Below are 47397 nucleotides of genomic sequence, written 5' to 3'. Positions count from 1 at the left end.
GAACAGCGGTTCCCGTTCTACCGGAATCGTGGTTTCCATTTCACCGGATTCCCGGTTCCCTCGGGCTGGAATATTCATTCAGTTTCAATGCAGTTTTTCCGGTTAGCTATTTCCTCGACGCCGGTGGTGTTACTGTCAAAAGTCTGTGACCTATCTGCCTCCCACCGAGCGGTTAAACCGGATGCGAGAGCATCTAGAAACTGCTCATCAATAGACTGTATTTCTTCGGAGGTGGGTTCCGATGATGTATCAGGTGGTGCATTTTCTGTGGATGCTTTTTCGCTTGTACACCCAACAGTAAGAAGTAAAAGCATAGGGAGAAATATTTGCAACAGTGCTTTTTTCATAATCTTACCTCCAGATGGTAATACTTGCTGAGGACGGATTGAAATTCAATCCTATATTTAATATAGCATTTGGGATAGCCTATCGTCAAGAGGTGATGATATGGCAGACTTTATTCCGAAACAGTACCGAAAAGAGCAATTTACAATTCGTATGGAGCAAGAAATGCTAGCGGATGTAGATAGACTGGCTTCTGAATATAGTTTGAGCCGAAGCGAGTTTATTGTTCAGTGCGTACGCTTTGCTATGGAACATATGTCCCAGAAAGAGCAGGAATAATTTGGATATTAAACTTTCCCAGCGGTGTCCAGTTCATGGGCCTGCTGGGATTTTGTTATCACAAGAGCTGTGCGTGTCCCTGAATGGCTGCTTCAATTCTTTGCGGTTCAATTCCGATATAACGCTGGGTGACAGCGGTGGAGCTGTGTTGCAAAAGGCGCTGGACAAGCGCAATATCATAGCCGCTTGACTTGTATATCTCGGTAGCGTACCACTTGCGGAAGCTGTGCGTGCTGATTCCCTCATATCCCAGATAATCACAGACGATATGCAGTTGCTTCTGTATGGCCCGCTCTGTAATAGGAAAAATTAGCTCATCACGACAAATGCTGTTTCGCAGGCAATAGTTTTCAATGTACTGCTGTATGACCAACGGAACGGTGAATACACGGCGCTTGCCTGTCTTTTGCTCTGTGACCTCCAAACGATATCTCTCCCCATCCCGCACAATATCACAGGGACGTAATTTCAATATGTCACTGATCCGCAAGCCCAAGTTTCCCTCTAAAACAAGAGCGGTGGCAATTCGTTCATTAGGGCGGCAACCACAAAAACCCTCCTTCATGGTCTGGATAATCTCTTTGTATTGCTCTGTGGTAAGAGCCTTTGTTTTTTTGTTCATGGAATGTCCTCCGTCAACAAAAGTACGTATTTTATAACGTAAAAGTTCGTATTCTTTTACGAAATCAGGAAAAACGTTGTAATTACTTGATTTCAGTGTTCGTATTTTTAGAATTTTCGGAACTTTAGAGGATAGGGCGAGGATTGCTCCCCGCCCCGTTGTTACCCAGCAAGGACCATTTGCTCAGCACAATCCAAACAGGCGATATGGACTGTTTTTGTGGCCCGGACAGAATTGCCGCAGCAAGGGCAGATATATTTCCGGGTACTGGATGTGCGTGGAGGAATTATGATGCCTGTACCGTTGTGCGTCCCTGTTCCTGCGATTTGAAATCCGGTGAACTCGTTGCGGTTTATCAAAATATCAGTCAGTCCATTTTCAAGGATAAAATCCAAGAGGGCTTCCCCGGGAGCGGTATGTGCCCATCCGTATTTGTCACTATGGGAAACAACCAGTCCATGGGCTTCTGCTGCTTCTTTGAATTTCCTGTTATGGTAGGTGTTGCCCCGGCTGCAATCCTGCACACCGTTTTCATAGTTGAAATAGTGGACCATCTCATGAAGCAGTGTAGCGGCAACTTCTTCAATGGGGCGAGCTAATGTCCCGGCGCCAATGTTGATCTCATGGGAAGCGCCCAATTTGGAAATCCAGGTATCTTCTCTCAGCGAAAAATGCCCGTATGCCCTCGGCGTAGACTGTATGGTGATAGTCGGTCTTGAAAGTGCATTTTCAAAGAATTCAGCATTCAGCAAGTCAAAGACCTTGTTCAGATACCCGGCTACCCGGTTGTAACTAGTAAGTTCCTTCATGTACTTTTCTCTCCTGTTCTTGATTTTAGGGAGAGGGCAAGCTATAATGAACTTGCCCCCTCCTGTGTTGGTTGGGGTGTGAAGCTCTTTGTCCGTCTGCTTTGGTCGGCGTGTCGGACAAGGGGCTTTTCTCATGCGCTGATGGTGAAGCGGCGGCTGGTGCTGGGCTTGGTAAACGCTTTGTAGAGGTCGCCATAGGTTTTCTTAAAAGACGCAGTATCGAAGCGGTTGCTGATAACATTGGTATACCGCACGATGTACTGTCCGGCGGTCAGTTCTTCGGTATCCTGTTCCAGCATTTCTTGCTTAATGCTGTCCCGGATAGATTCTGCTTCTGCTTTGGCCTCCTCAATCACAGCCTCCCATTCGTGCAGGGCTTCAATTTTGGCAATCAATTCATTTCTGCTCATGGTATCTTCTCCTTTATTTTTATTAGGAAATCGACGGATGTAGAGGGAATATCCGATTCGTCCTCGGCCCGTCCGTCGCACCGTCTGACCCCCTTGCTTGATCGGGATCATACACACCATTAAGTGCATATTCAATTGACAATATACACAAAGTTGAGTGAATTATTTTGGGCGATCTATACACTTTTATTTGTGTATATTGTGTGGTATCATCCGATCAAAAGAAAGGGAGGGATTTCACATGCCCATTGTCTACAGAAAACTGTTCGATGTCTTAAAAGCCAACGGATATACAACATATAAGATCAGGAAAGAGAAGTTGATTGGGCAAGGAACGTTGACCGCTATAAAAAATGGTACAGGTGGTCTTGATGCAAAGACGATTGCACGCCTTTGTGAAGTTCTCAATTGCCAGCCTGGTGATCTCATGGAGTATGTCAGAGAAGAAACGACTAGCGGGGGTACAAAAACTGATAGATAAAGGACTTTCTATTTTTATCCCCATAAGGTATTACACTTTGGAACTGACTGAAAACATATAAGAAAATTTCCCAGCAGATCCACGTTTAATGGGCCTGCTGGGATTTTTTGAATGTCTTTACAAGTTTTGCAGGACGCTCCTCTGTTTGGCGATTTGAATCACTTCTTCATCTCGCAAGCTATTCAAATAGGTTTGTGTGATGCCGATGTTCTCATGCCCCAAAAGACGGCTGATGGTGTAGAGGTCTGTCCCCATTTTGACCTGTTGCTGGGCGAAGAAGTGACGGCAGGTGTGCGGACTAACCCGGATGTCCTCTATTCCCTCTCCATGCCGTTTCAAAATATGCTCAACTGCTGAATTTGTGAGCTGGTTTCCGTGAAATGAAACAAAGTAGAAATCATTCTTGGCATATGGAAATTGGTTATTTCTTGAAATCTCATATTTGATAAGGGCTTTCCTCAGCACTGCTGTGATCGGAACAACACGCTGCTTGTGGTTCTTGCCGTTGATAATGATAAAATCCTCATAAACATCACTTTTCTGGATGCAACACAGTTCCCAGCACCGGATTCCAGTCTCAAATAGCAAGGTCAGTATGGCTCTGTCACGAAGAGACAGGAAATCCCGGCCCCCACAGTCTGCAAGCATCCTTTTCACGTCTTTGGCCTGGAACGCCCTAATGATTGGCTTTTCCTCCTTGCACCATGTAAATTTACCCCTTGTATTAAAGCAGCCATATTCTTCCTCATAACAGTATTGAAGGAAAGATTTGACCGTTTTCAGCAGCGAATTGACGTATGTCCCCTTTCTTCCCCGCTCACTCATGAACAGGCTGAAACCCTTGACAGTTCCCAAGACGATATCCTCAGTATCTTTCACTCCGCTATCCGCACAATAACGCAGAAAGAGACTGAGGTTATTTCGGTAACTCCTAATCGTCTTAGGCGTATACTTCCGAACCTCAATCTCTTTCAAAAATTCCTGATAAGCCAGCTCCAACTTCATACTAATACCCCTTTCGTATGTCGCAACAAAGGGTATCATGTATGTCACAGCTTGCAAAAAGGCATCACGAAAAATAGAACTATTTTCGCAAATAACTCTTCTAATTATATGAAATTAGATGAAATTTGCAATAATCAGTCGTTATCCCAGTTATGCCAAACGTTCTGCACATCGTCAGAATCCTCCAGCATGTCGATGAGCTTCTCCATGTTCTTCACATCGCCCTCGGTGGACAGGGTGATGTAGTTCTGGGGAACCATCTCGATGTCGGCGTTGACGAAGCTGTACCCCTTCTCCTCCAGAGCCTTCACCACGTCGTTGAAGGCATCGGGGTCACAGGTGATCTCCAGAGCGGGGCCGTCGGCCTCGAAATCCTCGGCGCCGGCCTCCAGAGCGTCCATCATCACGGTGTCCTCGTCCAGCTCGCCCTCCTCGTTGTCGATGACAATGACGCCCTTCTTGTCGAAGGACCAGCTGACGCAGCCCTGGGCGCCCAGATTGCCGTTGCATTTGTCGAACGCATGGCGCACTTCGGGAGCGGTGCGCTGGCGGTTGTCCGTCAGGGCCTCCACGATGACGGCCACGCCGCCGGGGCCGTAGCCCTCGTAGGTAACAGCCTCGAAGTTCTCGGTGCTGCCGGCGCCCAGCGCCTTGTCGATGGTGCGCTTGATGTTCTCATTGGGCATGTTGACCGCCTTGGCCTTGGCAATAACAGTGGCCAGACGGGAGTTGTTGGCGGGGTCGCCGGAGCCGCCGCCCTCTTTGACGGCCACGATGATCTCCTTGGCGATCTTGGTGAACGCGGCGGAGCGCTTGGCGTCCTGTGCGCCCTTGGTCTTCTGGATATTATGCCACTTAGAATGTCCGGACATAGCTATTTTTCTCCTTCAAATCAATCTTTTACAATGTATTGGATGACTTCCCTGTGGGAAGAAGCCTTGGAAACGACCAGTTCCGGGAACCGGGCCGTTAAATACGTGATGAGCCTTCCGCACACCGGGTCCTCCGTGGGGAAGTGTCCGGCGTCGATGAGGTTGATGCCCTTGCCCTCAGCATCCAGGAAGGTGTGGTAGCTGAGGTCGGCGGTGACGAAGGTGTCACACCCGGCTTGAATGGCCGCGTCCTCGTAATCGCCGCAGGCGCCGCCGCCCACCGCCACGCGGCAGACCGGCTTTCCCGCGTCCGCATAGCGAACACCGTTGGCGCCCAGCGCCTTGCAGACAAATGCGGCAAACTCCGCCAGAGGCATGGGAGCGGGCAGCGTACCCATGCGGCACAGCCCGTCCCCGTCGCCCAGAGGCCCAGGGTCGACCAGCTTCAGCGTCTCCGCCAGGCAGTCGTTGACCCCTCCCTCCGCAATATCGAGATTCGTATGCATACAAACGGCGCTGACACCGTGACGCAGCAGCTTCAACAGCAGGTGTCCCTGGGGCGTGTCGCTGCGGACCGTCTGCACCGGCAGCCACTTGCAGTTCATCACCGGGTGATGGGCCACAATGAGCTGGCAACCGGTCTCGATGGCCTCGTCGGCCACCCTCTCTGTAATGTCCAGTGCAACCAGGACTTTTTCCACGGCCTGCTCCGGATCGCCCAGGAGCTGACCCACGTTATCCCAGTCCATGGCACCGTCTTTTGGCGCCAGGTCAAACAGCGCCTGTTCGATCTCACGGACAGTTGGCATGACGCCACTCCTCTCGCATCGCCAGCAGCGCGGTGAGGATGTCCCGCAGACTGTCGGCTTTTTTGCTGTCCTCCGGGCGGGCAGAGCGGTTCAGGCCCGCCACAGCGCCCTGGAGACGGATGATCTTTTCAATCAGATAGCGGTCGCCCAGCGGGTCATAGAGCAGCTTTGCGCCGCCCCAGAGCTGGCCCAGAGAGAGGGTCATCTCCCCCCCTGCCGCCTCCAAACAAGGATAAATGGTGCCTCGGTCATACACCAGCGCCTCCCGGCGGATAGCGTAGCCGTGATCCATCAGAAACAGGCGCAGGTCCTCGGCGTGGGTCTGGGGCTGGAGCAGCAGGGTGTGCTTCCCGTCCGCCGTCCAGGGGGCCGCCGCCAGGATGGAGGCGATGTTCTCGCCTCCCATGCCCGCGATGACGATGGTCTCTGCCTCCTCTGGCCGGATGTCTGCCAGTCCGTTGCCGAGACGGTAGTCGATACCGTCGGCTCCCCAGGTCCGGCCGGTCTCCTTCGCCCGCGCCAGAGGGCCCTTCCGCAGGTCGCTGGCAATGGCGGAGCGCACCCGCCCGTGGAGACGCAGCCACACCGGCAGGTAACCGTGGTCGGTGCCCACATCGGCCAGAGATGTGCCGTCAGGCACCCAGCCAGCCAGCAGCGCAAGGCGGGGAGACAGTTCCAGTTGTTTCGGCAAGTATGCTCCCCTCCTCCCGCAGGCGGTGTAAGGACGCATACGGGCTTTCCCGTATGCGTCCTCTTGGTTTACTGAGCTTTGTTAGCCTCTTCGTTCACCAGAGCCAGCAGCTTCTCCACGTCCACGCCGTGGACCATGCAGGCCTCCTCCACGGTCTCGCCGCGGGAAGAGGGGCAGCCCAGGCAGTGCATGCCGATGGACAGGAAGATGGGAGCGGTCTGGGGAGCGATGTCCAGAATGTCACCGATGATGGTGTCTTTCGTAATGTTGATCATAGGGTCTGTTCCTCCAATCAAAAATTCACGGTGGTATTATACGCTATCCCGCGGACAAATTCAATAGAGAATCCAAGAAAATACCGTGGGAATGGCATAGAAAAAGCGGCGCCCGGTCGGACGCCGCTTCCTGTGCAAGAGACAAAAGCTGAATCGTTTTGTTATCTCTGCTGCTCGCGCATCTTGGCGAAGCACTCGCTGCAGTAAACAGGACGGTCAGACTTAGGCTCAAAGGGAACTCTGGCCTCGCCGCCGCAGGCAGCGCAGACAGCGGTGAAGTACTCGCGGGGACCGCGGGCAGCGTTCTTGCGGGCGTCACGGCAGGCCTTGCAGCGCTGGGGCTCGTTCTGGAAGCCGCGCTCAGCATAGAACTCCTGCTCACCAGCGGTGAACACGAACTCCTTGCCGCACTCTTTGCACACTAAAGTCTTGTCTTCGTACATGATTTTACCCTCTCTTTGAAAAGAAAAATATATTGCGTTCAGCTGTCGCTGAGATCGCCGGAAAGTAGGTGCTGTGCCACCTTGCGCCGGATGCGCTGCACAGCGTTGTCCACGGACTTTGGGGGCTTGCCGACAGTGTCGGCGATCTCCCTGCAGGAAAGGCCGTCTAAATAGTACCCCAAAATCTTCGCTTCAAATTCGGACAACTGTTTCCGGACAGCGGCTAAGAGGGCTGCTGTGTGCTCCCTGTCGATCAGGAAATCTTCGGGATCGCGCTGCGCCAAGCTACTGGTACCAGAGGTGTAGGAATTGCTGTCAAAGTCAGGAGTATCGAGAGAAATCGACTGGTTCAAAGCCCTGTGCTTATCCCGCGCCGAGGCACGGAGGACGGAGTACAGCCGATTGCGGATACAAATTTCGGCAAAGGTCCGGAAGGTCGCCGCCTTGTCGGGGGAAAATTCCCGAACCGCCTTGATGAGTGCCACCATGCCCTCCTGGATCAGGTCCTCGCTGTCTCCTCCCGCCAGAAAAAACGGGCGGGCGCAAGTGCGGACCAAACGGGTATACCGGGTGACCAGAGTTTCCTCCGCCACACGGTCTCCGGCAGCGGCCATGGAGCACAGTGTCTCGTCCGGCAACTCCGCCAAGGTCGGTGATAAGTTCTCATCCAAATTGTACATATCGTATTATACCTGTCTACCAGATGAAATGTCAAGCAAATTATCAAATCTGCCCGGAATTTTTCGGAAAAATCGGGGTTTTTTATGCTATCCTCACCAAAAGAGAAGCATCCGCCTCCGATTTCCACAGGAAATCCCCGGCCTTGTAATTGGAAATCAAAGCGTGAGCTGATCCATCACGTTCTCCGCTGCAGCACCACCGGGGATACTTCTGTGGAGGTGCTGGTAAGCCTTCTGGGTGACGCACCGGCCCCGGGGCGTCCGGGTCAGGAAGCCCAGCTGCATGAGGTACGGCTCGTAGACGTCCTCCAGGGTGACGGACTCCTCGCCAATGGTGGCCGCCAGCGTCTCCAGGCCCACGGGGCCGCCGTTGTAGTTGTCGATGATGGCCCCCAGCATCCGGCGGTCCACCGGGTCCAGGCCCAGATAGTCGATCTCCAGGGCGCACAGGGCCTCGTCCGCCACATCCTTGCGGATAACGCCGTCGGCCTTTACCTGGGCGAAATCCCGGACACGGCGGAGCATCCGGTTGGCGATGCGGGGCGTGCCCCGGCTCCGGCGGGCGATCTCGTAGGCGCCCTCTGGGACGATGTCCACGTTCAGGATGCCGGCGCTTCGGGTGACGATCTTCGCCAGCTCCTCCGGGGTGTACAGCTCCAGCCGCAGCGTCACGCCGAAGCGGTCCCGCAGGGGCGCGGAGAGCTGGCCCGCCCGGGTGGTAGCGCCGATGAGGGTGAACTTGGGCAGGTCAAGGCGGATGGAGTTGGCGCTGGGGCCCTTGCCCACGATGATGTCCAGGGCGTAGTCCTCCATGGCGGGATAGAGGATCTCCTCCACGGAGCGGTTCAGCCGGTGGATCTCATCCACAAACAGGATGTCGCCCTCGTTGAGGTTGGTCAGCAGCGCCGCCAGGTCGCCGGGCTTTTCGATGGCGGGGCCGGAGGTAATGCGGATGCCCGCTCCCATCTCCTGGGCGATGATACCCGCCAGAGTGGTCTTGCCCAGGCCCGGAGGCCCGTGGAGCAGCACATGGTCCAGAGCCTCCTCCCGCTTGCGGGCGGCCTCGATGAAGATCGCAAGGTTCTCCTTGGCCTTCTCCTGGCCGATATACTCCTTTAAGGTCTTCGGGCGCAGAGACCCCTCCTGGGCGTCCTCCTGGAGGAAGGTCTTGGCCACGATGGGCTCCTCATAAATGTCATTTCCAAAGTCAATGCTCAAAATATCACTTCCCTTTCAGGGAATTTCTTTTCATCAATACGCGGCAGCCTTCACACCGCCAGTGCTGACGCAAATATCAGAATTCCGGCCAGCACCCCAAGAATAAAAAAGCCGGTAAACATACAGATGCGGTTCCACGCGTGTTCCTTTTGCTTCTTTTCTTCCTGTGACAGAAAGGCATCATTTCCGAAGCTTTTGTACGCTTTATAAGCGCTGATCGCCGGGATCAAAAACAGATAGCTCAACGGGAATAATAAAACCCCAATGATCTCCTGTACGTCACCCGTAAGACTCACCATTGGAAATACCATCAGAACAGCTCCGACAGACAGAAGCCCAAACATCCATTGCAGTCCTTCTGCGTTCTGCTTGCCCATAAAGAAAAAGGCGGACGCAAATATGAGGATGAATCCGAGAATGGAGAATCCGATCACGCTTATTTCACCATCTTCTTCAGGCTCTGGCGGATGATATCCTCCAGAGGCAGATTTTCCACATCCACGCCCTTGAGGGCCATGGACACCTCCTGGCTGGAATAGCCCAGCACCGCCAGGGCCTGGGCGGCCTCCGTGGCCTTGTTGGTGAACAGCGCCGGGGCGGGCGCGCCCTTTCCGCCGGAAAAATCCAGCCCTCCGGCCGTTTCCCGCGCCATCTTATCCTTCAATTCCAGAATAATGCGCTGGGCGATCTTCTTGCCGATGCCCGGCGCCGCCGTCAGGGTCTTGGCGTCCTCCGTCACAATGGCCATGGCCAGAGACTCCGGTGTGGCGGCGGACAAGATGGCCAGCGCCGCCTTGGGCCCCACGCCGGAAACACCAAGGAGCAGTTTGAAGCTGTTCAGCTCGTTCTGCGCGGCAAAGCCGTACAGCTCAAAGATGCCCTCCCCCACATTCAGGTAGGTATACAGCTTTCCCCGCTGCCCTTTTTTCAGCGCCGCCAGGGTATTGTTAGTGGTCTTGCAGGCATACCCCACCCCGCCGCAGTCGATGACCGCCAGATTAGGAAGAATTTCAGTGACCGTGCCATCCAGATAATAAAACATAACGCTCTCCTCAAACGGTTTCTTTCACATTTCCGGCTTGCGGGATCCGTGAAGTAAAACTCCTTGCGTGGCACAGGGCCAGAGCCAGTGCGTCCGCCGCATCGTCGGGCCGAGGCACAGATTTCAGCTTCAAAAGCCGCTTTGTCATATCCATCACCTGGCGCTTTTCCGCCTTCCCGTAGCCCGTCACCGCCAGCTTCACCTGAGACGGCGTGTACTCGTACAGCGGGATGCCGCATTTCTCGGCGGCATACAGGATCACGCCCCGGCCGTGGGCTACCGCGATGCCGGTGGTGATGTTGGTGTTGAAAAACAGCTCCTCAATGGAGATCACATCAGGCTTAAGCTGACCGATCAGATCCTCCATGTCGGTGCCGATCTGATACAAGCGCTTACTGAGGGGCAGGCCCGCCGGAGTCGTGATGGCCCCGTAGGTCACCATATGGACTTGTCCCCGGTCCGCCTCCACTAGGCCGAAGCCAATGGTGGCAAAGCCAGGGTCGATGCCTAAAATGCGCATAGGCGCCCCCTTCTCACACATGTAAACGTATTATAGCAAATCCGGGGCCGGAGTGCAACAGCGAAAAAAGAACGAATGTACGAAAAAAGCGCCCGCCGTTCCCAGCGGGCGCTTTCCATATCATTGAATGGGGATGGAGACGGGCATGTCAAATTCGGTCAGTTTGTCAAACAGCGGCTCCAGATACACGGTATCCCCGTGATAATCCTTGAGCGGAAAGCTCTCTGTAAAGAAAACGTCATGTTCTGTCCACTCTCCCGTGACAGGGTCCTTAATACCATAGGTGCTGCCAAACTGCATAATGTCGTGGGCTTCTCCCGCTTCATCTAGGTAAAAACTGCTTTCAAAAAGGCTGTACATGCGGTGCTCCGCCTCGACAGGCGCCGCAAAGGACACCAGCCAGCCGCCGGAGCGCTCCTCCGCGCCAAGGAAACGGATGCCCTCCGGCAGGTTTTCGGCGGTCCCCTTCCGCAGGTCCAGCCGTGTCATAGGCGCCGATTTTTCCCGCCATTTGGCCCGGGTGATGCAAAGGGTCAGATACTCCCCCTGACTGAAAAACGGGCTGTCCAGCCAGAAGGTGCCTGTGCCCTCTCCGTCCGGGTCTCCCGTCGCGGAGATGCCGTTGGTGCTGGCGTAAAACCGCTCCCCGTGCTCGTTTTCCAGGTACAGCTCCAGGCCCTTCAGCCAGGCGGTGTTGGCGGGGTCATCCTCCAGCTTTACCCGCAGGTGGGTGGGATACAGTTCCACCTCCGCCAGCGTCATGGTCTGGCCATCTAGGGTGAACGTGGTATTCACAGGGATGACCTCCCCCTGTGCCGTGTAATAGGGGTCAAAGGTCAGGGTGAACGTGAACTCCGCCAGATAGTTCGGAGTCCGGTCCGACGTGTCGAAATCCGTATCCGCATCGCTCTCCAACGGTTCTTCCCGCTCCGGTTCGTTTGCCCGGACGGACAGGGTCAGGTCCAGCGTGTCCGGCACATCCCGGTCGATAAAGTCCGCCCGGATGGCCCGGAGCTCCCCGTTGGGGGTGCCGTAGGAGCCGCTGCCCCACGAACAGCCGCCCCGGTCATCACCCGGCAGGGTGAACCGGCTATCAGCCTCCAGCTGCCCGTATTCTTTGGACTCCAGCGTATAGAAGATGTTCAGCTGCTTCCGGTCTACGATGAGATATTCCACCGACACCGTGATACCGTCCTTTGTCTGGCTCTGTCCGATAGGCTGGACATACTCATTTTCCACGGCGGCAGAGAGGGACGGCGACCAGGAGACCACTTTTGCCAGCTCCCGCAGCACCGGGATGTTCCCGCATGCCCGGGCAAAGGGCACGGACAAGTTCACCAGCAGTACAAAGCATACAAAACAGGCGGCGAGGCTGCTGCAGGATATGCCGAAGGCCCGGCGTTTTTTCTGAAAAGTATTTCTCCTTTTCAGTGCTTTTCCCACAGTGGTTTCCAGCTCTTCCGGGGTCTGTTCCAACTCCGCCAGCAGCGCCGCGTATTCCTCGTTGCGGTTCATGGTCTCTCCTCCTCTCCCAGCTCCAGCCGCAGCAGTTCCAGCGCCCGGCGCTGCCGGGTCGCAACAGTGCCCTGCGGGATGTCCAGCGCGGCGGCGGTCTCCGTCTGGGTGTATCCGGCGAAAAAGCGCAGAATGATCACGGCTCTCAGCTCCTCCGGCAGACAGCAAATCGCCTCTTTCAGCGGAAGAGCGTCATAAGCATCCGGTCCAGCGGAGTCAGGCAGCGGGGCGTCCCCTCCAAACCGCTTCCGGCGGCGCAGCTCTTTATGGCACTCGTTGATGAGGATGCGGGTGAGCCATGTCTCGAAATACTCCGGCTCCCGCAGTTTTTTCAGCGCCCGCAAGGCCCGGTACACCGCTTCATCCACCGTCTCCAGGGCATCGGCCTCGCTGCCCAGGTACAGGTACGCGGTGCGGTACAGCCGCTGCCGGACGCTTTCCACCCGGGCTGCAAATTCCGTTTTGTCCATGGCTGCCCCCTCCTTCCTGCCTATTAGAGTCCCGGGCGGCGGTTTTTGTTTTCGGGAGAAGAAAATTTCTGCAAAAAATCAGCACGGCGCAAAAAAAGTCCCGGCCAGGGCGTGTACCTGGACGGGACACCACTGCCCCTGGCCAACTGTGGCCAGGACCGCCTTTGCCGTGCAAAGGCGAGGGGGTTCAGCGGAGGCGGGCTCTGCCCGCCGAAGCGTCTAAGGGGGACGCTTGTCCCCCTTGGAATTTAGGCTCTGGGATGGGCTTTTTGATACACATCTTTCAGCTGCCGCTTCACCACGTGGGTATAGATCTGGGTGGACGAAATATCCGCATGGCCCAACATCTCCTGAATGGAGCGCAGATCCGCGCCGTTTTCCAGCAGGTGGACCGCGAAGGAATGGCGAAGGGTATGGGGCGTAATGTCTTTTTCGATGCCCGCCTTCTCCTGATAGTGCTTGATGATCTTCCAGAAGCCCTGACGGCTCATGCGCTCACCGTTCATGTTGACAAAAAGCGCTGTCTCGTCACTATCGGCGATCAGCTGCGGGCGCACATTGCGCACATAATCGTTCAAAGCCTTGATAGCGGTCTGGTACAGCGGGATGATACGCTCCTTGCCCCGGCTGGAACAGCGGATGAAGCCGGCGGCCAGGTTCAGATCCTCCAGATCCAGGGAGATCAGCTCGCTGACACGGATACCCGTGGCATACAGCAGCTCCAGCATGGCATGGTCCCGGAAGCCCTTGGCATCCACGCACTGGGGCTGTTCCAGAAACTGCTCCACTTCCTTGCTGGTCAAAATCTCCGGGTATTTCCGCTCCACCTTGGCGGCGGCAATGCCCTTGGCGGGATTGGCGGCTATATCCCCCTGTGACAGCAGGAACTGATAAAAGGATTTGATGGAGGCCAGGAACCGCGTCACAGAGGCGGCGGACTTCCCCCGTCCCATCATCCAGTTCATATAGCCCTGCACCATTTCACTGGTCGCTTCCCGCAGAGAAGCATCCTCGTAATTCCGAAGATACTCGGCGAACTGGCTCACATCCCGCAGATAGGAGCTGATGGTGTTCTGGGAGGCGTGCTTTTCCTCCTTCAGATACGCACCGTAGCGCTCAATATCGTCTTTTTCCAGAGGATACCCCTCCCTCCACAAAACATTTAAAGAAACAACCGCTCCAACAGCAGCCGCAAGAGCCGCTGTCCCCAGAGCAGATCCACACACAGTCCAATTGCCAATATCCCCGCGCAGACCGCCAGCCGGCGCCAATGCTCACGGCCGTAGGTCACAGCCGCGGCCCGCCGTCCCCTCCCAAAGGACAGGCTGGCCAGCGCGCCGGAAGTCCCCAGAGCAGGGACAGCCAGAAGAAAGTAGCACGGCAGCGTCACCGCGCACCGCAATCCGAACACCGCCAGAGCCAGCAGCACGCCGTCCGATCCAAAGGTCGCCGTAAAGCAGCTGACGGAAAAGGACAGGAAAAAGCCAAAGGCCGTCGAGGTAAGCGGAAGCAGCACCACGCCGACCGACGCGAAGCCCAGCAGAAAGGCCAGCAGCGGATAACGCGCATACAGCACCAGCGCTGCCCACAGGTCGCCGGAGGTGAGCCCTCCGTTCTCAAGCGCCAGATAACCCTCCAAATACCGGCGCAGCTCCTGACCGGTCGCATCCGGCACCCGCCCCGCCAAAACCTGTCCCAGACAGACGCCGCCGAAAAAGAAGGCCGCCAGGAACAACAGGCGCGGCAGGAAGGAGGGCTGTCCTACGCCTTGATTCTGCCTTTTCCACTTCAAACCGCCTCACCTCAGTGCATCCTATGAGGCGAAACAGCGGTTTATGACCGCAGGTTAACGTAAACCTAGTACTTATTAAATATAGTTCAATTTTCCATATTTATCAAGGAATTTACCTGAAAAAGAAGTTTTTCGTGATTTATCACAAAATGTTATGTAAACATTATTATGTTAACCTTATAAACCGGGGTGAGCAAGGGGCCGGTCCTCCTTCCGCAAAGTCCACATTTGGGGGAAAGCGGAAGCCAGGCAATCTATATCTGCCGTCTGCTTCCCCATCGCCGTCAAATGACCAGCACACAGGAAAAACCGCCGCAAAAACGGCGGTCTTTTCAAAATTTGTATAATTTCACAAGGCTGGCTTTTTTATCATTTCCGCCTCCCCTTCCGCCGGCGGCCCCGTCTGCTGCCGGACAGAAGCCCCGCCAGCACGCCTCCGGCCAGGGCGCAAGCCAGCAGGATCCCTCCGTGTCCCATCCAGGCAATGCCCTGCCAGCAGGTGGCGCCCACCGCCAGAAGCACACCGGAAAAGCAGGCTGCCGCAGCCAGTGCTCCGGGCATTGGCGGCATGGCCAGACCCACCAAAAGCCCTCCGCACAGGGCTGACAACACGCACAATACCGCCAGCACCGGGAACGCGGTGCCCTCGGGGATAGTGTCCCGAACGACCAGCAGAGCCAGCAGAGCCGTCCCGCCCAAGTACAACACCAGCGCAGCCGAAACGCCCCGCAGGATGCCCGACGCCGCCTTCCCTCCTTTTGCCATAAAAAGACCTCCCTTGCACTGCTCGTTACTTGAGCATATTCCAAGGGAGGTCTTATTTATGACTGTCAGTCTTACTTTTCTTCCGCCTCAGACGCCTCAGCAGTCTCAGCGGTCTCGGCGATTTCAGCGGGCTCCTCGGTGGGGGCCTCTTCTTCCTTCTTCTCACTCTTCTTGGGCTGGTCGGGCTGCTCGCCGGTCTGGACGCCCACGGAGGACACAGCCCACTTGGTCAGCTCCATGCGGACCCGGTCTTCGCTGGTCTCAATAATAATGGTATCCTTGTTCACCTGGACGATCTTGCCCACGATGCCGCCAATGCTGGTGATGACGTCGCCCTTCTTCAGGCTGTCGCGCATCTCCTGTGCCTTCTTCTTGCGCTTGTTTTCGGGGCGGATCATCAGGAAGTACATGATCGCGAACATCAGCACGATCATAACAATCATAGAGGTACTTTCATTCATGTCCAAAAACTCCTTTTCCTTCGTGATTCTTCTTCGCGAATTTATAAATATACAACGACAACATTATAGCAGAGTTCAGCGGTTTTGCAAGTCCTTTCTTTTATACCCGCTCCTCCAGCCGTCCGCTGTACCGTTCCCGGAACTGCCGGAAAGTACCCTCATCGATGGCCTGACGAATATGCGCCATCAAATCGTTGTAAAAATACAGGTTGTGGAGCACCGCCAGCCGCAGGGCCAGCACCTCGTCCGCCTTGAAGAGGTGGCGCAGATAAGCCCGTGAGAAGCTCCGGCACACCGGACACCCGCAGCTTTCGCTGATGGGCCGGTCATCAGTCTGGTACTTCTCATTCATGATGTTGACCGTCCCTTCCCAGGTGAAGAGCTTGCCATGGCGTCCGTTGCGGGAGGGCATCACGCAGTCAAAAAAGTCCACGCCCCGGCTGACGGCCTCGATGATGTTGCTGGGGGTGCCAACGCCCATGAGATACCGGGGCTTGTCCTGGGGCATATAGGGCTCTACCACGTCAATCATCTCATACATGACCTCGGCGGGTTCGCCCACAGCCAGGCCGCCGATGGCGAAGCCGTCGCAGTCGATCCCGGCGATCTGCTGCATATGCCAGGCCCGCAGGTCCGCAAACGTGGCGCCCTGGTTGATGCCGAACAGCATCTGCTTCGGGTTCACGGTATCCGGCAGACTGTTCAGCCGGTCATGCTCCGCCTTGCACCGCTCCAGCCAGCGCAGGGTCCGCTCACAGCTGGCTTTGGCGTACTCATACCGCGCGGGGTTCTCCACGCACTCGTCAAAGGCCATGGCGATGTCGCTGCCAAGGTTGGACTGGATCTGCATGGACTCCTCCGGGCCCATGAAAATTTTATGGCCGTCGATATGGGAGGAGAAATAGACCCCCTCCTCCTTGATCTTCCGCAGGGAGGCCAGGGAGAACACCTGAAATCCGCCGGAGTCCGTCAGAATGGGGCCGTCCCAGTCCATAAACTTGTGGAGGCCCCCCATCTGCCGCACGATCTTATCGCCGGGGCGCAGGTGCAGGTGGTAGGTGTTGCTGAGCTCGATCTGGCACCCCACCTCTTTCAGGTCATGGGCGGAGACGCCGCCCTTGATGGCGGCCTGGGTGCCCACGTTCATAAAGACAGGGGTCTGAACGGTGCCGCCGTGGGCGCAGGAAAATTCACCGCGCCGAGCGCGGCCGTCGGTCTTTAAAACTTTAAACATCGTTTTTCTCGTTTCTTTTGGATTTGGTATGTTGGTCAAAAAAGGCTTTCAGTTCGGCTCTCCGCTCCGGGGGCAGCTCCTTCTTCGGGATTCCCGCCTCCGCGCCCGCCAGGGCGGTAAGCTGGTGGAAGCAGGCGCCGCGGTCCACCTGGGTACGGATGCGGAGCCAGGCTTCGCAGGCGCCCGCAGAGCGCAGTTCCTCCGCTGTGGTGATACCTATCCGGCGCAGATTGTCCGCTAAAACAGGGCCGATATTGGGAAGCTCTGTCAGTTCCATGCCGCACCTCCGATTTTCTGCTGTTTTTCATTATAGTACACCCTCTCCACCGGCGCAAGACGAAAAAAGGCCGCCGCGTTAAAGCGGCGGCCTTTCATCAGGCGGTGGTTTCCGCCGGATTCACATGTACCATGCAGTGCTTCACCTGCGGGAACTGGCATTCCAAGGCGTCGTGGACCGCCTGGGCGGTAGCGTGGGTCACTTTCAGCGGCAGGTCGCCGTCGGCCTGGATCTCCACATCCACATACACCCGGTCGCCGAACAGCCGGGTATTCAGGGTATCCAGGCCCAATACGCCGGGCTGGGCCAGAATAGCGTCCGCCATCTCCTTTTCCAAGGCAGGCGGGCAGGCGCGGTCGGTCATTTTGCCGAGTGCGTCGGACAGAATGTCCCAAGCGGCTTTCAGGATAAAAAGGCAGATGACCACGCTGGCAACAGGGTCCAGGGCGGGAAATCCCAACCGGGCGCCCAGGATGCCCGCGAAGCTTCCCACGGAGGATAGGGCGTCGGAGCGGTGGTGCCACGCCTCCGCCTTCAGCGCGCTGGAGTTGATTTTTTTCGCCGCCAGCCAGGTGTACCAAAACATGGCCTCCTTCACCACGATGGAGACCACTGCGGCGATCAGAGCCAATGTGCCCGGTACCACCAAAGCCTCGCCACCGGTGATCTTCCGGATGCCGCTCCAGCCGATGCCAAGGCCCGTAGCGCCCAGGATAATGGCCAGGATCAGGGCCGCCACGCACTCTAACCGCTCATGGCCGTAGGGATGGTTCCGGTCGGCGTCCCGGCCCGCCAGCTTCACGCCCAGTATGACGATGAGGGTCGCCAGTACATCCGACGCCGAGTGGACGGCATCGGAGATCATGGCGCCGGAACGGGCCAGAAAACCCGCCAGGAATTTGAAGCCCGCCAGGGCCAGGTTGATGACGATGGTGATTGTGGAAACGCTGACTGCTACCTTTTCATGCTGTTTTGGATCCATAAGTTACCTCCCGAAATCTTGTTGGCAGATAGCTCTATGGCACTTCATCGGTGACATCCTGTCCCGCAAAAAAGGTGCAAAACTTCATGCATAGAAAGGTATACCGATCAACAGTGGAAAGCCCTGTTGTGCATGAAGATTTTGTGCGTCATTTCCGGTTGCCCCGCAAGGGGCGAGGAAATGGCTCATCATCATTTTTCGCTATACATAGCAAAAAAACACACCCGCGGCACAGGTCGCACTGTCCCGCAGATGTGTTTCATTCATCCGCTGCCGTCATAGACGGCCCGACGCACGGGCTCCCGGCCCGCCGTCTGCTCAGTTTGTACTGTTGTCCGGCGCTTTTTCAGAAAAAGCGTGATGCAGTGCAAAGAGGGTTATCCATACCTTAGCATATGCAAATAGGCCTGTCAAGTTGTTTCGCAAACGTTTGTTTTACCTAACTCTGAAATTTTTTATAAACAAACGCCCCAGGCCGTCAGGTCCAGGGCGTTCGGAACCTTTTTATGAAATGAACATCGCGTCGCCGAAGGAGAAGAACCGGTATTTCTCCTCCACCGCCTTCCGGTAGGCCGCCAGAACGTGCTCCCGGCCCGCGAAGGCGGACACCAGCATGATCAGCGTGCTCTCCGGCAGGTGGAAGTTGGTCACCAAACCATCCATGACCTTGAACTTGTAGCCGGGATAGATATAGATATTCGTCCATCCGGCCTTCGGTTCCATATGGCCGTCCTCCGCCGCCCAGGATTCCAGCGTCCGGCAGGAAGTGGTCCCCACGCAAATGCACCGCCCGCCGTTCGCCTTGGTACGGTTAATAAGGTCCGCCGTCTCCTGTGAGATCACGCAGTATTCGCTGTGCATCTCGTGGTCGGTGATCTCCTCCTCCTTCACGGGCCGGAAGGTACCCAGGCCCACATGGAGGGTCACATAGCCGATGCCGACGCCTTTTGCCGCGATCTTCTCCAGCAGCTCCGGCGTAAAGTGCAGACCCGCCGTAGGAGCCGCCGCGCTGCCCAGGACCTTTGAGTAGACCGTCTGATACCGCTCCTGATCCTGCAGCTCCTCCTTGATATAGGGCGGCAGAGGCATTTTTCCCAGGTGCTCCAGCACCTCCAGGAAGATGCCCTCGTAGTCGAAGCGGACCAGGCGGTTGCCGCCCTCCACCTCGCCCACGACCTCGGCCGTCAGCTCGCCGTTGCCGAAGCTCAGCTTCGCCCCGGTGCGCATTTTCCGGCCGGGCCGCACCAGGCACTCCCAGGTCTTCTCCCCCCGGTCGATGAGCAGCAGCACCTCGCAGGCGCCGCCGCCCGGCAGCCGCTGGCCCAGCAGACGGGCGGGCAGCACCCGGGAGTCGTTCAAAATCAGGCAGTCGCCGGGATTCAGGAACTCCGGCAGCTCATAGAAGTGATGATGCGCCGTTTCCCCCGTCATCCGGTCCAGCGTCATCAGGCGGGAGGAATCCCGCTTGTCCAGGGGCGTCTGGGCGATCAGCTCCTGGGGAAGGTCATAGTAAAAATCACTGGTTTTCATGGTACTCCTTGTTCTCACCCAATGGTGATGTCCGTATAATAGAATTCGAGGATCTCCTCGTAGTCATAACCGGCCTCCGCCATAGCCTTGGCTCCGTACTGGCTCATGCCCACATTGTGTCCGTTTCCGGTGCCGGTAATGGTAAAGGTACCGTTGTTGGAGGAGGTGGGTTTGACGTTTCCGCCGCCCGATGTTGTTACTTCCGAAACACCGGAGGACGTGATCACGCTGGCGCTCCCGCCATCCAGCTTGGAGACCTTTCCGCTGCCGGAAATGACGGAAATGCCGTCCAGCCCGTCAAGCGTCGTGCTTCCGTTGACCACCACACTGCCGGAGGCGCCGGACGGTCCGCCGCCGTTGATGGAAAAACGCATGCTGTTCACCGACTTTTGGTAGGTACTGCTGTAAAAAATGGTGCGGCAGGTATCGCCGCTGACCGTCACAGTATTCCGGCTCCCCTCAAAGGTCAATTTCTTCACGTTGCCCATGGGGGTGTACTCGGAGACATACACGTTCTTCACCGTGCCGATGGTATAGCCCTTCTGCTCCAGGATCCAGGTCAGCTCCGAAGCCGTGTACGTCACGGTATAGCTGTAATTGGGAATGCTGATCTGACTCTCGAAGGGGTCTTCCTTCCCTTTCAGATAGCCCTTGTCCGTGCCCCAGACATTGGCCGCGTCCTCGGTTGCCCCGCCGTCGGAGGAATGATACACAGCGTCCTGCACCAGGTCGCCGTAATAATACAGCCGCTCGCCCTCGGTCTCCTCCACCGCCGCGTCACTTCGCTCCGTCGCATAGACCGCGCCGCTGCCCTGGCCGTAATAGACCTGACAGTCGGTGGTATTGCACACATCAAAGCCATAGGCCGCCTGGTGCTTGCTGGTCCGGCAGGCATAGGTTCGGGCGCAGACCGCCTGGGCCTTCAGCGCCTCCATGGGCCAGTTCCCGTTCATCTCGTAGGGGATGACACCCTTTACATAGGATTCCAGGTCCAGCACGTTATACACATGCAAATTGCCGCCGGTGATCCGTGGATACTCAAACGCGCCGCTGTACTTATAGCCCTTGAACCAGGTGGAGGTCTCCTCCTTCTTCCCCTCCGGCTGCACCGCCAGATCCAAAATGCCGCCGCAGTCGAACTCGAACAGCACATGGGCGGTGCGGGTCACCGTCACCATCACGCCGGTGGAGGAAGAGCATTCCGCATAGCCCTCGCCCAGCTGATAGGCGGCTTCTTCCGCCTCGGCCCGGGAGCCATAACAGCCTACACGAACCACGTATTCCCAATTCACCCAGGCGGGATATCCGCCGTATTCCTCAGCGGCATCCAGCGCGTCCTCGTAGTCCCCGAAGCCGTCGATCTGAACATGCCAGGGGCCCAGATATTCCCCGCCGCCGTCAGACGAATATGTACCGCTGCCGCTCATATAAATATCACCGGCGGCGGTCATGGAGATAGCGGTCTCGTCCGTCCAGCCTAATGATTCAAAGCAGAGGCCGTCATCGAAATATCCAAACTCGAATCCCCGGCCCAGAGCGTTTTCCAAATTCGCGGAAAACATGGCGGTAGAGCCGTACCGCAGACCTACGACGACAGTATCATCCGACACAGCGGACGCGGAAACCGCGCCAAAGGCGAAAAATGTCACAACGAAAAACAGCATCAGCAGCTTCTTTTTCATGGAACCTCCCAATAGCAGCCACCTTGACGGCGGGCAGAAAGCATGGTATTATACAACAAGCATACAAATGTCCGCGCCGCAAGAACAGGGCACAGGTTTTCATTCAGAATTGCTATCTGTTTAATTATAGTACAATTTCCGGGCGCATTCAACAGAAATCGGCGGAAACTCCTTTACTTTTCGCTTCCGCCTATCACAGCAGGAGGAGATCATCATGAAACAGTACAAAGTCGGCATCATCGGAGGCACGGGCATGGTGGGCCAGCGCTTCATTACCCTGATGGAAAACCACCCCTGGTTCCAGCTCACCGCCATCGCCGCCAGCGCCCGCAGCGCCGGAAAGACCTACGAGGAAGCCGTGGAGGGCCGCTGGGCGCTGGACATTCCCTGCCCCGAGGAGGCCAAGAAGATCGTGGTGCTGGACGCCGAGGCCGACGCCGCTAAGATGTCGGAGCTGGTGGACTTCTGCTTCTGCGCCGTGGATATGAAGAAGGAAGAGATCCGGGCGCTGGAGGAAAAGTACGCCAAGCTGGAATGCCCCATCGTCTCCAACAACTCCGCCAACCGCTGGACCGACGATGTCCCCATGGTGGTGCCCGAGATCAACGCCGACCACATTGCCATCATTGAGGCCCAGCGCAAGCGTCTGGGTACCAAGCGGGGCTTCATCGCCGTCAAGAGCAACTGCTCTCTCCAGAGCTACGTCCCCGCCCTGCACCCCCTGCGGAAGTACGGTCTGGAGCAGGCTCTGGTCTGCACCTATCAGGCTATCTCCGGCGCGGGCAAAACCTTCCAGCGCTGGCCCGAGATGGTGGATAACTGCATCCCCTACATCGGTGGCGAGGAGGAAAAGAGCGAGCAGGAGCCTCTGAAGCTGTGGGGCCATATCGAGGGCGACAAGATCGTCAAGGCCGAAGGCCCCTCCATCACTGCCCAGTGCTTCCGGGTGGCCTGTCAGGACGGCCACATGGCCGCCGTGTTCATGAAGTTCAAGGACGGCCAGAAGCCCTCCATCGAGCAGATCAAGGCCGACTGGGCTGCCTTCCGGGGCCCTGCCCAGGAGCTGGAGCTGCCCTCCGCCCCTAAGCAGTTCCTCCACTATTTTGAGGAGGAAAACCGTCCCCAGACCCGTCTGGACAGAAACCTGGAGCACGGCATGGCGGTGTCCATCGGCCGCCTGCGGCCTGACACCCAGTACGACTACAAGTTCGTCTGCCTGAGCCACAACACCCTCCGGGGCGCTGCCGGCGGCGCGGTGCTGCTGGCCGAGCTGCTGTGCAAGAAGGGGTACATCCAGCCTAAGTAAATTTCAGCGTACAAGAGCGGCTGTCCATCGGACAGCCGCTTTTTTTATTCCTTAAACAGGACAGGTTTTGCATGGTTTTTCGCACATTTTCGGATGATATTGCATAAAATTATCCTGTACAATCGTGTCAACGCAAAATTACGGACTGTATAGGAGGTACGGTATGCGAAAGCCCCTTTTCACCGGCTCCGGCGTAGCCATCGTCACGCCCTTCACCAAGGACGCCGTGGACCTGGACGCCTTCGGGCGGCTCCTTGACTTCCAGCTGGCAAACGGCACGGACGCGGTCATCGTCTGCGGCACCACCGGGGAGGCCAGCACTATGACCTACGGAGAGCGGATGCGGACCATCGAATACTGCGTGGAGCGGGTGGGCGGCCGGGTGCCGGTCATCGCCGGCAGCGGCTCCAACGCCACCCCCAACGCCATTGCCCTGGGCCGGGACGCGGTGCGGGCCGGGGCCGACGGATTGCTGGTGGTGACCCCCTTCTACAACAAGGCCACCCAGTCCGGACTTGTGAAGCACTACACCGCCATTGCCGACGCCGCCACAAAGCCCATTATCCTCTACGACGTGCCCTCCCGCACCGGCGTCACCATCGCGCCGGAGACTTACGCGGAGCTTGCCAAGCACCCCAACATCAACGGCGTCAAGGAGGCCGGGGGCAATTTCAGCAATATCCAGAAAACCCGGAACCTGTGTCCCGATGATTTCTCCATCTGGTCGGGCAACGACGACGAGACCGCACCCATCTGCCTGCTGGGTGGCCAGGGCGTCATCTCCGTGGCGGCCAACGTGGTGCCGGACCGGATGCACCAGCTGGTGCGGCTGTGCCTTGCGGGCGACTTTGCCGCTGCCGGGAAATTACAGCTTGATTTGAAGGAGCTGTGCGACGCGCTGTTCTGCGAGGTAAACCCCATCCCAGTCAAAACGGCGCTGGAGATGATGGGCATGTGCGGCGGTGCCCTCCGTCTGCCTCTGTGCGAGCCCAGTGAGGAGCACCGGGAGCGGATCCGAAAAACGCTGGTACGCTACGGTTTGCTGGATACATAGAACACAACCACCGGCTGCGCCGGTGGTTGTCACTTTGCGGGCGTAGCCCTATGCTCCTCGCTCACGCGTCAAACACGTAAGCAATTTACTCCCTTCCGCTCACATCATTCCCGTAATCTCTTCCCTACTGCCGCTCTTTGTAAAACACTTTTCGCCGATATTTCGGGCAAATACTACAACAGAGCCGCTGTTCATTTTGCCTTCTCTCTCGGGCCGGGCAGGAACTCCTCTCCCACCGCCGTCATCTGAAGGCTGCCGGCGGACAGCTCCGTCAGCTTTTTTCCAAAAGCTGACGCGTTCTCCTGTAAAAACGCCGCCCGCAGGGTGATGTCCGCGCCATAGGCTGTGTCCCGGATGACGCCGCCGGCGGCAGCAATGTCCAGCTTCACCCGCTCCAGCAGCGGATATGTACAGGGCACGTCCCACACGGTCCACAGACTCATACGGGCAATGCCCGCCGCGTCCAGCGCGTCTTTTGCGCCTTTCGTGTAAGCCCTGGTCAGGCCGCCCGCCCCCAGCAGGACGCCGCCGAAATACCGGGTCACCACGCAGCAGACGTTGGCGACCTCCTCCCGCTGGAACACATTCAGCATGGGCTGGCCCGCGGTGCCCTGGGGCTCTCCGTCATCGGAGTAGCGGACAATATTCCCCTCTTTTAGAAGATAGCACCAGCAGTTGTGGCGGGCGTCATAGTATTTTTTCTTCATCTCCTCAATGCGGGCCCGGGCCTCGGCCTCGGTCTCCACCCGCCAGAGGTGGCTGATGAACCGGGAGCGCTTCTCCGTAAATTCGCTCTCGGCATCCTCAAACGGCACCAGATACTCGCTCACGCCACCCCTCCTTTGTCAGTAAGTAAAAATAACTCTGCCGGGTTTCTCCTACCAGTTTTACGAACTCCGTCCTGGAAAACTGATAGCGGAAGCCGCATTTCTCCATGACCCGCTTCGACCGCCAGTTTCCGGCGTAATGGCCGCACCAGATACGCTGAAGCCCAAGCTCTGTAAAGCCATATTCCAGTACAGCGTCTACCGCCTCCGGCATCAGTCCCCTGCCCCAAAACGCAGGCGACAGGGCGTATCCGATCTCGTCATCGGGGCAATCCGTGAATTCCCCTGCCGGGTGATTCCCCACAAAGCCCACGGAACCGATCACAGTCCCCGTCTCTTTCACCTCCATGGCAAACACGCCGGGAGCGGAAAAGACGATGCGTATGATCTCCCGGCTTTCCTCCACGCTTTGATGAGGCGGCCAGCCCGCGATGGGTCCCACCCGCGGGTCCCGGGCATAGCTGTATACATCCGCCGCGTCGCTGTCCCGGAAAGGGCGCAGCCGTAGCCGGGCTGTCTCCAAACTCACCGGAAGGTCCTCCCCTCTTATTTCTCGACAAACAATGCCACCTGGCCCAGGGTACGGGGTCCGCAGACCGCCGTCACGTCAATGGTCTCGCTGTATTCCACGCTCTCCACCTTGGCCTCCCGGTACAGCATGTCCAGCAAACCGCCTTTGTCGTAGGGCAGATGCAGCACCACCCGCCGGGTTCCCTTGTCCAGCCGCTTGTCGATCATCTCCAGCAGCTTGTCCACGCCCTCGCCGGTCTTGGCGGAGATGGCACAGATGTCCTCGCCGTGGGGCATGATCTCCCCCGCCGGCATACAGTCGCTCTTGTTGAACACGTTGATGCGGGGCAGGTCTCCGGCCCCCAGCTCCAAAATCAGGTTCTCCACCACCTGGGCCTGCTCCTCCCACTCCGGGTTGGACACGTCGATGACATGGAGCAGCAGGTCGGCGTATTCCAGCTCCTCCAGGGTGGCCTTGAACGCCTCCACCAGCTGATGGGGCAGCTTGCGGATAAAGCCGACGGTGTCGGAGATGACCACGTCCAGGGTATCGCTGACGGTCAGTAAGCGGCTGGTGGTGTCCAGCGTATCGAACAGCCGGTTATTGGCAGGAATACCCGCCCCGGTGAGCTGGTTCAGCAGGGTGGATTTGCCGGCGTTGGTGTAGCCCACGATGGCCACCACCGGAATTTCATTTTTACGGCGCTGCTGACGCTGGGTGCCCCGGACCCGGCGCACGTCCTCCAGGTCCGAGCGCAGCTTGTCGATCTTCTTGTGGATAAGGCGGCGGTCCGTCTCCAGCTGGGTCTCACCGGGGCCCTTGGAGCCGATGGCTCCCTGGCCGCTGCCACCCTGCCGTTCCAGATGAGTCCACATACCCGTCAGCCGGGGCAGCAGGTACTTATACTGGGCCAGCTCCACCTGGAGCCGGCCTTCCTTTGTCTTGGCCCGCTGGGCGAAAATGTCCAGGATCAGGCCGCAGCGGTCCAGCACCTGGACGCCCAGCATATCCGTCAGCACCCGCTGCTGAGAGGGCGACAGGTCGTTATCGAAGATGACCATAGTGGCCCCCGTGTTCTCACAGCAGAGCTTCACCTCCCCAGCCTTGCCCTCGCCGATAAAGGTCCGGGGATCCGGCGTGGCCCGGTTCTGCAGTATCATGCCCTCCGTCTCGCCTCCGGCGGTCTCCACCAGGGCGGACAGCTCCTCCATAGTGGCTTCGTCGGCGTTTTCCTCTTTTTTCAGCACCGGGGAATTCAGGCCCACCAGCACCACTTTGTCACGAATTTCTTCCGTTTCCCGCATCAATTGTTTGGTTCTCCTTATTTGGTATAAGCTTCCACGACCTCGCCGGTATAGGCGCGGTGCCAGCCGCCTTTGGCGCCGTAATGATGCAAAACACGCTCATCCAGCACGCAGCTCTCATCCAGGTCCTGGGCGTAGAGCTTTCGGCACACCAGCACCCACTCCGCCTCGTCGAAGAAGGGAGCGTCCCCGGCGCCGCGGCGCAGCGTCAGGCCGCATTCCTTGATCTTGTCAATGTCCCGACCGCTCTTTGTGCCGCAGACCTGCGCGGTCTGCCTGTCGCTCAAGGGCAGAACAGACACCGTGAAATAATCGTGGGATTCCATGAATGCATAGGTATAGCGCTCCGGCCGCACGTAGACGGTGCACACCGGGATGCTCCACAGCCGGCCCAGCTGACACCAGCCGATGGTCATGGTGTTGCAGACATCCCGGTCTCCGGCGGTCAGCAGGGCGTTCTGGGTGCCAAAGACCCGGAAGACCTCCGGCGTTAACGTTTTGAAATCCGCAGGATGCAGTTTCATCGCTCATCTCTCCCTTTCCAGCATAGTACCAGTATATGCGTTCTTCCCCAAAAAGTAAATAAAAAAGGGTCTGCCGTGCGGCAGACCCTTTTTGTGATCGTCTTACTTGTCCAGGCCGAACTTCTTGTTGAACTTGGCCACGCGTCCGCCGGTATCCACCAGCTTCTGCTTGCCCGTGAAGAAGGGGTGACACTTAGAGCAGACTTCCACCTTGATATCCTTCTTGGTAGAACCTGTCTCAATCACATTACCGCAGGCGCAAGTAATCGTAGTCTGCTGATAATTGGGATGGATTCCTTCCTTCATTGCTCTCGTTCACCTCTTTCTTATCCAGACTACCTCCGGAAAGCTTTCACCTCACAAAGGCGGTATTTAGTTTAACACAGTCTTTTTTGAAATGCAAGCATTTTTCTTGCTGATTCGCAAATTTTTTCTCTTCCTTCCAAAGAACCCTTTTCCATGCTTTTTCAATTTTTCTCTTTTTTTATTGTCTTTGAAAATGCCCGGTTATATAATAGGAATATGTTCTAAAGAAGGAGGGATTTCCATTGCTTCCGATCCGCTGGTCGCTGCTCTCTGAGTTTTTTTCCCTGCTTCTTTTGATCATTATCTGTACACATTACTTTGGCTATGAGCGGAATACCGCTTTCACCGGCAGACGAAAGTTCTTCCTCTGCTGCCTTTTGTCAGCCATGGGGTCCATCATACTGAATATCATCACCGTATTCACGATTTCCCTCCCCGGCTGTATTCCCCTGTGGCTCGCGGTTTTCTTCAACAGCAGCTACTTCCTTTTTACTCTGATCACCTGTTCCCTGTTCGCATGGTTTATGTTCAGCCTGACGCTGGAGCATGTTTATGACAAGCACTGTATGCGACGTGCCAAGGCAATCTTGGGCGGCATCTCTGTCCTTTCTTTCCTCATTGTTTTCATCAACCTGTTCACCGGCCTCTTGTTCTACTTTGACGACGCACAGGTCTATCAGCGCGGTCCCCTGAACCGTCTGGTATACGCCTTCCCCCTGGCTGAAATGGTGCTCCTGTTTCTATGTTACCGCAAAAACAGGAACAGCGTTTCCGATTCCATGGTTTATGTCATGCGGTTCCTGCCTCCCATCATACTCCTGCTTTGCGTGACACAGATCATTTTCCCGGATTTTCTCCTCAACGGCGCCCTGAGCGCCGTTGTCAGCCTGATCCTGTATATCAGCTTCCTGACGCACTCCAATGACCGGGACAACCTGACCGGCATTCGCAACCGGGACAACTTTATGACGGAGATGGGCCTGCGGATCGCGGGACACCAGCAGACCCATATCATCCTTGTCTCGCTGATGTCCTTTGCAGACGTCAATCTCCGGTACGGCCACGATTTCGGCAACGCTGTGCTGTATGAGCTGGCCCGGTATCTCGACCGGCTGTATCCCGACGGCCGCGCCTTCCGCACCAGCAACATGAACTTTGCGCTGACGCTGCCGTGGGTTTCCCAGGCGCAGGCGGATATGCAGCTGGAAGCCGTTCAAAAGCGCATGGAACAGCCCTGGGTGCTGGGCGATAGGAGCTGCTCCCTCTCTTTCTGCATGGTGGATATGCACTGTGAGGCCACGGAAAGCGACACGGTGGGCAGCTTGGTGGAACAGCTGGAATTTGCCCTGGTGCAAGCCAAAAAAACACGTTCTGTCGTCCGGTATAACCAGGATCTTGTCCGCAAGCTCTGGCAGCGGAAAGACCTCCTCGAGATCATGCGTCGGTCTATTAAAGAGCACCGTTTCTCTGTCTGGTATCAGCCTATTTACTGCTGCCACCGTGACATTTTCTGTTCTGCCGAGGCATTGCTCCGCTTAAACGACTACAATGGCGTCCCCATTTCTCCCGAGGTTTTCATTCCTCTCGCGGAGGGCTCCGGCATCATTGACGATCTGACATGGCTGGTGGTGGAGGATGCCTGCAGACTCCTCTCCTCGGGCCAGGTTCCGAAATTGGAGAGCATTTCCATCAACCTCTCCCTGCAGCAGTTCCTGGACCCCAATTTGCCGGCCTGTTTTCAAAAATATCTGACGGCCTATCAGGTCGATCCCTCCCGCATCAAAGTCGAGATCACGGAACGGTTCCTGCTCCACAACGCCGCCCATGCCCAGCAGCAGTTCGCCGCGCTGTCGGCCATCGGCATCGAACTGTACATGGACGACTTCGGCACAGGATACTCCAACCTTTCTAGTGTGCTGGACTATCCTTTCAATTTCATCAAAGTCGACCGCAGTTTGGTGCAGCACGCGCCGGAGGACCAGCGGGCCAATTTGATGCTCAGTACACTGATCTCCCTGTTCCACAGTCTGGACAAACGGCTCATTATGGAGGGCGTGGAAACGGAAGCCCAGGCCGAATACATGAAGCGCTGCGGCGCCGACATGATCCAGGGCTTTTACTACGCCAGGCCCATGCCGGAAAAACAGTTGATCCGTTTCTTCTCGGAGCAAAATCCCCAATGATCGAAAGCCCCTGTACCGTGATGGCACAGGGGCTTTTTCTTTTATATATCCACAGTCTCGCCGGCATTCAGGAAATACAGTGTCCGGCGCGTCACTTTTTTCTCCAGCACCTGCTCCAGTGCCAGGCTATACGCCTCCAGCTGGGGCCGGTAGTGTTCCGCACGTTCCGCCACCGCATCCGGCGTGTGGACACGGTCCGTTTTGAAGTCCACCACGGTCATGCCCTGCTCTGTCTCAAAGCAGCAATCCATCACACCCTGAAGCAGAATGGCGTCCTCTCCGCTGGCTGCCGGATCGTAATTCCGGGCGTCCATCAACAGCGTAAAACGGTACTCCCGGCGGACATTTTCTCCCCGGCGGATCTCCTCCGCCAGGGTCGAGGCCAGGAACCGCTCCAGCGCCTGAATATCCACGGCCGCCGCCTGCTCCGCCGTCAGCTTGTCGGCAAGCCGCAGCCGCTCCACCTGACCTGCCACATCCCGATCGGAAAAATCCAGGTATTGCAGCACCAGATGGGTAGCGGTGCCCCGCTCCGCCGGGGTCAGACCGTGGCGCTGCTGCCGGAATTTCGGCTGGGACAGGGGGCGGATGTAAGGCATGTGCGCCGCCTTTTCCGCGATCTCCTCATCCAGCGCCCGGCCTTTGAGCTGAGTGGCCGTCACCTTGGCGGGCAAGTCCGTTTCCAGGCGGTAAGGATACTGAAATTCCAGCAGTTCCGGGTCAAAAGATGCCTCCCGGCCTTCTGTCTCCTCCGTAAGCACGGCCCTGCCGGGCCGTGTCCGGTAAGCCTCGCTGTCATGGAGAAATACTTGCCATGGGTTGGTATCTCCGCAATACATCTGTTCCACTTCCACCTCTCCGCAGGCCCGCAGGGGCGCGGCCTCCGGGCGGCACAGCAGAGGCAGCAGCAGCCATTCTCCAAATGTTTTACATCCGGCCACCGTCTCCGGCAGCACCGGGCAGGAGGCCATGGCCGCCAATTTTTGCAGCCGGCCTGCCGCATTGTACATGGAATCCACCAGGATCAGCTTCTCCTTGGGCCGGGTCATGGCCACGTACAGGATGCGCTGCTCCTCCGCCAAGTTCTCCCGGCGGAGCTTTTCTTCGATGGCCAGCCGTGCCAGGGTGGGATATTTGATCTTCCGCTTCAAGTCCACCCGCCGGGGCCCCAGGCCCATCTGGGGATGGACCAGCACCGCCGTGTCGAAATCCTGCCGGGAAAAGGTGTGGTCCAGGTCCGCCAGAATAACGATGGGGAATTCCAGGCCCTTAGACTTATGGATGCTCATAAGGCGCACACCATTCACCGCCGCGCCGCCCTTGATGGCAGGCTCCTGCCCCGCGTCCAGCAGACGCCGGAGCTGGGTCACAAAGGCGAACAGGCCCTTGTAGCCGCTGCTTTCGAATTTCTCCGCATAGCTGCTGAGGGTGATGAGGTTCTCCTTCCGCTCTCCGCCGCTGTCCATGGCGCCGAAAATGCCCAGGATATTCAGCTTGTTGTAAATGTGCCACACCAGGCGGTGGACGCTCATGTCCCGTGCCGCCAGCCGCAGTTCCTCCAGGGTCTCCAAAAAGCGAAGGCAATCCTCTCCGCCGTCGGCCTCCACCGCACCGTAGAAATCACCGACCGGGGTCTTTCCCCGAATTTCCGCCAGTCTGTCCGGTGTGAAGCCGAATACCGGGGACCGCAGCACGGAGATCAGCGGCACGTCCTGCCGGGGATTGTCCACCAGCTCCAGCAGCGCCAGCATGACGGAGATCTCCATGGTGTGGAAAAAGTCGCCACTCTCCTCGAAGGAGCAGGGAATGTCCCGCTCCGCCAGAGCCTCGGAAAAGGCCGCCGTCCGGCTGCCGGGAGATCGCATCAGAATGACGATGTCCTCCGGCCGGCAGGGACGCAGGGTGCCGTCGCCGTCGGTCACGGGATAGCCCTCATCCAAAAGCCGCCGGATGCGCGCCGCCACGAATCGGGCCTCTGCCGTCAGTCTCTTCACCGGATGGTCATTCCCCGCCGACTTCCGCTGGGCGGAGATCAGGTGGAATTCCGTGCCGCAGTCATGGCGCTCCGGGTAATACTCCGCGCCGAAATGGAGAGCCTCGTCGTCGCCGTAGGCCATCTCCCCCATCTCCACAGAGAGGATATTCTCAAAAATGAAGTTGGCGGCGTCCAGGATCTCCTTCCGGGAGCGGAAGTTCTTGGAGAGAAGAATTTTCCGCTCCTCGCCTTCTTCCGCGTCCTCATAAGACTTGAAGCGGTTGTATTTTCCCAGGAAAATCGTGGGGTCCGCCAGACGAAAACGGTAAATGCTCTGCTTCACGTCGCCCACGGTAAAGATGTTCTGTCCGCGCTTGCTCACCGCCCGGAAGATGGCGTTTTGGACCTCGTTGGTGTCCTGATACTCGTCCACCAGAATTTCCTGATACCGGGCCGCCACCTGGGTGCCCAGCTCCGTAGGAGAGCCGTCCTCCGCTACCAGCAGCCGCAGGGCCAGATGCTCCTGGTCGGAGAAGTCGGCGGCGTTCAGCCGCAGCTTCTCCACCCGGTAGGCCTCACCGAAGTCCGCCGTCAGGTCCAGCAGGGCTATCATGGCCGGAGCCACCGCCCGCAGGTCCTCCATGGCCTCCTCTCCGCTGACGTTCAGCAAGCCGTCCAGCTTCTTCGTGGCGGCCTTGGCGCCCTCCCAGATCTGCTTCAGCGCCGTCACCGCCGGGTCATCCTTCCGTCCTCTGGGGGTGGTCAGCTTGGGAAATTCGATCATGGCTTCCCGCTGCCGGGCTTCCTCCCAGCAGCCGCTTTCGCTCAGCTCCAAAAAGCCCTGGGCGGCAATCAGAAATTTACTGCCGTACCCGGCGGACAGTGCCGCATCGCCATCTGTCCGCTCGGCGCCCTGCCGCAGCAGCGCCGCCCAGTGGGCGGCCTGGCGCCGCACCATGTCCATCAGTTCCCCGGCGTAAGGCGTGTCGTCAAATTCCCCGTCCAGGTCCTCCCAGGCTTTCCTGTTTTCCGTCAGCCATTTGGCAGGATAGGCGTGGCTTTGCAGCTTATCGTACAGTTCCAGCACCAACTCCTCCAGCGCCCGGTCGTCCCGGCCCGCGCCCAGCGTGTCCGCCAGCTGTTCTTTCCCCGCATCCAGCGTGTCGTAAAAGCTCTCCAGCGTCCGGGCCAGCACCCGCTGGCGAATCAGCTGTGCCTCGCTGTCATCCAGCACCCGGAAGTCCGGCGTCAGGGCGCAGCGGTCCTCCTCCCGGGCCAGGAGATGGGTGTTCTCCCGCAGCAGCGCCGTGCAGAAGGCGTCCACCGTCTTGATGTCCGCCTGATACACCCGCAGAAGCTGCCGCTTCAAATGCTGGTCGTTGGGCGTCTCCGCCAAATGCCTGCTGAGCTCTGAGGCGATCTTGCTTCTAAGCTCCGCGGCGGCGGCCTTCGTATAAGTAATGATGAGGAAATCATCCACATTGCAGTGCTCTTCCGTTACATACCGGAACAGCCGCTCCACCAGCACCTTCGTCTTTCCGGAGCCGGCGGCGGCGGACACCAGCAGGCTTCCGCCCCGGTTCTCCACCACGGAGCGCTGCTGGGGAGTCAATGTCAATTTTGCCATGTCAGTCTCCCTCCTCGTCCAGCGCTCTCCAGAATTCCTCCGGCTTCACCGGCAGGATGTAGCGCAAATGGTCGCCGTCCCGCCCGTCCTGAAAGTGGCAGGCGTCGGCCCAGTCGCAGTATTGACAGAAGCTGTCGTCCTCGCTGTGGCAGCATGGATCGGCGTCGATGTTGCCCTGCCGCACCTCGGCGGCGATTTGATGCAGCAGCTTCTCCACGTACTTTCCAAGCTTGCCGAGCTGCGCCGCCGAGGCGATGCTGCCGGAGAGACTTCCATCCCGGCTCACCCGCAGGGGCAGGTAGTGGGGCTCCCGCAGGGAGTCGTGCTCCATGGCCTCCAGCACGGCGGGTTCCGCCAGCAGCAGACCGGAGCGTTTCAGCTGCTTCTGCCGCTCGCTTTCCAGCTTCTCCGGCGGGATATTCCGCTCCAGGCTCAAAATTTCATCCCTGGCGGGCAGGTACATCACCCCCGCCGGCTCGATCTCATAGCCGAAGTGCTCTTTTCCTTCCTTTTGCAAAGTAAAGAGGTAGAGCAGCATCTGAATGTCCAGCCCCATCTTCACCGCCGCCAGGTCGAAGGCTTTTTTACCGGACTTATAGTCCACCACCCGGAGATACAGCTTGCCGTCCTTCACCCAGCCGTCCACCCGGTCCACCTTGCCGCCCACCCGCAGCTCCGCGTCCGGCTCGGACACCACCACGGCGGGCAAAGTACCGTTGTCGCCGAAGGAAAGCTCAAATTCCAGGGGGATGAAGTCCGAGTGCCGCATCTCCTCCGCCACCTGGTCGATGACGGCATAAGCCGTGTTCCGCAGCCGGGTGAACAGGTACTTGAACCGGGCGTTCCGCTCCTGGAAGTTGTGCAGCTCCTGCTCCACATAGAGGTCAATGTATTTCCGCACCAGCTTGTGCAGTTCCTCGTCATCCACCTTTGCAAAGCCGCCCATCCCCAGCACGTCCCGGGTAACGTTTTCCAGCAGGAAATGAAGGAAGGTGCCGATTTGGGGTGCGTCAAACGCCGCCGGAGTCCGGGGCTTCGCCTTCAAGCCGTATTCCATGAAATAAGCAAAGTGACAGGAGCGCATCCGCTCCAGCCGGGAGGCGGACATGGACACCCGGTCGCCGTACAGCGCCCGGACGGCGCTCCGGGACAGACTGCCCCGCTTGATAGAGGCTGCCCGCTCCATAGCCGCCAAACGCTCCGTAAACCGCGGTTCTTCCGCGAAATACCGCCACAGCGCCCCCTGGGGCTGCTGCCCCGCCGCCTCCAGCGCAGGGATAGCAGCTGTTAAGCGATACTCCTTGTCATTGCTCTCTTTTTCGACTTTTATTGCTGGGAAAAGGCTCAGTAAACGGCCGATGACGAAAGCGGGCCGCAGCTCCGCCCCGGACACATCGGATACCGGATAGCTGACCGTCAGTCCATCGGTGGGCTGAGCCAAGGCAGCGTAGAGGTTCTGCAGTTCGATGCTCATACGGTCCATGCCCGTTGGCGCCAGCTCAATACCCCGCTGGGCCAGCGCATCCCGGTCCTCGTCGTTCAGGATGCCGCCGCTCTGACCGGGGTCCGGCAGCACATGGTCGTTGGCCCCCAGCAGGAACAGGTGCCTGTCCGTATGGCGGTCATTTCGGGTGATCTCGCTGACGGACACCTGGTCCAGGGACACCGGGATGGTGCCCACGCTGTACTGGGTCACCACCTGACGGAACAGCCGTGTAAACTCGTCTAAGCTCATGGGCTCATCGCCCAAAATCTCCACGAACTGGTCCAGCACGCCGCAGAGGATCTCCCAGAGCTGAGCCGTCTCCTCCGCGTCCTGGAGCCTTCCCGCCTCCGCCTGGGCCTTCATCTGGCTTTCCAGCGCGTTCTGGAGGCCCAGCGTCTCCATAAAGCTGTAAAGGGAATTTACTTTCTCCCGTGCTGTTTCTCCGGTTTTGAGCCCTTCCGCCAGCGCCAGCAGCGGCTGGCGCACCCGACGGCGCAGCTCATTGATCCGCTCCAGCCGGGCCTGCCGTTCCCCGTTCCAGGGTTCTCCGTAGCCCTCCGGGTTCTCCGTCCAGTCCACATCCCGCAGCCACATCTGCCCGTGGATCTCCCATTTCAGGACATAGTTTTCCAACTCATCGCATTCCGCCGCCGTCAGTCCGGCCAGCCCGGTCTTCAGCCAGCGGAACATATCCTCGTACTCATAGCCGTTGCCGACAGCCGCCAATACGCCTGTCAGCAGGCTCAACACCGGCTTCTCCAGAATATCGCTGCGGCGGCTCAGGTAGGCCGGGATGCCGTACCGCTCGAACACCGTCTCGATAACGCCCTCGTAGTCTCCCATGTTCCTGGCCGCCACGGTAATATCCCGGTAGCGGCACTTCCCCGCCGCTACAAGCCGTAGAATGTCTGCCGCGGTCTGCTCCACCTCGGAGAACACGTTGTCCGCCTCCCGGATACAGATGGCGCCGCTGTCCCCCTCAAAAGGCACGTTCTCACCGAAGAAGTACCGCTCCACATGGCCCAGGGCGGTGTTATCCCTGCGCTTCAACACCTGAATCTCCACTGGACACCGCTCCTGCTCCGCCACGCGGCGCAGCTGGCCCAGGGTTTTGAGAGACGCCTCAAAAATCTCCTCCCGGCTGTTCGGCTCTCCCAGCAGCGTCACGGTGACAGACCTGGCCTGCCGCAGCAGAACAGAAAGCGCCCGCCGCTCCTGGGCGTTGAAATAGGTAAAACCGTCGATGAAAATATCCTTGCCGCAGGCGTAGCCGGAATCCTCCAGGCTGTCACACAGCTTTGTCATCCGGTCCCGGGCGTCCACGCCGGGACGCCGCAGGCGGGCCTCATAAGCGCCGTACAGCAGGCTCAGGTCGCAGAGCTTGTCATGGGTCGCCCCCGTGATGTTCTGGGCCTGGGCATACAGGTTTTCCGGGGAGACCTCGTAGCACCGCAGCTCGTCTAACAAAGCCAAAAGCTGCTGCAGAAAAGCGGACTTCTGGGAGGGACGGCGGTAGACCGTCAGAGAGGGCATGACCTCCGTCAACGCCTTCTGCAGCGTCAGCAGCTTACCGCCGGCGTCCAATGTCACCTGGGCGATGCCGCCGGTGATGGCCAGCACCCGGTCGCTGAGCCGCCGGAAGCTCAAAACCTCCGCGTGGCGGCTGGCAGTGGGGCCGCAGGCGCGGCACAGGTCCACCTCCGCCTGGTGGGAAGCGTGCTCCGGCACCAGCAAAATCTGCCGGCCGGAATCCCCCAGCTCCGCGATGCGGCGCAGTACTGTATCCGATTTTCCCGTTTTGGCACGGCCCATCAAGATCGTCAGCATAGGCGTTCTCCTTTTCTTTTCCTGTGTGACATGATACCATAGTTTCTGTCCCATTAACAGCCCCGGTTGCCTTTTTTCATCCGGTGTGCTATCCTGAAAAAAACGTCGAAAAAGGAGGCGCCGCCATGCCCCACATCCCACAGGGAACCACCGACACGCTGACGCTGGAGTTGTTTGACCCGGCCCTGGAGTCCGCTCTCCGGCCCTCGCCGGACTATGATGTCAGCCGCTGGCTGTATGTCCCCAACACCTACTCGGAATACCGTTACATTCTGGGCACCCGGGGTGAAAAGCCCCTCATCTGCGTGGGCATCAATCCCTCCACCGCCGCGCCGGATGCTCTGGACCCCACTCTGCAGTCCGCCCAGCGCATTGCCCTGGCCAACGGCTACGACAGCTTCCTCATGTTCAACGTCTACGCCCAACGGGCCACCCGGCCAGACGATATGGAGCCGCACCTGAACCCCGCCCTGCACGTGGAAAACCGCAAGGCCTTCTGCTACCTGCTGTCGCTGTCGGAGCATCCGGCGGTGTGGGCCGCTTGGGGAAACATCATCGAAAAGCGGGACTACCTCATGGACTGTATGCGGGACTTCGCCGCCGACGGCCAGGCTGCGGGCGCCCGGTGGTACACCGCCGGCCCTCTGCTGAAATCCGGTCATCCCCACCATCCCCTGTACCTGAGAAAGGATACCAAACTGCTTGATTTTGATATTACTGCTTATCTGAAACGCTGAAAAACCGCCGTTGGGAATCCCCAACGGCGGTTTCGCACTTATTTCAAAAGTTCTTTGGCATATTCCAAACTAATATCCATGCGCCTAGCCACGCCCTCCTCGTTCAATCCGCCGTCCCGGAACCGCTTGGCCACCTTGTCCAGGCTCTCGCCCACCTCGAGGATGTGGCCGTCCGGGTCGTACAGCCGCACGGCCCGCTGGCCCCAGCGGTGCTCCACGGGCGGACGCACCAGCTTGATCTCCGGGTGATTTTTCAGGATACCCAAAAAGGCGTCAAAGTCGTCAGCCACATAGTACATCTCGGCGTCGTTCCCGCCGAAACGGATGTCCCCTGTCTGCTTGTCCAGAAATTCGGCCCAGGTCTCCAGTGTCTGGAGGGACAGTCCCCCGGTGAGTACCTTATTGGCGCCGAAGTCATTGACCACTTCCAGACCCAGTACCTCCCGGTAAAACGCCAGAGAGCGCGCCATATCCCGCACCGCAAACAGCGGTCCGCCCGCTTTCAATCCCATGTCCATCCCTCTCAATCCCATTTCTCTCTCAGGGTCTCCCACCACTCCACGGCTTTGAATTTCAGCACATAGCCCCGGTCTTCCTCCGTGATGAGGCGGACTTCCTCCTCAGAAAAGCCAGCGGCCAGAGCGGAAGCGGGCACATCGGCGGACGCGGCGGTACACAGCGGCGGGAACACCACACACCACCAGTTCCGGCCTTTTCCCTCACCGATAATGACCCGTAAGGCCAGGTATTCTCCGGCGGGCAGGGTAAAACCGTCATACGCTTTTGTGGGAAACTCCGTGTTCTCCAGCTCTACCGTCACCGGGTAATCGTAGCCTTCCGCAACGATCTCCGCCGCAGCGATGCGCTCCAGCTCCAGCAGTTCCCCCCGCAGGCGGCTCTCTGCCTCCCGGCGGTCAGGGGACTCTTCCAAAATGGCAGTGGCCCGCTCCAGTACCACATCCCGCACCTTGAGCTTCAGGGCCTGATCCTCCTCGGAATCGGAATTTGCCAGCACATGGAGCCGCACCACCTTCTCTGCCAGGTCATTCTGGGTCCGCAGGGCCAGTGCCCCGGAGGTCAGGAATACTGCCAGGCCGATCAGCAATGCAATTTCAAAAAACTTTAATTGATGTCTGCGTTCTTTCACTGCGGTTTTCATATCATTCCATCCTTATTGGTATGTAGGCCCGTTGGCCTTTGATGGAATCATAGACAAAACCGCTGTGATTTATACAAATTCTCAGAATTTTTTGACGGGAACCGCCAGATATGTCTGCCGGTAGTCCTGCTTCAGCGCCTCAAACGTCCGCCGGGCCGTCTCCCGCTCCGCAAAGATGCCGAACACCGTGGGCCCGGAGCCGCTCATGGCGGCGTTCAGCGCACCAAGCTCCAAAAGACGGCTTTTCACGGCAAATACCTCGTGGTATTCCTCCGGCAAAACCTCCTCAAACACATTCCCCAGCCGGGCCGCCACACCTGCCAAATCTCCGGCCTCCAGTGCCAGCCGCATGCCGCCGATGTCCGGACGGCGAACCAGCTCTCCCCCATCCACCAAAGCAAACAAGGATGGCGTGGGGATGCCGAAATCCGGCTTGCAGAGGACGAACCAGCAGTCCGGCAGAGGCGGCAGGTCTGTCAGCACCTCGCCCCGGCCCTCCGCCAGAGCGGTGCCGCCTCGGACGCAAAAGGGCATGTCGCTGCCCACGGTAAAACCGATGCGCTCCAGTTCCTCCGCGGACATTTCCGGCGCATACGCATCCCGCAGAATACGCAGGAGTGCCGCCACATCGGCGCTGCCGCCGCCGAGTCCGGCGTAGGCGGGCGTCACTTTTTCCAGAGTCACCCGCAGACCCGGCATGGGAAGTCCGGCGGCCTCGAAAAAAGCCTCCGCCGCCCGCTGCTCCAATGTTTTCTTCCCCGCCGGGATGAAATCCCCATCCGTCCGCAGTTCAAAGCCCTCCGCCGTTTCCTCAACGGCAACGGTATCGCAGAGCGAGACGGTCTGCATGACCATCCGCATATCATGGTAGCCGTCAGGCCGGGTGCCCAGGATGTCCAAAGCCAGATTTACTTTTGCCGGAGCCGTCAATGTTTTCATGATGATTCTCCTAAAAAATTGTCCCCGCGGAAAACTCCACGGGGACAGTTTAGCATGTTCTGAAAGCCCATGCAATCTTATTTGATCTTTCGGGCCTCCACATAGTAGCGCTTATCCTGGGCATGACCCATGGAGAAGGTCTTACGGGGCAGCACGCCGTCGGCCATGACGGTCTTGAACAGCTGCTCCTTGCCCATGGCGGGCAGCAGGAAGCCCATGTTGCCGCTCTTGCCGCCCAGTTCCTTTGTCACCTCGTCGCCGTGGATGTAATCCACCTCGCCGCTGTGGGATTTCAGGTACTCGTCGATAACGCCCTGGAGGGTACCCACCGCCAGCTGGACCTTGGGGTCGGGAACCGTCACGAAATCATCGTGGCCTTCCCACACCACCTCGATGACATGGCCCTCACCCTTGCCCTCATAGGCGTTGGGATAAGCCGCCTTGAACGCGGCCATGAAATCGTCATGGTCCACACCGAACAGGACGCGGTGGATGGGCTCGAACTGAAGGGCGTCATCGTGGTTGTTCACCACCTCTACCAGGGCATACCGGGCGGGCAGACTGGCCCACTCGCTCTCCGGCGTGACCTTCTTCAAATTCTCATAGCACTGCTTGGCAGTAGCCAGGGAGTGGTTGCCGTCACCCACGGCAAACAGCAGGGGCGCCGCGCCGCGCATACCGTACTTCTTCTCCATCTCCTCTCCGGAGCACAGGCCCGTCAGAGCGTCCGCCACGCCGTCCATCTGGACATCGGACAGCTTCCAGCCCACCAGATGGCCGCCGCCCTGCTGGAGGTCGAAGTCGTACAGCTTCTCCATCTCGCCGCTGGCGGCGGTAAGAGGCTCAATGACGGTCTTATCCGGGTCGTCGATCAGCAGCATCACATGGGGCAGCTCGATGGGAGCGTCCTGCCGCACCCGGACCCGGGGCGGGATACGGGACAGCACCGTGCCCTCGGTGGCCCGGATGAGGGCGCCGGAGCCGGGGGTGAAGTCGTATTGGTCCAGGTCCACCATGCCGATCAGTCCGTGGCGCACCTTGCCGTCGGACTGGGTGCGTTCGATGTAAATGAGGGAGTCACCCAGGGTCTTGAACACGCCGTCGTCCAGGTATTTCTTCATAGAAGCGTTGATGGCGGCGATATCCTTGTCCACATCGGGGCCGTTCAGCTTGGCCTCCGGCAGAATGAGCCGCAGTGTGGAGGGCGCCTCCTGTACCGTCTCCTCCACCGCCTGCCAATACTCCGGCTGAGAGGTGAACTGGTCGCAGGCTACCACGGCCCACTTGGTCATGTCCGCTTCCTTGGGAAGCAGGATATCAGCGGGGTAAAAGCCCAGGTCCTTGAATTTCTCGTTCATACGGCATCTCCCTTTCTTCGTCAAAATGTATTCATAAAGCGAATATCAATTTACAGTGCGGCCTTGATAGCGGCCAGCAGGTCGCCGAATTCCTCGTAGGCGGGCAGCTCCGGGTGGTCGGCTTTGATCTTCTCCGTACTCTTGAACAGGAAACCGGCCTTGCTGGCCTGGATCATGCCCAGGTCATTGTAGCTGTCGCCGGAGGCAATGGTCTCGTACCCGATGGACTGCAGCGCCTTTACCGTAGTCAGTTTGGACTGCTGGCAGCGCATCTTGAATCCGGTGATCTCGCCATCGGGAGCCACCTCCAGAGAGTTGCAGAAAATGGTGGGCCAGCCCAGCTTTTCCATCAAAGGCTTTGCAAACTCCTCAAAGGTATCGCTGAGGATAATGACCTGGGTCATGGAGCGCAGCTCGTCCAGGAATGCCTTGGCGCCGGGCAGCGGGTCGATCTTGGCGATGGTCGCCTGGATCTCCTTCAGGCCCAGTCCGTGTTCCTTCAGGATCCCCAGACGCCAGCGCATCAGCTTGTCATAGTCCGGCTCGTCCCGGGTAGTGCGCTTCAGCTCCGGGATGCCGCTGGCCTCCGCGAAAGCGATCCAGATCTCGGGCACCAGAACGCCCTCCATATCCAGGCATACAATATTCATACCGTTTTCTCCTATTCCTGTTTTTCCGTTCCGCCGCCTGTGGCGGCCGATGATCCTGTTTTGATTATACAATACCCGGACCGGTCTTTCAATGATAATCAGAAAATTATTCCAAAGAGGTCCACCTTTATCGGTGAATAATCGGAAACGATGTTGGACACGCTATCTGCAAGTTCCCTATATGGGCATGAATGGAGGTTAAACCATGTTCATCGACAAGCTTGCCATGATCCTGGCTATCATCGGCGCCCTGAACTGGGGCGGCATCGGCCTGTTCGAATTCGACACCGTGGCATTTTTCTGCGGAGGACAGCTGGCGATCCTGTCCCGCATCATCTACACCCTGGTGGGGCTGGCCGGACTGTGGTGCATCACCCTGCTGTTCCGCACCGGCGAGGAACACGGCCACGCGCCCCATACCGCCTGACAGCCACACGCTGATACAGCAAAACGAGCGGAGCAAAAGCTCCGCTCGTTTCGCTCATTTGACCAGAAGCTGTTTGACCAGCGCCTCGTCCGGCGTGACATTCACCGTCCGGCAGGTACTGTAGATCACCATGCCCGGCCGGGCCCCGGCAGGCTTTTTCACGTTTTTCACCGCCGTGTAATCCACAGGGACGTTGCCGCTCTCCCGGGCCTGGGAGTAGTACGCCGCCAGCTTGGCGGCCTCCACGATGGTGTCGTCATCCGCCTCCCGGCCCTCCGTACATAAAATCACATGCGCGCCGTGGATCTTCTGGGTGTGGAACCAGAGGTCCCGGTGGTCAGCGTCCTTCATGGTCAGTTGGTCGTTCTGTCGGTTGTTGCGCCCCACCAGGACCTTAAAGCCGCTGGTCGTGCGGAAGGTCCGGGGCTTCGCCGCCCGTTTGACCTCCTTCTTCCCCTGCTTGCGCAGGAATCCGGCGTCTTTCAGCTCACCGCGGATGTCAATGAAGTCCTGCTCCGTCTCGCCGTGGCTGATCTCCTCCAGCACACTCTCCAGATACTCGATGTCCCGCCGGGCAATTTCCATTTGCTCCCGCAGGTACTTTTCCGCCGTTTTTGCCTTCGTATACCGCTTGTAATACTTGGCGGCGTTCTGCTGGGGCGTCAGCAGCGGGTCAAGCTGGATGGTGATGGAGGGGCAATCCTCCTCGTAGAAATTCTCGCAGGTCAGCTTGCTCTGTCCCCGCTCCATCCGGTAGAGGTTGGAGGTGATCAGGTCGCCGCAGATACGGAGCTTGTCCCGGTCCTGGGTCTCGGCGTAGTCCTTCTCCTGAAGGGCCAGCTTCCGCCGCAGGCGGTCCCGGGCGGTAGTGGCGGTGCGGATGAGGTCCGCGCCCCGCTGACGCACCCGCTCCTGCCGCTCCCGCTGCTCATAGAAGCTGTCCAGCAGGGCGGAAAAGCTGTCAAACCGCTCTGTTTCCAGAATTCCGCCATATTGCTGAATGGGCAGACAGGCGAACTCCTCCGGTTTGCCGTCCTTTTTTAGCGCAATTGGTGTAAAGCAGTTTTCCTTTATAGCATTTACAAACAAAGAAATCTCCTGCCAAAAACGATCTCTTCCCGCCTCGTCCAGTTCAAACAGCCGTCCGTCCGTCGCCCCGGTGGTGCGGAAGGCCAACTCCCGGACCATCAGTGGTGAAACCCCGAAGTAGCTGTCCAGCAGAAAGGCGTCCAGCTGGCGCTCCGGGTTGGCGGCGGACAGCTTTTCCCGGAATCCGTCCTCCGTCTCCTCCGTCACCAGCAGGCGGCCCACAGAGGCAGGCGGTTCATAATAAAGCCCCGGCAGAACCTGCCGCTGGGCGGACATGTCCGCGTCCACCCGGCGCATACAGTCGATGATGCGTCCCTCGCCGTCCAGCAAAATCAAATTGGACCGGCGGCCCATGGCCTCCAGGACCAGCGTCCGCTTTCCCGGCTGGCCGAAATCATCCGTGATGTCCAGCTCCAGCCGTACCAGCCGCTCCAGGGTGGGCTGGGTAATATCCGCTACCCGGGCGCCCACCAGATGCTTGCGCAGCAGCATGCAGAACATGGGCGGTTCCGCCGGGTTGTCCCGGACTGTCTCTGTCAGCTGAATACGGGGCGCGTTAGCTCCGGCGTTCAGCAGCAGCCGCTTATTGCCCCGCAGCAGCAAAATGACCTGATCCCGGGCGGGCTGCTGTACTTTGTCGATGCGCAGATTCAGTAATTGAGGCCGCAGCTCCTCCACAATGGCCTGTAAGCAAATGGCGTCCAGTGGCATCAGACCGCTCCCTCCATCATTTTGTCGAACAGTTCGTTGACCCGCTCCCGGCGGCCCTTCAGCCACAGCCAGCCCAGCAGGGCCTCCAGCGCAGTAGCTTCTCCGTACTGGGCGCGGCTGGCATGGCCGGGGACACTGTGCACCTGGGCATTGCGCCCCCGCTTGAACACAGCCATTTCTTCCTCCGTCAGCAGAGGCAGAATGTGCTCCGCCTTCTCCGCCTGGCTCTCGGCGCACACCAGCTGGATGGTGGCCTGGTGAAGGCCCTTGCCGGTGGCCTTCCCGTGGGCGCACAACCAGGTACGCACCATCACCTCAAACACCGCGTCGCCCATATGAGCCAGGCCGATAGAGCTGATCGCCCGGAGCTGGTCATCCGTCAAATCAATATCAAAATAGTCTTGCATCAGGGCCTCCCGCTCAAGTAATTCTTGAATGGATAGTATATCACAGCCGGCTTCGTTTGTCACTCTTTTCCCCGCCTGGGGGCTCTCCCGCGCCTGCAAAAGCGGCAAAGAAGGCGCCCCGTGTTTTCCACGGGGCGCCGTTATCTTATGTCATACGGTTACGAAACGCCGTTTAGCAGCAGGAATTGTTGCAGCCGTTGTTGCAGCCGCCCCAACTGTTGCCGCAGCAGCAGAAAATGATGATCAGGAGAATGATGATCCAGCAGCAGTTACCGCCGCCCCAACCATTATTACACATACCGGAACCTCCTATGAGTTGTTGACCGGGTTTGCCGGTCTCAATCCATATTATGCGGTCCCGGCAAAGGGGTTCCTGCGGTTTTACAGACGCCAGCCGGTCACCATGTTCCGGGCCTCCTCCCGCTCCCGGGAAGTGAATACACCCTTATCCTGCAGGTGATCTCCCAGCGTCCGGCTGCCGTCCGGCATCCAGGCATCCAGCGCGTAGTAGGAGATATACACCAGCTCCGCCCGCAGGAACGGGTCCCGCTGGAGCATCTCCACCTCACCGGACGTCAGCACGCCGGCGTTTTGGGCGCGGAGCAGCGTATCGGACAGGTCCGTATTGGCGGAGGAGCTGTACCCCATGGCCCGCAGCACAAATTCCGTATACTGCCGGGCATTGACCGCACCGGCTGGTTTGAACTGCGTGGCGCTGTACCCGTTGGTGTAGCCCATGCTGTACGCATAGCCCACATACTTCTCCGCCTGAGAGCCCTTCTGGATGTCCGTAAAGGGCGTGGTGCCTGTCCAGTCCAGGGCTTGCTCCTCCTCCCCCAGGACCCGGATGAACATGATCAGGGCCTGCAGGCGGGTAGGCGCGGCCTCCAGGTCGAAGCCCTGGCCATACCCGGTAAAGCTGCCCTTGAACAGGTGCATGGTCTTCAACGCGGCGGCCATGGCGTTATAGTCCGTAGCGCCGGAGTACATAAATGTCCCGCCCTGGTGATCCACCACCGCCGTTTTGGAAGTAACGGTAAACGTGGCGGCGGTATCCTCCGCCACGATGTAGCGGTGGTTTGCCTGCAAAGCCGTTCCGCTGGGCACCGCTTTGCCATCCGTGGCATCTATCACCGCGCCGGAGTCATAAGCCACCTGCCCCTGTCCGGCCAGCAGCATCACGCTGACGCCGGTGGGACCCATCAGGGCATCCGCCTGCTTCAGGCGGCTTTCCGCCCACGACGAGGTGTCTCCAGACGGTACGGATAGTTCCGCGCCGGACAGCAGCGCCGCGTCGGAAGCGTCCAGCTTTTGATCCACACGGCTATTCACCGCATCGGTAAACGTACCCTCCAGATACGACAGCGACACCAGCGGATCCCCGGCATCACCGGCGGCCAGCCCCCACACCGCCGCAAGCAAAAGCAGGCAGAACGGGAGTAAGAGCAATATCTTTTTTTTCATAATCGGGCAGGTATCCTTTCGTCAGCCTGGCGGCAATTCGCCGAGGCGGCGCTTTCAGCGGTTTGCAATGCGGTAGCTAAGGGTCAGCAGGCTGTCTGCAAAATGGATGTTTTCAAATTTCACGTCCGGTTTTGCGCTGGAAAGCTCCACATTGGTAAAGTTCCAGAACCCATGTACGCCCATCTCGATCAGTCTGTTCGCAGTGTCCTGCGCCACATCCTGGGGAATGGTCAGCACCACCACATCCACGCTGTGTGCTTCAATGTAGCTCTCCAGCTCATCCATGGCGTATACGGGAACGCCGTTGACTGTGGTGCCGATCACGGAGGGCGATACATCAAACGCCGCGTCCGCAGAGAATCCGGTCTGGGAGAACGGGAAATTCCGCAACAGCGCGCGGCCCAGGTTGCCCACGCCGATCATCACCAGATGGTGGTCGTTGTCTACGCCCAGAATATGACCGATCTCGGCCCGCAGCTCCTCCACATTGTAGCCATATCCCTGTTGGCCGAACTCACCGAAGCAGCTGAAATCCTGCCGGATCTGAGACGCGGTGATGTTCATTTCCTGTCCCAGCGAATGAGAGGAAATGCGCACAACACCGCGGGCGCACAGATCTGTCAACTGGCGGTAATATCGGGGCAGCCGCCGGATCACAGCATCAGAGATATTCTCCTTCTTCAAAACACTCACTCCTTCTGGATACTCGTTAAATTATTCTCAAAACTTAGTTTAGACCAAATTCACTACCTTGTCAATTTTTTTAACAATCTTTTTGTGGGAAAATTTTTAATGACCCTCTTTACACCCGCTGAAAACTCTGCTATACTACTTCACGATGTGTGAAGGCACATCTAGTTAAATGCGCCTGTGGCGCAGTTGGATAGCGCGTCAGACTCCGACGTTTCAGGTCCTATCCGCAGCGAACCGGCGCAACCCCTTGCAATCAGTGGCTTCCAGCCAATGCAGAAGAAAATTTCCTTCGCCGTTGACTACTATTTGACCACTATTTTCAAAAATAGCACTTCCCTACAAGTTCATACCGTTTTGATACGCGCCCGTGGCGCAGTTGGATAGCGCGTCAGACTCCGACTCTGAAGGCCGCTGGTTCGAATCCAGTCGGGCGTACCAAAAGAAAGCCTTGAAACTACAATGTTTCAAGGTTTTTTCTTTTTCGCAGAATATAGAAATCAGACTCACAGGGGCAAAAAGCGCACAAAAAAGCGCACAAACAGAAACGCCATTGATACATCGGAAAGAAGGATGTATTTATGGCAAATATCCGCGAGAACACAAAGAACGGAAAGGTTATTTCCTACCGCTTCACCATCTGTCTGGATCGTGATGCCCAAGGCAAGCAGATCCGCCGCTATACCACATGGACACCGCCGCAGGACTTAACGTTAGCCAAAGCCAGAAAGGCCGCAGAGCGTGCCGCAGACGCATGGGAGCTGGAAATGAAAGCCACCTACAAAGCTGAAAAAGAAGCTGCTGCAAGCGGGCAGAATTACTCTCTCCCTTCAGAAAAGCGGAAAGATGATTTTGTATCGTTTGTAAATGATACATGGTTTACTCTCTTTATCTGCAATGGAGATCGCAAGCGGACAACTACCGTGTATTATGCGGACATTGCGCGGTACATCACTGCATACTTTAAGGGTGCCATTCTCCAAGAAATCTCCCCTATTCATATCCAAAACTACCTAAAGCATTTGCGTACAGATCACGAAAAGCGAACCGGAAAGCCGCTGTCCGGTAAATATTTGCATCACCACTATGGGGCACTAAAAAACATCTTTGGGTATGCTGAAAGAAATGACATGATTATTAAAAACCCCATGAACCGAGTCGATGCTCCCAAGATCGTCAAAAAGCCTGTTGACGCATTTACCCCCGAACAGGCAAAAGACTTTTTCTCCTGTCTGGCAAACTGCCCTATTGATTTCCGCTGTATGCTTCATCTACTGATTACTACCGGAATGCGGCGCGGTGAGTGCATCGGCTTGAAATGGAAAGACGTTGATACACAGAATGGCGTTTTACATATCGAGCGCGGTGTAGCCTATACTTCAACAACAGGTATTGTTGTCAGTACCCCTAAAACAAGTTCAAGTATTCGTACCATTCCGCTCATGTCAAGCACGCTGCTCTTGCTGCAACAGCTAAAGCAGCAAGTCAAAGTCGAAAATCCAAACGTCCTTTTGAATGAAGCATTTATTTTCCCAAGCGAAAAAGGCCGGCCGGGCGTAAAATTTTGTGTAAGCGTTTTTCGACAAAGTCAAGAATGGCGCTGGAAAGCAGGGCGGATTCTGGCCTG

The 47397-nt window shown here is 57.9% G+C and carries 51 protein-coding genes, 1 tRNA gene and 1 riboswitch; of the genes, 9 read left to right on the top strand and 43 right to left on the bottom strand.

What is annotated here, in order from left to right:
• Positions 1-74: 74 nt before the first annotated feature.
• Positions 75-347: a hypothetical protein gene (locus tag JQM68_RS10630; protein WP_235222983.1), complete on the bottom strand. Its 273-nt coding sequence runs from the start codon at positions 345-347 to the stop codon at positions 75-77.
• 100 nt (positions 348-447) lie between these two features.
• Here JQM68_RS10630 and JQM68_RS10625 point away from each other — a divergent pair, with 100 nt between their 5' ends.
• Positions 448-624, top strand: coding sequence for a ribbon-helix-helix domain-containing protein (locus JQM68_RS10625; protein WP_235222982.1), 177 nt, complete (start codon positions 448-450; stop codon positions 622-624).
• 58 nt (positions 625-682) lie between these two features.
• Here the strand turns inward: JQM68_RS10625 and JQM68_RS10620 are convergent, their stop codons facing one another.
• The 3 genes from JQM68_RS10620 to JQM68_RS10610 all read right to left on the bottom strand — a co-directional run bounded on the left by JQM68_RS10620 (position 683) and on the right by JQM68_RS10610 (position 2465).
• Complete coding sequence (locus tag JQM68_RS10620) at positions 683-1246, bottom strand: tyrosine-type recombinase/integrase (protein ID WP_235222981.1); 564 nt, start codon at positions 1244-1246, stop codon at positions 683-685.
• 161 nt (positions 1247-1407) lie between these two features.
• Positions 1408-2055 carry a SprT-like domain-containing protein gene (locus JQM68_RS10615; protein ID WP_235222980.1) on the bottom strand — a complete coding sequence of 216 codons (648 nt, stop codon included), beginning with the start codon at positions 2053-2055 and terminating at the stop codon, positions 1408-1410.
• A 131-nt stretch (positions 2056-2186) separates the two neighbouring features.
• Complete coding sequence (locus tag JQM68_RS10610; protein ID WP_235222979.1) at positions 2187-2465, bottom strand: hypothetical protein; 279 nt, start codon at positions 2463-2465, stop codon at positions 2187-2189.
• Positions 2466-2706: 241 nt separating this feature from the next.
• On the opposite strand from JQM68_RS10610, the gene JQM68_RS10605 reads away from it, so the two are divergent.
• The gene (locus JQM68_RS10605) at positions 2707-2946 is read left to right on the top strand and encodes a helix-turn-helix domain-containing protein (RefSeq protein ID WP_235222978.1); all 240 of its coding nucleotides are present in this window, start codon (positions 2707-2709) and stop codon (positions 2944-2946) included.
• A 117-nt stretch (positions 2947-3063) separates the two neighbouring features.
• Here the strand turns inward: JQM68_RS10605 and JQM68_RS10600 are convergent, their stop codons facing one another.
• The 22 genes from JQM68_RS10600 to JQM68_RS10495 form a co-directional block, all read right to left on the bottom strand.
• Complete coding sequence (locus tag JQM68_RS10600; protein WP_235222977.1) at positions 3064-3951, bottom strand: tyrosine-type recombinase/integrase; 888 nt, start codon at positions 3949-3951, stop codon at positions 3064-3066.
• Positions 3952-4085: 134 nt separating this feature from the next.
• Positions 4086-4823 carry a YebC/PmpR family DNA-binding transcriptional regulator gene (locus JQM68_RS10595; protein WP_235222976.1) on the bottom strand — a complete coding sequence of 246 codons (738 nt, stop codon included), beginning with the start codon at positions 4821-4823 and terminating at the stop codon, positions 4086-4088.
• Positions 4824-4843: 20 nt separating this feature from the next.
• Positions 4844-5632, bottom strand: a complete 789-nt coding sequence (locus tag JQM68_RS10590) for a Nif3-like dinuclear metal center hexameric protein (protein WP_235222975.1) — start codon at positions 5630-5632, stop codon at positions 4844-4846.
• Positions 5616-6323 carry a tRNA (adenine(22)-N(1))-methyltransferase gene (locus JQM68_RS10585; protein WP_235222974.1) on the bottom strand — a complete coding sequence of 236 codons (708 nt, stop codon included), beginning with the start codon at positions 6321-6323 and terminating at the stop codon, positions 5616-5618. The genes JQM68_RS10590 and JQM68_RS10585 overlap by 17 nt, the downstream gene beginning before the upstream one ends.
• A 68-nt stretch (positions 6324-6391) precedes the next feature.
• Positions 6392-6598: a DUF1858 domain-containing protein gene (locus JQM68_RS10580; protein WP_235222973.1), complete on the bottom strand. Its 207-nt coding sequence runs from the start codon at positions 6596-6598 to the stop codon at positions 6392-6394.
• A gap of 161 nt (positions 6599-6759) precedes the next feature.
• Positions 6760-7041: a zinc-ribbon domain containing protein gene (locus tag JQM68_RS10575; protein ID WP_204803277.1), complete on the bottom strand. Its 282-nt coding sequence runs from the start codon at positions 7039-7041 to the stop codon at positions 6760-6762.
• Between the two features lie 38 nt (positions 7042-7079).
• A complete protein-coding gene (locus JQM68_RS10570; protein WP_235222972.1) occupies positions 7080-7721 on the bottom strand; it encodes a sigma-70 family RNA polymerase sigma factor in 642 nt (213 codons plus the stop codon).
• A 156-nt stretch (positions 7722-7877) separates the two neighbouring features.
• Positions 7878-8939 carry a Holliday junction branch migration DNA helicase RuvB gene (gene ruvB / locus JQM68_RS10565; protein ID WP_235222971.1) on the bottom strand — a complete coding sequence of 354 codons (1062 nt, stop codon included), beginning with the start codon at positions 8937-8939 and terminating at the stop codon, positions 7878-7880.
• Between the two features lie 50 nt (positions 8940-8989).
• Complete coding sequence (locus JQM68_RS10560) at positions 8990-9373, bottom strand: hypothetical protein (RefSeq protein ID WP_235222970.1); 384 nt, start codon at positions 9371-9373, stop codon at positions 8990-8992.
• Positions 9374-9375: 2 nt separating this feature from the next.
• On the bottom strand, positions 9376-9981 hold the full coding sequence (ruvA, locus tag JQM68_RS10555; protein ID WP_235222969.1) for a Holliday junction branch migration protein RuvA: 606 nt from the start codon (positions 9979-9981) through the stop codon (positions 9376-9378).
• Between the two features lie 10 nt (positions 9982-9991).
• Entirely contained in the window at positions 9992-10501 is a 510-nt protein-coding gene (gene ruvC, locus JQM68_RS10550; RefSeq protein ID WP_235222968.1) for a crossover junction endodeoxyribonuclease RuvC, read from the bottom strand.
• 120 nt (positions 10502-10621) lie between these two features.
• Positions 10622-12016, bottom strand: coding sequence for a DUF4179 domain-containing protein (locus tag JQM68_RS10545; protein ID WP_235222967.1), 1395 nt, complete (start codon positions 12014-12016; stop codon positions 10622-10624).
• A complete protein-coding gene (locus JQM68_RS10540; protein ID WP_235222966.1) occupies positions 12013-12486 on the bottom strand; it encodes a sigma-70 family RNA polymerase sigma factor in 474 nt (157 codons plus the stop codon). Before JQM68_RS10540 ends, JQM68_RS10545 begins: the two co-directional genes overlap by 4 nt.
• Before the next feature lie 248 nt (positions 12487-12734).
• On the bottom strand, positions 12735-13643 hold the full coding sequence (xerD, locus tag JQM68_RS10535) for a site-specific tyrosine recombinase XerD (protein ID WP_235222965.1): 909 nt from the start codon (positions 13641-13643) through the stop codon (positions 12735-12737).
• A gap of 5 nt (positions 13644-13648) precedes the next feature.
• Positions 13649-14278 (bottom strand): hypothetical protein, encoded by a 630-nt coding sequence (locus JQM68_RS10530; protein WP_235222964.1) that lies wholly within the window; start codon positions 14276-14278, stop codon positions 13649-13651.
• A gap of 369 nt (positions 14279-14647) precedes the next feature.
• A complete protein-coding gene (locus JQM68_RS10525) occupies positions 14648-15043 on the bottom strand; it encodes a hypothetical protein (RefSeq protein ID WP_235222963.1) in 396 nt (131 codons plus the stop codon).
• Between the two features lie 71 nt (positions 15044-15114).
• Positions 15115-15504 (bottom strand): preprotein translocase subunit YajC, encoded by a 390-nt coding sequence (gene yajC / locus JQM68_RS10520; protein ID WP_235222962.1) that lies wholly within the window; start codon positions 15502-15504, stop codon positions 15115-15117.
• 100 nt (positions 15505-15604) lie between these two features.
• On the bottom strand, positions 15605-16738 hold the full coding sequence (tgt, locus tag JQM68_RS10515) for a tRNA guanosine(34) transglycosylase Tgt (RefSeq protein ID WP_235222961.1): 1134 nt from the start codon (positions 16736-16738) through the stop codon (positions 15605-15607).
• Complete coding sequence (locus JQM68_RS10510; RefSeq protein WP_235222960.1) at positions 16731-17015, bottom strand: TfoX/Sxy family protein; 285 nt, start codon at positions 17013-17015, stop codon at positions 16731-16733. Before JQM68_RS10510 ends, tgt begins: the two co-directional genes overlap by 8 nt.
• Positions 17016-17112: 97 nt before the next feature.
• Positions 17113-17997 (bottom strand): cation diffusion facilitator family transporter, encoded by an 885-nt coding sequence (locus tag JQM68_RS10505; protein ID WP_235222959.1) that lies wholly within the window; start codon positions 17995-17997, stop codon positions 17113-17115.
• 239 nt (positions 17998-18236) lie between these two features.
• Positions 18237-18329, bottom strand: a riboswitch (NiCo riboswitch).
• A gap of 172 nt (positions 18330-18501) precedes the next feature.
• Complete coding sequence (gene queA / locus JQM68_RS10500) at positions 18502-19527, bottom strand: tRNA preQ1(34) S-adenosylmethionine ribosyltransferase-isomerase QueA (protein WP_235222958.1); 1026 nt, start codon at positions 19525-19527, stop codon at positions 18502-18504.
• A 14-nt stretch (positions 19528-19541) separates the two neighbouring features.
• Positions 19542-21209, bottom strand: a complete 1668-nt coding sequence (locus tag JQM68_RS10495) for a SpoIID/LytB domain-containing protein (protein WP_235222957.1) — start codon at positions 21207-21209, stop codon at positions 19542-19544.
• A 214-nt stretch (positions 21210-21423) separates the two neighbouring features.
• On the opposite strand from JQM68_RS10495, the gene asd reads away from it, so the two are divergent.
• Together asd and dapA are read left to right on the top strand one after the other, a co-directional pair.
• Positions 21424-22515: an aspartate-semialdehyde dehydrogenase gene (asd, locus tag JQM68_RS10490; protein ID WP_235222956.1), complete on the top strand. Its 1092-nt coding sequence runs from the start codon at positions 21424-21426 to the stop codon at positions 22513-22515.
• Between the two features lie 163 nt (positions 22516-22678).
• Complete coding sequence (gene dapA / locus JQM68_RS10485; protein ID WP_235222955.1) at positions 22679-23569, top strand: 4-hydroxy-tetrahydrodipicolinate synthase; 891 nt, start codon at positions 22679-22681, stop codon at positions 23567-23569.
• 191 nt (positions 23570-23760) lie between these two features.
• Here the strand turns inward: dapA and JQM68_RS10480 are convergent, their stop codons facing one another.
• The 5 genes from JQM68_RS10480 to rpmE all read right to left on the bottom strand — a co-directional run bounded on the left by JQM68_RS10480 (position 23761) and on the right by rpmE (position 27041).
• Complete coding sequence (locus tag JQM68_RS10480; RefSeq protein WP_235222954.1) at positions 23761-24399, bottom strand: YigZ family protein; 639 nt, start codon at positions 24397-24399, stop codon at positions 23761-23763.
• Positions 24374-24925 (bottom strand): GNAT family N-acetyltransferase, encoded by a 552-nt coding sequence (locus tag JQM68_RS10475; protein ID WP_235222953.1) that lies wholly within the window; start codon positions 24923-24925, stop codon positions 24374-24376. The genes JQM68_RS10480 and JQM68_RS10475 overlap by 26 nt, the downstream gene beginning before the upstream one ends.
• Before the next feature lie 17 nt (positions 24926-24942).
• Positions 24943-26211 (bottom strand): GTPase HflX, encoded by a 1269-nt coding sequence (gene hflX, locus JQM68_RS10470; RefSeq protein ID WP_235222984.1) that lies wholly within the window; start codon positions 26209-26211, stop codon positions 24943-24945.
• Positions 26212-26228: 17 nt separating this feature from the next.
• Positions 26229-26735 carry a flavin reductase family protein gene (locus tag JQM68_RS10465; RefSeq protein ID WP_235222952.1) on the bottom strand — a complete coding sequence of 169 codons (507 nt, stop codon included), beginning with the start codon at positions 26733-26735 and terminating at the stop codon, positions 26229-26231.
• A 102-nt stretch (positions 26736-26837) separates the two neighbouring features.
• A complete protein-coding gene (rpmE, locus tag JQM68_RS10460; protein ID WP_021748737.1) occupies positions 26838-27041 on the bottom strand; it encodes a 50S ribosomal protein L31 in 204 nt (67 codons plus the stop codon).
• Positions 27042-27283: 242 nt separating this feature from the next.
• Between rpmE and JQM68_RS10455 the strand changes: the two genes are divergently transcribed.
• On the top strand, positions 27284-29224 hold the full coding sequence (locus tag JQM68_RS10455; protein WP_235222951.1) for an EAL domain-containing protein: 1941 nt from the start codon (positions 27284-27286) through the stop codon (positions 29222-29224).
• Between the two features lie 41 nt (positions 29225-29265).
• On the opposite strand, the gene addA is transcribed toward JQM68_RS10455, so the two are convergent.
• On the bottom strand, positions 29266-32826 hold the full coding sequence (addA, locus tag JQM68_RS10450; protein WP_235222950.1) for a helicase-exonuclease AddAB subunit AddA: 3561 nt from the start codon (positions 32824-32826) through the stop codon (positions 29266-29268).
• 1 nt (position 32827) lies between these two features.
• Positions 32828-36139 (bottom strand): PD-(D/E)XK nuclease family protein, encoded by a 3312-nt coding sequence (locus tag JQM68_RS10445; RefSeq protein WP_235222949.1) that lies wholly within the window; start codon positions 36137-36139, stop codon positions 32828-32830.
• Between the two features lie 125 nt (positions 36140-36264).
• On the opposite strand from JQM68_RS10445, the gene JQM68_RS10440 reads away from it, so the two are divergent.
• Positions 36265-36876, top strand: coding sequence for a DUF1643 domain-containing protein (locus JQM68_RS10440; RefSeq protein ID WP_235222948.1), 612 nt, complete (start codon positions 36265-36267; stop codon positions 36874-36876).
• A gap of 38 nt (positions 36877-36914) precedes the next feature.
• Here JQM68_RS10440 and JQM68_RS10435 read toward each other — a convergent pair whose 3' ends face one another.
• From JQM68_RS10435 to thrH, 5 genes are all read right to left on the bottom strand, one after another.
• Positions 36915-37388, bottom strand: a complete 474-nt coding sequence (locus JQM68_RS10435) for a VOC family protein (RefSeq protein WP_235222947.1) — start codon at positions 37386-37388, stop codon at positions 36915-36917.
• Positions 37389-37399: 11 nt separating this feature from the next.
• Entirely contained in the window at positions 37400-38035 is a 636-nt protein-coding gene (spoIIR, locus tag JQM68_RS10430; protein ID WP_235222946.1) for a stage II sporulation protein R, read from the bottom strand.
• Between the two features lie 81 nt (positions 38036-38116).
• On the bottom strand, positions 38117-38974 hold the full coding sequence (gene ispE / locus JQM68_RS10425; protein WP_235222945.1) for a 4-(cytidine 5'-diphospho)-2-C-methyl-D-erythritol kinase: 858 nt from the start codon (positions 38972-38974) through the stop codon (positions 38117-38119).
• 77 nt (positions 38975-39051) lie between these two features.
• Positions 39052-40332: a DUF1015 domain-containing protein gene (locus tag JQM68_RS10420; RefSeq protein ID WP_235222944.1), complete on the bottom strand. Its 1281-nt coding sequence runs from the start codon at positions 40330-40332 to the stop codon at positions 39052-39054.
• A gap of 50 nt (positions 40333-40382) precedes the next feature.
• Positions 40383-40982, bottom strand: a complete 600-nt coding sequence (gene thrH, locus JQM68_RS10415; RefSeq protein WP_235222943.1) for a bifunctional phosphoserine phosphatase/homoserine phosphotransferase ThrH — start codon at positions 40980-40982, stop codon at positions 40383-40385.
• Positions 40983-41187: 205 nt separating this feature from the next.
• Between thrH and JQM68_RS10410 the strand changes: the two genes are divergently transcribed.
• The gene (locus tag JQM68_RS10410; protein ID WP_235222942.1) at positions 41188-41409 is read left to right on the top strand and encodes a DUF378 domain-containing protein; all 222 of its coding nucleotides are present in this window, start codon (positions 41188-41190) and stop codon (positions 41407-41409) included.
• 54 nt (positions 41410-41463) lie between these two features.
• Here the strand turns inward: JQM68_RS10410 and JQM68_RS10405 are convergent, their stop codons facing one another.
• From JQM68_RS10405 to JQM68_RS10390, 5 genes are all read right to left on the bottom strand, one after another.
• Positions 41464-43209 (bottom strand): Rqc2 family fibronectin-binding protein, encoded by a 1746-nt coding sequence (locus tag JQM68_RS10405; protein WP_235222941.1) that lies wholly within the window; start codon positions 43207-43209, stop codon positions 41464-41466.
• Positions 43209-43616 carry a Mini-ribonuclease 3 gene (locus JQM68_RS10400; protein ID WP_235222940.1) on the bottom strand — a complete coding sequence of 136 codons (408 nt, stop codon included), beginning with the start codon at positions 43614-43616 and terminating at the stop codon, positions 43209-43211. Before JQM68_RS10400 ends, JQM68_RS10405 begins: the two co-directional genes overlap by 1 nt.
• Before the next feature lie 172 nt (positions 43617-43788).
• On the bottom strand, positions 43789-43914 hold the full coding sequence (locus tag JQM68_RS13785; RefSeq protein WP_268821483.1) for a hypothetical protein: 126 nt from the start codon (positions 43912-43914) through the stop codon (positions 43789-43791).
• Between the two features lie 83 nt (positions 43915-43997).
• Entirely contained in the window at positions 43998-45080 is a 1083-nt protein-coding gene (locus tag JQM68_RS10395; RefSeq protein ID WP_235222939.1) for an S-layer homology domain-containing protein, read from the bottom strand.
• Between the two features lie 54 nt (positions 45081-45134).
• A complete protein-coding gene (locus JQM68_RS10390; RefSeq protein ID WP_412758471.1) occupies positions 45135-45773 on the bottom strand; it encodes a redox-sensing transcriptional repressor Rex in 639 nt (212 codons plus the stop codon).
• Between the two features lie 361 nt (positions 45774-46134).
• Between JQM68_RS10390 and JQM68_RS10385 the strand changes: the two genes are divergently transcribed.
• Both JQM68_RS10385 and JQM68_RS10380 read left to right on the top strand, forming a co-directional pair.
• Positions 46135-46211 (top strand) — tRNA-Arg (locus JQM68_RS10385).
• Positions 46212-46351: 140 nt separating this feature from the next.
• Positions 46352-47397: tyrosine-type recombinase/integrase (locus JQM68_RS10380; protein ID WP_235222937.1), on the top strand; the 1046-nt coding region annotated here is incomplete at its 3' end.

It is taken from the genome of Oscillibacter valericigenes, from assembly GCF_021531435.1.
Lineage (GTDB): Bacteria > Bacillota > Clostridia > Oscillospirales > Oscillospiraceae > Oscillibacter > Oscillibacter valericigenes_B.
Note: the sequence above shows the minus strand (reverse complement) of the source record. Positions and strands in the feature narration are given on the sequence as shown.

Excerpts from the sequence above, each read along its gene's own strand:
- JQM68_RS10630 (WP_235222983.1), bottom strand. The coding sequence starts at position 347 with ATGAAAAAAGCACTGTTGCAAATATTTCTCCCTATGCTTTTACTTCTT.
- JQM68_RS10625 (WP_235222982.1), top strand. The coding sequence starts at position 448 with ATGGCAGACTTTATTCCGAAACAGTACCGAAAAGAGCAATTTACAATT.
- JQM68_RS10620 (WP_235222981.1), bottom strand. The coding sequence starts at position 1,246 with ATGAACAAAAAAACAAAGGCTCTTACCACAGAGCAATACAAAGAGATT.
- JQM68_RS10615 (WP_235222980.1), bottom strand. The coding sequence starts at position 2,055 with ATGAAGGAACTTACTAGTTACAACCGGGTAGCCGGGTATCTGAACAAG.
- JQM68_RS10610 (WP_235222979.1), bottom strand. The coding sequence starts at position 2,465 with ATGAGCAGAAATGAATTGATTGCCAAAATTGAAGCCCTGCACGAATGG.
- JQM68_RS10605 (WP_235222978.1), top strand. The coding sequence starts at position 2,707 with ATGCCCATTGTCTACAGAAAACTGTTCGATGTCTTAAAAGCCAACGGA.
- JQM68_RS10600 (WP_235222977.1), bottom strand. The coding sequence starts at position 3,951 with ATGAAGTTGGAGCTGGCTTATCAGGAATTTTTGAAAGAGATTGAGGTT.
- JQM68_RS10595 (WP_235222976.1), bottom strand. The coding sequence starts at position 4,823 with ATGTCCGGACATTCTAAGTGGCATAATATCCAGAAGACCAAGGGCGCA.
- JQM68_RS10590 (WP_235222975.1), bottom strand. The coding sequence starts at position 5,632 with ATGCCAACTGTCCGTGAGATCGAACAGGCGCTGTTTGACCTGGCGCCA.
- JQM68_RS10580 (WP_235222973.1), bottom strand. The coding sequence starts at position 6,598 with ATGATCAACATTACGAAAGACACCATCATCGGTGACATTCTGGACATC.
- JQM68_RS10575 (WP_204803277.1), bottom strand. The coding sequence starts at position 7,041 with ATGTACGAAGACAAGACTTTAGTGTGCAAAGAGTGCGGCAAGGAGTTC.
- JQM68_RS10570 (WP_235222972.1), bottom strand. The coding sequence starts at position 7,721 with ATGTACAATTTGGATGAGAACTTATCACCGACCTTGGCGGAGTTGCCG.
- ruvA (WP_235222969.1), bottom strand. The coding sequence starts at position 9,981 with ATGTTTTATTATCTGGATGGCACGGTCACTGAAATTCTTCCTAATCTG.
- ruvC (WP_235222968.1), bottom strand. The coding sequence starts at position 10,501 with ATGCGCATTTTAGGCATCGACCCTGGCTTTGCCACCATTGGCTTCGGC.
- JQM68_RS10545 (WP_235222967.1), bottom strand. The coding sequence starts at position 12,016 with ATGAACCGCAACGAGGAATACGCGGCGCTGCTGGCGGAGTTGGAACAG.
- JQM68_RS10540 (WP_235222966.1), bottom strand. The coding sequence starts at position 12,486 with ATGGACAAAACGGAATTTGCAGCCCGGGTGGAAAGCGTCCGGCAGCGG.
- JQM68_RS10525 (WP_235222963.1), bottom strand. The coding sequence starts at position 15,043 with ATGGCAAAAGGAGGGAAGGCGGCGTCGGGCATCCTGCGGGGCGTTTCG.
- yajC (WP_235222962.1), bottom strand. The coding sequence starts at position 15,504 with ATGAATGAAAGTACCTCTATGATTGTTATGATCGTGCTGATGTTCGCG.
- tgt (WP_235222961.1), bottom strand. The coding sequence starts at position 16,738 with ATGTTTAAAGTTTTAAAGACCGACGGCCGCGCTCGGCGCGGTGAATTT.
- JQM68_RS10510 (WP_235222960.1), bottom strand. The coding sequence starts at position 17,015 with ATGGAACTGACAGAGCTTCCCAATATCGGCCCTGTTTTAGCGGACAAT.
- JQM68_RS10505 (WP_235222959.1), bottom strand. The coding sequence starts at position 17,997 with ATGGATCCAAAACAGCATGAAAAGGTAGCAGTCAGCGTTTCCACAATC.
- queA (WP_235222958.1), bottom strand. The coding sequence starts at position 19,527 with ATGAAAACCAGTGATTTTTACTATGACCTTCCCCAGGAGCTGATCGCC.
- JQM68_RS10495 (WP_235222957.1), bottom strand. The coding sequence starts at position 21,209 with ATGAAAAAGAAGCTGCTGATGCTGTTTTTCGTTGTGACATTTTTCGCC.
- asd (WP_235222956.1), top strand. The coding sequence starts at position 21,424 with ATGAAACAGTACAAAGTCGGCATCATCGGAGGCACGGGCATGGTGGGC.
- dapA (WP_235222955.1), top strand. The coding sequence starts at position 22,679 with ATGCGAAAGCCCCTTTTCACCGGCTCCGGCGTAGCCATCGTCACGCCC.
- hflX (WP_235222984.1), bottom strand. The coding sequence starts at position 26,211 with ATGCGGGAAACGGAAGAAATTCGTGACAAAGTGGTGCTGGTGGGCCTG.
- JQM68_RS10465 (WP_235222952.1), bottom strand. The coding sequence starts at position 26,735 with ATGAAACTGCATCCTGCGGATTTCAAAACGTTAACGCCGGAGGTCTTC.
- rpmE (WP_021748737.1), bottom strand. The coding sequence starts at position 27,041 with ATGAAGGAAGGAATCCATCCCAATTATCAGCAGACTACGATTACTTGC.
- addA (WP_235222950.1), bottom strand. The coding sequence starts at position 32,826 with ATGGCAAAATTGACATTGACTCCCCAGCAGCGCTCCGTGGTGGAGAAC.
- JQM68_RS10445 (WP_235222949.1), bottom strand. The coding sequence starts at position 36,139 with ATGCTGACGATCTTGATGGGCCGTGCCAAAACGGGAAAATCGGATACA.
- JQM68_RS10440 (WP_235222948.1), top strand. The coding sequence starts at position 36,265 with ATGCCCCACATCCCACAGGGAACCACCGACACGCTGACGCTGGAGTTG.
- JQM68_RS10435 (WP_235222947.1), bottom strand. The coding sequence starts at position 37,388 with ATGGGATTGAAAGCGGGCGGACCGCTGTTTGCGGTGCGGGATATGGCG.
- spoIIR (WP_235222946.1), bottom strand. The coding sequence starts at position 38,035 with ATGAAAACCGCAGTGAAAGAACGCAGACATCAATTAAAGTTTTTTGAA.
- ispE (WP_235222945.1), bottom strand. The coding sequence starts at position 38,974 with ATGAAAACATTGACGGCTCCGGCAAAAGTAAATCTGGCTTTGGACATC.
- JQM68_RS10420 (WP_235222944.1), bottom strand. The coding sequence starts at position 40,332 with ATGAACGAGAAATTCAAGGACCTGGGCTTTTACCCCGCTGATATCCTG.
- thrH (WP_235222943.1), bottom strand. The coding sequence starts at position 40,982 with ATGAATATTGTATGCCTGGATATGGAGGGCGTTCTGGTGCCCGAGATC.
- JQM68_RS10410 (WP_235222942.1), top strand. The coding sequence starts at position 41,188 with ATGTTCATCGACAAGCTTGCCATGATCCTGGCTATCATCGGCGCCCTG.
- JQM68_RS10405 (WP_235222941.1), bottom strand. The coding sequence starts at position 43,209 with ATGCCACTGGACGCCATTTGCTTACAGGCCATTGTGGAGGAGCTGCGG.
- JQM68_RS10400 (WP_235222940.1), bottom strand. The coding sequence starts at position 43,616 with ATGCAAGACTATTTTGATATTGATTTGACGGATGACCAGCTCCGGGCG.
- JQM68_RS13785 (WP_268821483.1), bottom strand. The coding sequence starts at position 43,914 with ATGTGTAATAATGGTTGGGGCGGCGGTAACTGCTGCTGGATCATCATT.
- JQM68_RS10395 (WP_235222939.1), bottom strand. The coding sequence starts at position 45,080 with ATGAAAAAAAAGATATTGCTCTTACTCCCGTTCTGCCTGCTTTTGCTT.